Origin of the sequence: Scytonema hankhaensis NUACC26 (assembly GCF_045865695.1) — a bacterium.
Classification (GTDB): domain Bacteria; phylum Cyanobacteriota; class Cyanobacteriia; order Cyanobacteriales; family Nostocaceae; genus Scytonema.
This window is the reverse complement of record NZ_BAACAP010000253.1, coordinates 1-56,340: the sequence shown is the minus strand read 5'-3', so window position 1 is coordinate 56,340 and position 56,340 is coordinate 1. Positions and strand designations below refer to the sequence as shown.

58 protein-coding genes and 5 pseudogenes (1 of these 63 only partly in view) are annotated in these 56,340 nt (G+C 41.0%); 27 read left to right on the top strand and 36 right to left on the bottom strand.

Features of this window, described 5'->3' with window-relative positions; all coding sequences use genetic code 11:
• The 6 genes from ACKTT2_RS49630 to ACKTT2_RS49605 form a co-directional block, all read right to left on the bottom strand.
• Positions 1–184 carry the 5' portion of a hypothetical protein gene (locus tag ACKTT2_RS49630; RefSeq protein WP_407900513.1) on the bottom strand. 56 nt of this gene lie to the left of the window's left edge, so only the first 184 of its 240 coding nucleotides appear in the window; it begins with the start codon at positions 182–184; the stop codon falls past the left edge of the window.
• A 9-nt stretch (positions 185–193) separates the two neighbouring features.
• A complete protein-coding gene (gene pstB / locus ACKTT2_RS49625) occupies positions 194–973 on the bottom strand; it encodes a phosphate ABC transporter ATP-binding protein PstB (RefSeq protein ID WP_407900512.1) in 780 nt (259 codons plus the stop codon).
• Positions 974–1,019: 46 nt separating this feature from the next.
• Positions 1,020–1,898, bottom strand: coding sequence for a phosphate ABC transporter permease PstA (gene pstA / locus ACKTT2_RS49620; RefSeq protein ID WP_407900511.1), 879 nt, complete (start codon positions 1,896–1,898; stop codon positions 1,020–1,022).
• A gap of 192 nt (positions 1,899–2,090) precedes the next feature.
• Entirely contained in the window at positions 2,091–3,083 is a 993-nt protein-coding gene (gene pstC / locus ACKTT2_RS49615; RefSeq protein ID WP_407900510.1) for a phosphate ABC transporter permease subunit PstC, read from the bottom strand.
• 122 nt (positions 3,084–3,205) lie between these two features.
• On the bottom strand, positions 3,206–4,246 hold the full coding sequence (pstS, locus tag ACKTT2_RS49610; protein ID WP_407900509.1) for a phosphate ABC transporter substrate-binding protein PstS: 1,041 nt from the start codon (positions 4,244–4,246) through the stop codon (positions 3,206–3,208).
• Between the two features lie 159 nt (positions 4,247–4,405).
• Entirely contained in the window at positions 4,406–5,092 is a 687-nt protein-coding gene (locus ACKTT2_RS49605; protein ID WP_407900508.1) for a MotA/TolQ/ExbB proton channel family protein, read from the bottom strand.
• 209 nt (positions 5,093–5,301) lie between these two features.
• Between ACKTT2_RS49605 and ACKTT2_RS49600 the strand changes: the two genes are divergently transcribed.
• The 3 genes from ACKTT2_RS49600 to ACKTT2_RS49590 all read left to right on the top strand — a co-directional run bounded on the left by ACKTT2_RS49600 (position 5,302) and on the right by ACKTT2_RS49590 (position 8,184).
• A complete protein-coding gene (locus ACKTT2_RS49600; protein ID WP_407900507.1) occupies positions 5,302–6,567 on the top strand; it encodes a UbiD family decarboxylase in 1,266 nt (421 codons plus the stop codon).
• Between the two features lie 563 nt (positions 6,568–7,130).
• Entirely contained in the window at positions 7,131–7,559 is a 429-nt protein-coding gene (locus ACKTT2_RS49595) for a hypothetical protein (protein ID WP_407900506.1), read from the top strand.
• A gap of 4 nt (positions 7,560–7,563) precedes the next feature.
• Positions 7,564–8,184, top strand: coding sequence for a hypothetical protein (locus ACKTT2_RS49590; RefSeq protein WP_407900505.1), 621 nt, complete (start codon positions 7,564–7,566; stop codon positions 8,182–8,184).
• Between the two features lie 251 nt (positions 8,185–8,435).
• Here the strand turns inward: ACKTT2_RS49590 and ACKTT2_RS49585 are convergent, their stop codons facing one another.
• Positions 8,436–8,633, bottom strand: coding sequence for a hypothetical protein (locus ACKTT2_RS49585; RefSeq protein WP_407900504.1), 198 nt, complete (start codon positions 8,631–8,633; stop codon positions 8,436–8,438).
• Positions 8,634–8,778: 145 nt separating this feature from the next.
• Between ACKTT2_RS49585 and ACKTT2_RS49580 the strand changes: the two genes are divergently transcribed.
• The 4 genes from ACKTT2_RS49580 to ACKTT2_RS49565 all read left to right on the top strand — a co-directional run bounded on the left by ACKTT2_RS49580 (position 8,779) and on the right by ACKTT2_RS49565 (position 11,325).
• Positions 8,779–9,315 carry a hypothetical protein gene (locus tag ACKTT2_RS49580; protein WP_407900503.1) on the top strand — a complete coding sequence of 179 codons (537 nt, stop codon included), beginning with the start codon at positions 8,779–8,781 and terminating at the stop codon, positions 9,313–9,315.
• A gap of 112 nt (positions 9,316–9,427) precedes the next feature.
• On the top strand, positions 9,428–9,742 hold the full coding sequence (locus ACKTT2_RS49575; protein WP_407900502.1) for a hypothetical protein: 315 nt from the start codon (positions 9,428–9,430) through the stop codon (positions 9,740–9,742).
• Between the two features lie 116 nt (positions 9,743–9,858).
• Positions 9,859–10,206 (top strand): protein-S-isoprenylcysteine O-methyltransferase, encoded by a 348-nt coding sequence (locus ACKTT2_RS49570; RefSeq protein WP_407900501.1) that lies wholly within the window; start codon positions 9,859–9,861, stop codon positions 10,204–10,206.
• A 210-nt stretch (positions 10,207–10,416) separates the two neighbouring features.
• Complete coding sequence (locus ACKTT2_RS49565) at positions 10,417–11,325, top strand: isopenicillin N synthase family dioxygenase (RefSeq protein WP_407900500.1); 909 nt, start codon at positions 10,417–10,419, stop codon at positions 11,323–11,325.
• A 58-nt stretch (positions 11,326–11,383) separates the two neighbouring features.
• Here ACKTT2_RS49565 and ACKTT2_RS49560 read toward each other — a convergent pair whose 3' ends face one another.
• Positions 11,384–11,875, bottom strand: coding sequence for a sterol desaturase family protein (locus ACKTT2_RS49560; RefSeq protein WP_407900499.1), 492 nt, complete (start codon positions 11,873–11,875; stop codon positions 11,384–11,386).
• 689 nt (positions 11,876–12,564) lie between these two features.
• Positions 12,565–12,726, bottom strand: a pseudogene (locus ACKTT2_RS49555) (IS4 family transposase); the annotation flags it as partial.
• Positions 12,727–12,900: 174 nt separating this feature from the next.
• Between ACKTT2_RS49555 and ACKTT2_RS49550 the strand changes: the two are divergent.
• Positions 12,901–13,353 carry a hypothetical protein gene (locus ACKTT2_RS49550; RefSeq protein WP_407900498.1) on the top strand — a complete coding sequence of 151 codons (453 nt, stop codon included), beginning with the start codon at positions 12,901–12,903 and terminating at the stop codon, positions 13,351–13,353.
• A gap of 326 nt (positions 13,354–13,679) precedes the next feature.
• Here ACKTT2_RS49550 and ACKTT2_RS49545 read toward each other — a convergent pair whose 3' ends face one another.
• Both ACKTT2_RS49545 and ACKTT2_RS49540 read right to left on the bottom strand, forming a co-directional pair.
• Positions 13,680–14,012 (bottom strand): hypothetical protein, encoded by a 333-nt coding sequence (locus ACKTT2_RS49545; protein ID WP_407900497.1) that lies wholly within the window; start codon positions 14,010–14,012, stop codon positions 13,680–13,682.
• Between the two features lie 16 nt (positions 14,013–14,028).
• Positions 14,029–14,388 (bottom strand): PadR family transcriptional regulator, encoded by a 360-nt coding sequence (locus ACKTT2_RS49540; protein WP_407900496.1) that lies wholly within the window; start codon positions 14,386–14,388, stop codon positions 14,029–14,031.
• Positions 14,389–14,473: 85 nt separating this feature from the next.
• On the opposite strand from ACKTT2_RS49540, the gene ACKTT2_RS49535 reads away from it, so the two are divergent.
• The 4 genes and pseudogenes from ACKTT2_RS49535 (at position 14,474) to ACKTT2_RS49520 (ending at position 17,421) form a co-directional block, all read left to right on the top strand.
• Entirely contained in the window at positions 14,474–14,698 is a 225-nt protein-coding gene (locus ACKTT2_RS49535) for a hypothetical protein (protein ID WP_407900495.1), read from the top strand.
• Positions 14,699–14,874: 176 nt separating this feature from the next.
• Complete coding sequence (locus ACKTT2_RS49530; RefSeq protein WP_407900494.1) at positions 14,875–15,225, top strand: alpha/beta fold hydrolase; 351 nt, start codon at positions 14,875–14,877, stop codon at positions 15,223–15,225.
• Positions 15,226–15,310: 85 nt separating this feature from the next.
• Complete coding sequence (locus ACKTT2_RS49525; RefSeq protein WP_407900493.1) at positions 15,311–15,658, top strand: alpha/beta fold hydrolase; 348 nt, start codon at positions 15,311–15,313, stop codon at positions 15,656–15,658.
• Positions 15,659–16,101: 443 nt separating this feature from the next.
• Positions 16,102–17,421, top strand: a pseudogene (locus tag ACKTT2_RS49520) (IS4 family transposase).
• A gap of 269 nt (positions 17,422–17,690) precedes the next feature.
• Here ACKTT2_RS49520 and ACKTT2_RS49515 read toward each other — a convergent pair.
• From ACKTT2_RS49515 to ACKTT2_RS49505, 3 genes are all read right to left on the bottom strand, one after another.
• Complete coding sequence (locus tag ACKTT2_RS49515) at positions 17,691–18,485, bottom strand: superoxide dismutase (RefSeq protein ID WP_407900492.1); 795 nt, start codon at positions 18,483–18,485, stop codon at positions 17,691–17,693.
• Between the two features lie 278 nt (positions 18,486–18,763).
• Entirely contained in the window at positions 18,764–20,173 is a 1,410-nt protein-coding gene (locus tag ACKTT2_RS49510) for a hypothetical protein (protein WP_407900491.1), read from the bottom strand.
• A 132-nt stretch (positions 20,174–20,305) separates the two neighbouring features.
• Positions 20,306–21,217 (bottom strand): FHA domain-containing protein, encoded by a 912-nt coding sequence (locus tag ACKTT2_RS49505; RefSeq protein ID WP_407900490.1) that lies wholly within the window; start codon positions 21,215–21,217, stop codon positions 20,306–20,308.
• A gap of 459 nt (positions 21,218–21,676) precedes the next feature.
• On the opposite strand from ACKTT2_RS49505, the gene ACKTT2_RS49500 reads away from it, so the two are divergent.
• The 7 genes from ACKTT2_RS49500 to ACKTT2_RS49470 all read left to right on the top strand — a co-directional run bounded on the left by ACKTT2_RS49500 (position 21,677) and on the right by ACKTT2_RS49470 (position 27,115).
• On the top strand, positions 21,677–22,858 hold the full coding sequence (locus ACKTT2_RS49500) for a pyridoxal phosphate-dependent aminotransferase (RefSeq protein ID WP_407900489.1): 1,182 nt from the start codon (positions 21,677–21,679) through the stop codon (positions 22,856–22,858).
• A gap of 402 nt (positions 22,859–23,260) precedes the next feature.
• Positions 23,261–23,791, top strand: coding sequence for a Uma2 family endonuclease (locus ACKTT2_RS49495; protein ID WP_407900488.1), 531 nt, complete (start codon positions 23,261–23,263; stop codon positions 23,789–23,791).
• Positions 23,792–23,894: 103 nt separating this feature from the next.
• Positions 23,895–24,107 (top strand): WD40 repeat domain-containing protein, encoded by a 213-nt coding sequence (locus ACKTT2_RS49490; RefSeq protein ID WP_407900487.1) that lies wholly within the window; start codon positions 23,895–23,897, stop codon positions 24,105–24,107.
• A 569-nt stretch (positions 24,108–24,676) separates the two neighbouring features.
• On the top strand, positions 24,677–24,925 hold the full coding sequence (locus ACKTT2_RS49485) for a hypothetical protein (protein ID WP_407900486.1): 249 nt from the start codon (positions 24,677–24,679) through the stop codon (positions 24,923–24,925).
• A 182-nt stretch (positions 24,926–25,107) separates the two neighbouring features.
• Positions 25,108–25,290: a hypothetical protein gene (locus ACKTT2_RS49480; protein WP_407900485.1), complete on the top strand. Its 183-nt coding sequence runs from the start codon at positions 25,108–25,110 to the stop codon at positions 25,288–25,290.
• A 465-nt stretch (positions 25,291–25,755) separates the two neighbouring features.
• Entirely contained in the window at positions 25,756–26,118 is a 363-nt protein-coding gene (locus tag ACKTT2_RS49475) for a four-helix bundle copper-binding protein (protein ID WP_407900484.1), read from the top strand.
• 202 nt (positions 26,119–26,320) lie between these two features.
• Complete coding sequence (locus ACKTT2_RS49470) at positions 26,321–27,115, top strand: hypothetical protein (RefSeq protein WP_407900483.1); 795 nt, start codon at positions 26,321–26,323, stop codon at positions 27,113–27,115.
• A 40-nt stretch (positions 27,116–27,155) separates the two neighbouring features.
• Here ACKTT2_RS49470 and ACKTT2_RS49465 read toward each other — a convergent pair whose 3' ends face one another.
• Positions 27,156–27,689 (bottom strand): acireductone dioxygenase, encoded by a 534-nt coding sequence (locus ACKTT2_RS49465; RefSeq protein WP_407900482.1) that lies wholly within the window; start codon positions 27,687–27,689, stop codon positions 27,156–27,158.
• A 160-nt stretch (positions 27,690–27,849) separates the two neighbouring features.
• Here ACKTT2_RS49465 and ACKTT2_RS49460 point away from each other — a divergent pair, with 160 nt between their 5' ends.
• Entirely contained in the window at positions 27,850–29,310 is a 1,461-nt protein-coding gene (locus tag ACKTT2_RS49460; protein WP_407900481.1) for a cryptochrome/photolyase family protein, read from the top strand.
• Positions 29,311–29,486: 176 nt separating this feature from the next.
• Here the strand turns inward: ACKTT2_RS49460 and ACKTT2_RS49455 are convergent, their stop codons facing one another.
• From ACKTT2_RS49455 to ACKTT2_RS49440, 4 genes are all read right to left on the bottom strand, one after another.
• Entirely contained in the window at positions 29,487–30,902 is a 1,416-nt protein-coding gene (locus tag ACKTT2_RS49455; RefSeq protein WP_407900480.1) for a molybdopterin oxidoreductase family protein, read from the bottom strand.
• Positions 30,847–31,260 (bottom strand): hypothetical protein, encoded by a 414-nt coding sequence (locus ACKTT2_RS49450; protein ID WP_407900479.1) that lies wholly within the window; start codon positions 31,258–31,260, stop codon positions 30,847–30,849. Before ACKTT2_RS49450 ends, ACKTT2_RS49455 begins: the two co-directional genes overlap by 56 nt.
• 265 nt (positions 31,261–31,525) lie before the next feature.
• Positions 31,526–31,912: a nuclear transport factor 2 family protein gene (locus ACKTT2_RS49445; RefSeq protein WP_407900478.1), complete on the bottom strand. Its 387-nt coding sequence runs from the start codon at positions 31,910–31,912 to the stop codon at positions 31,526–31,528.
• A gap of 412 nt (positions 31,913–32,324) precedes the next feature.
• Complete coding sequence (locus ACKTT2_RS49440) at positions 32,325–33,323, bottom strand: DUF4437 domain-containing protein (RefSeq protein ID WP_407900477.1); 999 nt, start codon at positions 33,321–33,323, stop codon at positions 32,325–32,327.
• A 181-nt stretch (positions 33,324–33,504) separates the two neighbouring features.
• Here ACKTT2_RS49440 and ACKTT2_RS49435 point away from each other — a divergent pair, with 181 nt between their 5' ends.
• Positions 33,505–34,248, top strand: a complete 744-nt coding sequence (locus ACKTT2_RS49435; protein ID WP_407900476.1) for a maleate cis-trans isomerase family protein — start codon at positions 33,505–33,507, stop codon at positions 34,246–34,248.
• 33 nt (positions 34,249–34,281) lie between these two features.
• Here the strand turns inward: ACKTT2_RS49435 and ACKTT2_RS49430 are convergent, their stop codons facing one another.
• The 9 genes from ACKTT2_RS49430 to ACKTT2_RS49390 form a co-directional block, all read right to left on the bottom strand.
• Positions 34,282–35,109: an alpha/beta fold hydrolase gene (locus ACKTT2_RS49430; protein ID WP_407900475.1), complete on the bottom strand. Its 828-nt coding sequence runs from the start codon at positions 35,107–35,109 to the stop codon at positions 34,282–34,284.
• Positions 35,110–35,308: 199 nt separating this feature from the next.
• Positions 35,309–36,700, bottom strand: coding sequence for a histidine--tRNA ligase (gene hisS / locus ACKTT2_RS49425; RefSeq protein WP_407900474.1), 1,392 nt, complete (start codon positions 36,698–36,700; stop codon positions 35,309–35,311).
• 161 nt (positions 36,701–36,861) lie between these two features.
• On the bottom strand, positions 36,862–37,227 hold the full coding sequence (locus ACKTT2_RS49420) for an aspartyl protease (protein ID WP_407900473.1): 366 nt from the start codon (positions 37,225–37,227) through the stop codon (positions 36,862–36,864).
• Positions 37,224–37,541 (bottom strand): hypothetical protein, encoded by a 318-nt coding sequence (locus tag ACKTT2_RS49415; RefSeq protein ID WP_407900621.1) that lies wholly within the window; start codon positions 37,539–37,541, stop codon positions 37,224–37,226. The genes ACKTT2_RS49420 and ACKTT2_RS49415 overlap by 4 nt, the downstream gene beginning before the upstream one ends.
• 96 nt (positions 37,542–37,637) lie before the next feature.
• Complete coding sequence (locus ACKTT2_RS49410; protein WP_407900472.1) at positions 37,638–38,084, bottom strand: DUF3598 family protein; 447 nt, start codon at positions 38,082–38,084, stop codon at positions 37,638–37,640.
• Positions 38,085–38,204: 120 nt separating this feature from the next.
• On the bottom strand, positions 38,205–39,617 hold the full coding sequence (locus ACKTT2_RS49405; protein ID WP_407900471.1) for an aldehyde dehydrogenase family protein: 1,413 nt from the start codon (positions 39,615–39,617) through the stop codon (positions 38,205–38,207).
• Between the two features lie 74 nt (positions 39,618–39,691).
• Complete coding sequence (locus ACKTT2_RS49400) at positions 39,692–40,735, bottom strand: nitrilase-related carbon-nitrogen hydrolase (RefSeq protein WP_407900470.1); 1,044 nt, start codon at positions 40,733–40,735, stop codon at positions 39,692–39,694.
• 111 nt (positions 40,736–40,846) lie between these two features.
• Positions 40,847–41,116: a FitA-like ribbon-helix-helix domain-containing protein gene (locus ACKTT2_RS49395; protein WP_407900469.1), complete on the bottom strand. Its 270-nt coding sequence runs from the start codon at positions 41,114–41,116 to the stop codon at positions 40,847–40,849.
• 7 nt (positions 41,117–41,123) lie between these two features.
• Positions 41,124–41,783: a PAP/fibrillin family protein gene (locus tag ACKTT2_RS49390; RefSeq protein WP_407900468.1), complete on the bottom strand. Its 660-nt coding sequence runs from the start codon at positions 41,781–41,783 to the stop codon at positions 41,124–41,126.
• 327 nt (positions 41,784–42,110) lie between these two features.
• On the opposite strand from ACKTT2_RS49390, the gene ACKTT2_RS49385 reads away from it, so the two are divergent.
• Together ACKTT2_RS49385 and ACKTT2_RS49380 are read left to right on the top strand one after the other, a co-directional pair.
• Complete coding sequence (locus tag ACKTT2_RS49385; protein ID WP_407900467.1) at positions 42,111–42,755, top strand: HMA2 domain-containing protein; 645 nt, start codon at positions 42,111–42,113, stop codon at positions 42,753–42,755.
• Between the two features lie 18 nt (positions 42,756–42,773).
• Positions 42,774–43,790: a phosphatase PAP2 family protein gene (locus tag ACKTT2_RS49380; RefSeq protein ID WP_407900466.1), complete on the top strand. Its 1,017-nt coding sequence runs from the start codon at positions 42,774–42,776 to the stop codon at positions 43,788–43,790.
• 181 nt (positions 43,791–43,971) lie between these two features.
• Here ACKTT2_RS49380 and ACKTT2_RS49375 read toward each other — a convergent pair whose 3' ends face one another.
• Both ACKTT2_RS49375 and ACKTT2_RS49370 read right to left on the bottom strand, forming a co-directional pair.
• Positions 43,972–44,643, bottom strand: coding sequence for an AAA family ATPase (locus tag ACKTT2_RS49375; protein ID WP_407900465.1), 672 nt, complete (start codon positions 44,641–44,643; stop codon positions 43,972–43,974).
• A gap of 243 nt (positions 44,644–44,886) precedes the next feature.
• Positions 44,887–45,678, bottom strand: a complete 792-nt coding sequence (locus ACKTT2_RS49370) for an aspartyl/asparaginyl beta-hydroxylase domain-containing protein (protein WP_407900464.1) — start codon at positions 45,676–45,678, stop codon at positions 44,887–44,889.
• A gap of 262 nt (positions 45,679–45,940) precedes the next feature.
• On the opposite strand from ACKTT2_RS49370, the gene ACKTT2_RS49365 reads away from it, so the two are divergent.
• The gene (locus ACKTT2_RS49365) at positions 45,941–47,431 is read left to right on the top strand and encodes an amidohydrolase family protein (protein WP_407900463.1); all 1,491 of its coding nucleotides are present in this window, start codon (positions 45,941–45,943) and stop codon (positions 47,429–47,431) included.
• 81 nt (positions 47,432–47,512) lie between these two features.
• Here ACKTT2_RS49365 and ACKTT2_RS49360 read toward each other — a convergent pair whose 3' ends face one another.
• From ACKTT2_RS49360 to ACKTT2_RS49345, 4 genes and pseudogenes are all read right to left on the bottom strand, one after another.
• Positions 47,513–49,420, bottom strand: a complete 1,908-nt coding sequence (locus ACKTT2_RS49360) for an NACHT domain-containing protein (protein ID WP_407900462.1) — start codon at positions 49,418–49,420, stop codon at positions 47,513–47,515.
• The gene (locus ACKTT2_RS49355) at positions 49,404–50,039 is read right to left on the bottom strand and encodes a chitin deacetylase family protein (protein ID WP_407900461.1); all 636 of its coding nucleotides are present in this window, start codon (positions 50,037–50,039) and stop codon (positions 49,404–49,406) included. The genes ACKTT2_RS49360 and ACKTT2_RS49355 overlap by 17 nt, the downstream gene beginning before the upstream one ends.
• A gap of 173 nt (positions 50,040–50,212) precedes the next feature.
• Complete coding sequence (locus ACKTT2_RS49350; protein ID WP_407900460.1) at positions 50,213–50,644, bottom strand: hypothetical protein; 432 nt, start codon at positions 50,642–50,644, stop codon at positions 50,213–50,215.
• Between the two features lie 283 nt (positions 50,645–50,927).
• Positions 50,928–51,236 (bottom strand): annotated as a pseudogene (locus ACKTT2_RS49345) (Uma2 family endonuclease); the annotation flags it as partial.
• 337 nt (positions 51,237–51,573) lie between these two features.
• On the opposite strand from ACKTT2_RS49345, the gene ACKTT2_RS49340 reads away from it, so the two are divergent.
• The 3 genes from ACKTT2_RS49340 to ACKTT2_RS49330 all read left to right on the top strand — a co-directional run bounded on the left by ACKTT2_RS49340 (position 51,574) and on the right by ACKTT2_RS49330 (position 54,702).
• Positions 51,574–53,079, top strand: coding sequence for a flavin monoamine oxidase family protein (locus ACKTT2_RS49340; protein WP_407900459.1), 1,506 nt, complete (start codon positions 51,574–51,576; stop codon positions 53,077–53,079).
• Between the two features lie 450 nt (positions 53,080–53,529).
• Positions 53,530–54,477, top strand: a complete 948-nt coding sequence (locus ACKTT2_RS49335) for a cyclase family protein (RefSeq protein ID WP_407900458.1) — start codon at positions 53,530–53,532, stop codon at positions 54,475–54,477.
• The gene (locus ACKTT2_RS49330) at positions 54,478–54,702 is read left to right on the top strand and encodes a hypothetical protein (protein ID WP_407900457.1); all 225 of its coding nucleotides are present in this window, start codon (positions 54,478–54,480) and stop codon (positions 54,700–54,702) included.
• 81 nt (positions 54,703–54,783) lie between these two features.
• Here ACKTT2_RS49330 and ACKTT2_RS49325 read toward each other — a convergent pair.
• Together ACKTT2_RS49325 and ACKTT2_RS49320 are read right to left on the bottom strand one after the other, a co-directional pair.
• A pseudogene (locus tag ACKTT2_RS49325) lies at positions 54,784–55,847 on the bottom strand (glutamine synthetase family protein).
• A 296-nt stretch (positions 55,848–56,143) separates the two neighbouring features.
• Positions 56,144–56,340: pseudogene (locus tag ACKTT2_RS49320) on the bottom strand (photosystem II q(b) protein); the annotation flags it as partial.

Below are 56,340 nucleotides of genomic sequence, written 5' to 3'. Positions count from 1 at the left end.
ACTTTGAATTTTGAATTTTAAATTGATAAGTATTTTTTGGTTTTTGAGTAGAAGCTACATTTATCTCTGGGTTGGAAAGTGACACCCACCCAACCTGCACATCCTCAGACGCCAAAGTCTGATAAGGGCTGGGTGCAATTCCTCCACGTCCGGTTATGATAAATTCACTCTGCTGACCATCCATGTCCACTCTTTAACCAAAACGCCCGGAAGTATAATCGCGAGTGCGAGCATCAAGGGCATTACTAAATATTTGAGTCGTTTCTCCAAATTCCACCATCTGACCAATTCGACTTTCATCAGTACTGAAGAAAGCGGTAAAGTCAGAAACACGTGCTGCTTGTTGCATATTGTGAGTCACGATCGCAATTGTGAGTTCGTCACGCAAGCTGTGAATGAGTTCCTCAATCTTCATTGTGGCGATGGGATCGAGTGCCGAACAAGGCTCGTCCATCAACAAAACTTTCGGCTTTACAGCTAAAGCACGAGCAATACACAATCGTTGCTGCTGACCTCCTGAAAGTCCCAAAGCCGATTTGTGGAGTTTATCTTTTACCTCGTCCCAAATAGCTGCTCCTCTGAGGGCAGATTCTACAATTTCATCCAATTCTGCTCGCGGACGCCAGCCTGAAATTCTGATCCCGTATACCACATTATCGTAAATACTCATGGGAAAAAGGTTTGGTTTCTGAAACACCATACCTATTTGGCGGCGCAAACGGTTTAAATTGACACGAGAACCGTAAATATTTTGACTATAAAATTCTACGGAACCATCGACTTTTACGGGTCCTTCTAACTCGCTAATGCGGTTAAGACATTTAATAAACGTTGATTTACCACAACCACTCGGACCAATGATTGCGGTGACTTGATTCTCATAAATATCCATTGAGACACCTTCCAATGCCTTGGAAGTGCCGTAGTAGAAGCTGAGATTCCTGACTTTGATGGCTGGGCTTAACTTACTCATAGGATTTAGATACTACACAAAAAATCACACCACTTTTATAGTTTGCTTAAGCGTTTCTCTTTCTCGTAAAGACCCGCGAAAGAACGCTAATTATCAGAATCATCCCAATTAAGACCAGAGAAGTTGTCCAGACTAAGGCTGTTTTTTCTGGTGTAGGATCGTTATACAAATTAAAAATTAACACTGATAGCGACGCTGTTGGACTATTTAACTCGGTTGACCAATCTAAACTAAACAAGGATGTAAAAATTAAAGGAGCTGTTTCGCCCGCAGCACGGGCAACAGCTAGTAAGACGCCTGTCGCGATCGCAGGTAGTGCAGCAGTTATAACGACGCGAAATATAGTTTGGAAGCGTGTTCCCCCTAGGGCAGCCGATCCCAAACGCATGGGGGTAGGAACAAGTTTTAAAGCTTCTTCTGTGGTCAGTACAATAACTGGCAACATCAGTACTGCCAAAGCAAAACCGCCCGCGATCGCACTAAATTGCTTGGTCATTAACACAATCACACCAAAGGCAAATATCCCTACGACAATAGAAGGTACTCCTGTGAGAACAGAAGCCACGAAACGAACAATACGCCCTATTCGAGTTCCTTTTCCTATTTCTGACAGATAGATACCCGTCATGATCCCTGTAGGAACACTAAAAAGTGCAGCAATTGACACCATAATTAGAGTTCCAACAATTGCATTTCCAAAACCATCGTAAATGATTGGTGTTACAAACATCGATGGCTTGAGACTTTTTAACCCCCGCCCAACTATTTCCCATAACAGTGACAGTAAAGGAATCAATGCCAAAGCTGAGAGCAAGAATGCTACTACAGTCATTCCATAGTTAAATACTAGCCTTATTGGTGGTAGAGGACTATATATTTCTGCTGCCACTGATTTATTTATTTCAGACTCTTGATGACCGGTCATAACTCATTACGCCTTTTTATCTTGAAACTCCTCGGTAATTTTTGTGTTTTCCTTTAGACATATACCCTGAAGAAACTACTGTCAAGAGTTTAGCAATAAGTAGTTTATGTAATATCTGTCGCAAGTTTCTCATACCAATTTGAAAAAAGGAATTTTCAATCCAAAATCCACGCATTCAAATCCAAAATGGTATTACTTATTTTTGCTACCAACAAACTGTACAACTGCTAAAGCACAAATATTGACAGCTAAAGTTACAGCAAATAGAATCAACCCCAAATACGTTAAAGCACCAAGGTGTAGTGGATCTTGCGCTTCAGCAAACTCGTTGGCTAATACAGAGGGAATTGTGTAGCCCGGATCGAGGAGTGATGCACTAATTTGAGCCGAGTTCCCAATCACCATAGTTATAGCCATTGTTTCACCCAATGCTCTCCCCAAAGCAAGCATCGCTGCACCCACAATTCCAGAAAATCCAGCTGGTAGTACCACTCGAAAAATGGTTTCCCAACGAGTAGAACCCAAAGCCATCGACCCACTGCGTAATTCTTTTGGAACTACAAGCAAGACATCACGACTAATGGCTGCCATTGTGGGCAAAATCATAATTGCCAAGATAATCCCTGCTGTGAATAGGTTAAATCCTGCTGGACCTGGTGTGTTAAACAGTGGTAGCCATGCAAAAGTTGTAGATAACCAAGTTTGTAAGGGTATGAGCACAGGAATAAATACATACACACCCCACAAACCAATGATGACGCTGGGAATAGCAGCAATTAGCTCCACAATAAAAGCTATGGTTATTCTTGCTGAAGGAGGGATAAAGTTTTCACTTGTGACTAAAGCTACCGCTAATCCCACTGGTACAGATAGTAACATTGCGATCGCACTGCTGACCAGAGTTCCGTAAATGTAAGGTAATGCACCAAACAACAAGTTACCTGTATCCCATTCTTGACTCCACAAGAACCCCAATCCAAACTTTTGAATTGCAGGTAAAGCTTGCTGAAAAATTATCCAACTCATCCAAAACAATACAGCAACTGTCACGGCAGCAAATACATAAACTAGCCAGGTAAATACCTTGTCAATTAAGAAATTTTGACCGCTAGTCGCTGTAATGTCTATACTTTCATGAATTAAGTTTCGTTGATTGTTATTAGTTGGTTGTGAAGAATTAGCCATTACTAATGAGAAGATTTAATTTTTGTCATGACATATGGGTGAGCTATCAGTCCACCCATATCAAAAAACTGTTAGTGGTTAGTGGTTAAGAGCTACCAACAACTAACCACTAATTACTAATACTATTTAATAGCACTGTTTACAGTCTGTATTACCTTTTGTGCTGTAGACGGTGGAATCCGAGTGTAGTTGAGGTCATCATTAATTTGTTGACCGTCAGTTAATGCCCAGTTCACAAAGTTTTTCACAGCAGATCCTTTAGCGGCGTCAGGATAATTCTTATAAATTAACAGCCAGGTTAGACCGACAATGGGATAACCTTGTGTAGGATCGCCAACAAAAACTCGGAAGTTATCAGGGAAACTGACATTTGACAAAGCCTGGTTTGCAGACTGTAAAGAAGGAGCAAGAAATTGTCCTCCCTTGTTCTGAACCTGTGCTGTGTTGAGTTTGTTTGCCAATGCATAAGTATACTCAACATAACCAACAGACCCCCCAGTACGAGAAACAAGGTTAGCAACACCTGGATTTCCTTTACCTTTAAGAACATTAGTGATTGTCCACTTTGGAGCAGTTCCAGCACTAACTCTGCCCTTAAAATAGGGACTGATCGTACTCAAGTGATTGGTGAAAATAAAGGTAGTACCGCTACTGTCAGCACGAACAACAGGTCTGATGGGTTGATTTGGTAGATTTGCACCAGGATTGTCTGCTTTAATTTGAGGGTCGTTCCAGTTAGTGATTTGCCCGGAGAAAATAGCTGGCAAAGTCTTGCGGGACAATTTCAGATTGTTCACACCAGGAACATTGTAAACAACAGCAACAGCACCGCCTGCGGTCGGTACTAGGATCGCTCCTCTGCTAACTTTAGCTATCTCTGCATCTGTCATAGCAGCATCACTAGCACCAAAGTCAACAGTTCCGGCAATGAATTGGCGAATACCGGCACCACTACCAACACCTTGATAGTTAACACCTAGCTTTGGATACTTTTTCTTGATTTCACGAGCATAACGTTCGTACAAAGGAGCAGGGAAAGTTGCACCTGCACCACTAATAGTTTGCGCTTGAGCAGTTGCTGTGAAAGAAGATCCGACAGCAACAATAGCCGTGACAGCTGTAGCAGCAACTACACGATTCAAAACGGTAGCTGATAGTTTCATATCGCTAGGTTATTAATGATTATTTGTTTTTGGACAACACAGCCAATAAGCTACAATGATAATGGTTAAGAAATATATAAGAATAGTTAAACTTGAGTTTAAATCTTTTTAAATTTCTGTTTAAAAATCAGTGACCAGTGACCAGTGACCAGTGACCATTCAGCGATCGTCTACAGGCTGATTGCTATTTGCTGTTAACTGTTCGCTGTGAATTGTTGACTGGACGTTGTTCCATCGTTGTAAATAAATTAACTCTAATTCATTGCCCACTTTGGAAAAAAAGTCTATTTGCTGCAATTGTAAAACTACAAAAATTCGGAAAATTACAAAGGCAATAATTGCGAGGGCAATTCCAGTTGTGGATGTTATGAGTGCCTCTGCTATACCAACAGTTACAGCAGAGAAATCTGTTTTATTTATGCCTGTTTTGACGTGGCTAAAAGCAGCAATCAGACCATTTGCTGTACCTAAAATACCTAATAAAGGCGCGATCGCGATCGCACTTTCTAGCAACCGATTCCCTTTACGCATTTCCAAACATTCTTTATCGCAAGCAGCTTTTATCGCTAGGTGAAATGTTTCGGGTGTCGGATTCCTCAGTTTCAATGGCTCGACCAGAAAACGACCGATTGACAAATCTTTTGCACATAAAGCGATCGCTTCTGCTTCCTCTAAGCTTACCTCGGCTGCTGCCAGCACTTTCCGCACCAAGCGACGCTCTCGAATCGTCAACGTACACCAGAACCATGTCCTTTCCAGCGCACATACCAAAGTTACGACAGATAAAAACAACAGAGGCCACATCACGAGACCTCCTGCCAGGAAAGTATCGTATATTCCGGTCATACTCGATTCTATATAGCGCTTTACTGGTAAAAAATATGCATATTCTTACCAAAGATACATGAAATACTTTATATATAAAGTAAAGAAATGTCAAAGAAAAAATGAATTTTTATTTAAAATATCAGAGCTTTTGCTTGAAGCGTTGCGACAGACGGCAAACAAGAGGTAGAGAGCTGATAATATAAGAAACGCTTCACACTTCTTAAACAATGGCACGAGACTTACGGGGATTCATCAAACTCTTGGAAGAAAAAGGGCAATTAAAGCGAATTTCAGCCCCAGTCGATCCAGACTTGGAAATTGCCGAAATTGCTAACCGAATGCTGCAAAAAGGGGGACCGGGGCTTCTATTTGAAAATGTTAAAGGAGCTTCCTTCCCTGTGGCAGTCAACTTGCTTGGAACGGTGGAACGGATTTGCTGGGCAATGAATATGCAGCATCCTCTGGAGTTAGAGGAACTGGGGAAGAAATTGGCAATGTTGCAACAGCCAAAACCACCGAAAAAGATTGCTCAAGCAGTGGAGTTTGGGAAAGTTCTGTTTGATGTCTTGAAAGCAAAACCAGGACGCGACTTTTTCCCAGCCTGTCAGCAGGTAGTTATTCAAGGGGATGAGTTAGATTTAAATAAGTTACCTTTGATACGTCCTTACTCCGGAGATGCGGGCAAAATTATTACTCTGGGGCTTGTAATCACAAAAAACTGTGAAACAGGAACACCCAACGTAGGGGTGTATCGCTTGCAGCTACAATCTAAAAACACCATGACCGTTCACTGGTTGTCAGTGCGAGGCGGAGCAAGGCACTTACGCAAGGCAGCAGAACGTGGGAAAAAATTAGAAATTGCGATCGCATTAGGTGTAGACCCCCTCATTATCATGGCAGCAGCAACACCAATCCCTGTAGATTTATCAGAATGGTTATTTGCAGGGCTTTATGGTGGTTCTGGCGTGCAGTTGGCAAAGTGTAAGACAGTAGATTTGGAAGTCCCCGCCGAAATTGTGGATTTCTTCCTACCCATGGAAGCTTTGAGTTATAAAGCAGCTATTATATCCATTGATAAAGCATATCCGGGACAAGCAAGACGAGCAGCTTTAGCATTTTGGAGTGCCTTACCACAGTTTACATATACAAAGTTTGTAATTGTGGTAGATAAGACAATCAACATTAGAGATCCGCGTCAAGTGGTATGGGCGATTAGTTCCAAAGTCGATCCCTCACGAGATGTGTTTATTTTGCCCAACACACCTTTTGATACTTTGGATTTTGCCAGTGAGAAAATTGGTTTGGGTGGAAGGATGGGAATTGATGCAACAACAAAAATTCCTCCAGAAACAGAACACGAGTGGGGTGATTCCTTGGAATCAGATCCAGAAACAGCAGCAATGGTCGATAGGCGATGGGCTGAGTATGGTTTGGCAGAGCTACAGCTAGGCGAAGTCGATCCTAATTTATTCGGCTACGATTTTAAACAGTGACCAGTGACCAGTGACTAGTGACCAGTGACCAGTGACTCTCTCGTTCCCAGGCTGAGCCTGGGAATGCAGTTTACGAGGCTCTCTCTGCCTCGTTGTAGTGAATTGCTAGGGGCGCTGCAGCCTTATACCATTTCACCAAATGATTGCTACACACGATCCCCCTCTTAGCCCCCCTTTTTAGGGGGGCTAGGGGTCTCCTCTGGGGTTGGGGGGAGATGGGGGGATCGCATTTGTCTCAAAAATTTAGTGAAATGGTATTACGCCCTTCAAAAAAGACCACGATTACGAGGTCACCTCCTACTGATGGTGTCAGAAATCGAGCGCTGGGCTTACCGTTAGTATGTGGAACAGCATTTTAGCGTCCAGTCGATGGTGAATGGCGGAGGTAAGCATTGATTTCTTACATCAAGAAAATAGTAAGACAAAAACCTGAATCCATCACCCCTAAGTTAGATGAGAAAGCCATAAAAATGTATATATTTAAGGATTATTTAGAGATAAATTTTGTGCTAAAGAGAAGTAGAATTTCTAAATAGATAAATTTGAAAACTGAAGGTCTTACAATGTCCGACAATGAAACGAGATTCAGTGAGATTCTTCGCCAAAAGCTTATTAAAGACTGCACCTCTCAGGAATTGGTAGCTGCTTTGATGCTTCAGGCAAAATGCGATACCTTTAATGCAGAGCAGGTATTAGCGGATTTATATACATATCCTCAGTTATGGCAAAGTTTTTGGATGGGATCGATGCTACCACTTAACTCCCATCCTCCACTGCCCATGTCACTGATTATGCTGAGGGATCTTCAAGAATTTTGGCATGCTGATACACTTTACGTATTAGCGCAAAACCAAATGAGCATTACTCCACTTCAAGAGCTTGGTGAACAGTGGAACTGCGATACGTTGCAGGTGATTGATGGAGATAAAGCTCAAGCCTTGTTAGGGCTGTATCACGATACACCCCCTATTGCTGTATTTTGGTGGGATTGAAGTTATGGGATATAGTATTCACTACCAATTTAATGCTGGTAATCGCCCTATTAATGAAATCCGTTCTATTTTGCATTCATTACATCACCATGCACAACTACTTCCCTTTACATGGGTAGATGCTAATGTCACTGAGCTGGAAGGAAAAGACTGTGTTTTCAATTCTGAAAATGGAACATCTTTGCTCCTTACTCTTCAAGCCATTCAACATAATTTTGCTACAGGTGAATCTATATACCCTACTCATTTAATTGGATTTGAGACGCTTCCTAGATCTGGATGTGAAGGTTTAGTTATTTTTCTAGGACACTATTCTCATGATGAAAACTGGATGGCAACAGGACATTGCAAAACACAATTTGCATCTCAACCAGAATCTGGGGGGATCGCTAATTTTGTTCTGGCTCATACTCTAGTTGTTGAAATGTTAGATCGATCTCAATGTCTAGAAATTTTAGATAATGTTTTTGATGAAATTGGATATTGGCAACAACGAGACTTACACTGTTTAGTTGAGAGGGATTCAGTGCAATTCGTTCGTCAGGCGATTATACAATTACTGCCAAACTCATCATCTGACTTTATGCAAAAGCTACAGCGACAGCTCGATGAACTAGATGTGTAACTAGACCTAAAAGCTGTCAAGGTCTAGTTACCGCATTGGTAGAAGCAAACAGCAAGTCTCAAGTGACTTGCTCTATGCGCCGATTATTTTAGTTCGGTAAACAAGACTTAAAAACCTTCAATTTTACTTATGTGTTTGTCCAGGTATCAAGAATTGATTGCGATCGCTTTAGTACAAGCCGATCGTAGTGCTTATCGCACCTTGTCTCTCATCAGTCAGCGTATTTAGTACGATCTCTCACCTCAAGCATTCTACAAACATTCGTTTGGAGGTGGAGGGGGACGTTTGTCCAATTCAACAAGTGTGAAAATTTCATCATCTGGTAACTCTATCACCTCAACGCCTTTTGCGACTAACTGCTGTAAGGGCAAATTGAGGTAACTTTTAGCAAAATTTGGTGTCACTCTTAATTCAACACACCTTTGTGGTTGGTTGGGTTGACGACTCACAATCAGACTTTTAACTATACGTGTTGCTTACATTTACCCTAATATCAGCTAAACTTTATCTAATAGCTTACAAAAGGAGGCTGTATTCTTCTATCTAAATAACTTTAATATTCATCTCCTGATAGAGGAACTCTCTACAGTAGGTGTGATTTCTGTACCTATGCTGGACGAAGCAACCCGATTGGCTCTTTTCAAAGAAGCTCAAAGCTACATTTACACACCAAAAACTGAGGTTGTGGGAACGGGATCTCGCATTGTTAGACAACAATGTAGTTCATTTGATGCGTTTCCATCTTTATCATTGTATTTTAGATTAAAAGAATCATTTCAAGCTCTCATGGCAGAACAGTTAGCTACTGTTGTTCCCTATCCTTTCACGACCCCTTTAGAATTTAATAAAATGGTGCTACAAAAGTACGAGCCAGGGGAGTTGGGCATCACACCGCATCGGGATGGCTTAAGCGCAATTAACCTAGTAGCCATTTTTAATATTGCAGGAGCCGGACAATTTAGCTTGTGTGCAGATCGCTCTGGTAAAAGTTCAAGAAAAATTGACAGCACGCCCGGTCGTGTTATTTTCCTAAGAGCACCAGGGTTTATCAACTCCCTTGAGCGACCTTTTCACTCCATAACGAACATCAAGACAACCCGGTATAGCTTTGGTTTGAGACAAAAGGCATAATTGACATTGTGCAAACAAGATCGGACGAAAAGTTATACCCGACTCTTAGCCTGAATCCGCGCTCATTCTATTTAGCGGTGTTGGCTCAATCCCCACCCTACTTCATGGCGGAATGGAGCTACAACTTACGCAAAAAGCGTTTTTCATAGCTTCCCGAGTAGACTCCTTTCCTTTTCTGGAGAATTGGATTGCTGCTAACACCAGCGTTGAATTGTTAGAAGCAGAACAAGAGAAATTTGTCTTGGGAGTCAGTGAACCTTACCGTTATAATGATGTAGCTAATGAAACTCAGCATCAAAAACAGGCACAAATGGCGATCGAAAACTTTATTACGCAGGTGAATAATATTCATCTCAAGCAAGTACAAGAATCGAGTGTGAAGAAGTCACCCGAGCAAAAAACAGAGACATCTGAAGAGAAAACTTGAGATTGAGTTTTGTATATCTTTCAATATGAGGCAGAAGTCATAACATATTTTTGCTTGACTTGCAGCATGAGGGCTAATAATGGTATAGAGCAGTTATATTGATAGACAGGGGCTTAATGTGCCGATCCTTTCAAGCGATCGCGCTCTGGTTGTTCTGGCGTGCTCATCACGATTTGGGACAGAACTGGTCGCCAACGCTGCAAATTCGAGCAGGGCATACCTTAATCAGCAATGGAGTTTACCAGTACATTCGTCATCCCATGTACACGTCTGTCCTGCTGTGGTGTGTTGCTCAAGCATTATTGCTACCAAACTGGATTGCAGGATTTTCTGGACTGATGAGTTTCAGTATTGCGTGTACAACTCGAATCGATCGAGAAGAACGAATGCTGCTCGATCGATTCGGCGAAGAGTATGAAGCTTACAAGCAGTCCACAAAACGATTAGTGCCTTATCTGTTCTAGCTACTTCAAGATGGTAAAACTAGACAGTCTTCCTACTTATAATTTTTTCTACCGATTGATGCTTTCATTCAATATTCCAAGCAAACATTATTCACGGAATTTCAGATAATAATCCTACCTTTAATGAATTTTGGATGACAAAAACTTTACTCATTGTATGTAATGGAGAAATTTTTTAAAAAACTTAAAAAATCAAAAATCACTCGTCATATGGATAATATTCCAGTCATTGATTTTTCTCTTTTTACCAGTCATAATGCAATAGCTAGGCAAACTGTAGTTGAGCAAATCTATATAGCTTGCCATGAAATTGGGTTCATGTATTTACAAAATTTCGGCATATCTCAAGACAAAGTTGAGCAAGTATTCAGACAGAGCCAATACTTCTTCAATTTACCTTTGTCAATCAAGCAGCAGCTAGCTTGGAGTGATGAATTTAGTAATAGAGGTTACGTTGGTGTAGAGAGAGAACGCCTCGACCCTAACAATCCGGGCGATTTGAAAGAAGCTTTTAATGTAGACAAAGAATTTATTGCTATCAAAAAATTTCCACGGAACTTGGAATTTTGCACTTGCATTCTCACCTTTCACCAAGCTTGCACAAAACTTGCGAATCAAGTACTAGAAGCTTTTGCTTTGGCTTTGCAATTACCATTCGATTTTTTGGCCACAAACCACAACCAGCACAATCATACCCTACGCCTGCTGCACTATCCCCCATTGTCAAAACCACCATTACCAGGACAAGTTCGTGCGGGCGAACATTCCGACTATGGCAGTATTACCTTGTTGTTTCAGGATGAAGTTGGAGGTTTAGAAGTTCAGACAGCAACTGGTGAATGGATTGCAGCGCAGACGATTCCCGGTACTGTTATAGTCAATACTGGGGATTTAATGGCACGGTGGACAAATCACGTGTTTTGTTCTACTAAACATCGGGTGATGGTTCCTAATGATGGTAGGGTAAAGCAGTCAAGGTACTCAGTAGCGTTTTTCTGTCATCCAAATGACGATACGGAAATTGCTTGTTTAGAAAGCTGTCGAAAGGAATCGTTGCCGATTTATCCACCAATTAAGGCAGGGGAATACCTTTTGAGCCGTTTGCAAGCAACATATTAAACCCTTCTCTTGAGGAGAAAGCGAGCTTGCGAGCGATTATGGCGCTTACCGGAAAATTTTAGATGTGGAACTCATCTTCATAATTAGGGTCTTGAGTACCGAGCAGTTTGTCCCAGAGTGTGAAATACAATCCGTAGTGGACGGTGTACTTGCGATGATGTATCGAGTGATGCGTTGCACTGATGAACCACCTTCCGAACCAATGGCTCTTAAATGACGGGGGAAATAGCTCGAATCCAAGATGATTCAACATTGCCCATATCGTCATCGTCATGAGCAAGGCAACTAAGGTGATGAAATGGAGTGGGACTAGGAAGACTACACCTATAAAGAAGAGCGCCTGTACAATTGCCTCTGGCAGATCGAACGCGAAGGAACTCCACGGTGTTGGCTCTCCTGAACGGTGGTGTCCAAAATGCATCCATCTGAAAAGCAAGCGGTGGTGAAACATCCGATGCATAAAGTAAAAGTACGTATCCTGAAGGATGAGCACTGCCACAAAGCTGACTCCTAAATACCACAGTCCATACTCATATAGGTCAGTGTACAAGAGCGTTACTCCCAAATCGTATTCTGAGATGATGAACGCTGAACAAAAAGCAAAAATCACCGCTGAGAGAATCGATAGTTCAATATCCTTCCAAATCGACTGACTCAACGGTGGCTTTAAACGTAAACTCTGTTTGGCGAGAGATTTCCCTAGAATCGAATAGAAGAGCAAGTACGCTCCCCCTGCGATCAGAAAGTATCGGGCAAAAATAATCCCGAAAAAGAAAAACGAATAGAAGCAAAATGAGTGGTTCATCAATTTAACGTTTTCTCCTTGGAATAGAACATTTGGTATGATTTAAATTGAGCATAATTTTTCATCATAAGAAAAGCTAGAAACTCTATAGTGACCTCCTCTGTTGTCGAACACCCCGCTACCCAAATCCGAATCGGCAATGCCGACTTGTTTTGCACGAGCGTGGGAAAGACTCGCTCTTTCAACAGTTGAAATGCTAAAGTTTATTATGTTAATAAGTCCTCACTAATTGACGAAATGAAAATACAACAGATTTCATGTACGTGAGGTACACCCATTTGTAAGGGCTTTCCGGACGGAAAGCCCCTACCAAGGTTCCTCACTGACTTGCAAACTGCTATAAAACTTGAAAACATTCCTTCTTTATAGTTGTAAGCATACATAAACTTATGCACTTCAATAACGCATCGGCGATCGTCCTGTAGAGAGAGTTAATCGGCGATCGCATCTTCGAGATCCACTAAAACAGCATAAAAAAGCCAAGTAGCCCACACTTGTAATTTGATACCATTAATAGAACTAGTCTACAAATAAGACAATCCCAACAAACGTTTTACAGTGTGAAAAGCCTCTTTAATTCTCCATCTTCGTCGATATTCGGGCGGCGCTCAAGACATTGCAAAGTAAGGAACTTTCAGGTTGGTAGCCAGAGACTTTTCAATCTGCTGAGGCAAAGCTTTGAGATCTGCCTGCTTAGGCAATTATTCCAGCAGACGCGATCGCGCGTGCCATTTTGTTTGCGATCGAGCAGCCAGCTGAGGTGGATGTCAATGAAATCATTGTTCGACCGATCGGACAGAGCGGTTAAGCGCCGTCTGATGCAAAACGCTAATGGGGAGGCACTTGAGGATGGGTTTAGTTGTACGGAGGCAACCATCAAAGGCGTATATGGAGTAGAAGCCACCGGCTATCGATTGACAGGAGTTGGTAGCTATGTCCCTTTTGGTGTAGCAAACTGGCGTAACTTCGATGGCAACGGCAATTTTACTGGAGTAGGCATAAACAATGTTAACGGCACTTTCGCCAATGTGAATTATCATGGTACTTATACAGTCAACCGGGATTGCACTGTTGAAATCGACGAAGTGGTTATTTCAACTGAAGGAGTAGTTCGCAACTTATCTGAATCTGGCATTATTGTTGACAAAGGTAGAGAAATTCTCGCATTACAAACATCTCCTGACGACAATATTGTCTCTAGTGTTTTGAAGAAAGTTCGGTAAAGTTATTAGCTGGACAGTGCAAAGTTCTCTTTAAAGGTAAGGCACTTACGAGTCATAAAATATACCGCCCTCGCCCAGCCTGAAAGGCTGGGCACCAACACTAATAACCGTCTTGCACACCCGATAACGAGTACGGCAGGACATTTTATTTTTTGGATCTCCCTTAGGGAAATGGTTTATTGATATTTACTATGGAGCAATATAGTTTTAAAAAAGAGCATCCGCGTCATCCACTTTATGTCAAAAACAGTGTATGTCCCATGCAATTGCCGTCATGACTAAAATGTCTGGGACGGAGCGAAGTCTTGCTCCCCCATCTCGTGTAACTATTGAGTATGCAACAAGTAAAGAAAACTTAAGACCAAAATAATCAAGCTAACAATAGCTTGCAAGAGCCTGGTCTTAATTCTTTTAACTTGATAATAACTCAGAGCAAGTAAGTGTTGTTCTCGAGCTGTTGCCCTTAGTTCTGGTAGTACCACGGACCATACAGAGAACAGCCCCAACCATCCCCGTTGCCGAATTGCATCTTTACTCATATCGCTAAATAACATTACAATTTCATGACCGTACTCGGCTCGAAAGTTCTTTGGATACACGAATAGCGACAATCTGTAGAAGCGAACTGAAACCAAAAGAGCTAACTTTAACAGTGACATTGCCTAACTCCTTTCGTCAACGGGTAGGATTGAGTAACTGTTTTGCATGAGCCATGTCTACCAAATTGGCTAAACGCTTAGCTTCTAGCGTAATGACTTTTCGACCCAACTCAGTTAAACAGTAATAGCGTCGTCGCTCGTCATCAAGTTGTGGATCGGGACGTTCCTCTGATTCAGCAATCAGTCCGTCTGCTAAAAGACGTTTAATTGCCCCGTAGAGAGTGCCTGGACCAATTTTGACTCTGCCATCCGTGCGAAAAAGTACCTCCTGCATGATGCCGTATCCGTGACGTTCGGCATCTGCTAGGGATAGAAGGATATGGAAAACTGCTGGCTTCAGAGGTAAAAAATTATTCGGATCGCTGTTGGCGTTCATCTTTTATTTCTACACTTCTACTCTATCAAACTTAGATATATCATACTATAATATATCGAAGTACGATATACTTTAAGGTGAAGACATGATTTTTATCTATTTCTTGCTCGCGGGCAGTGCTTGCAGTTTCTGCTGGGCTGTTTTCGATATTTACCGCGTTCTCAAACATCATCGGGCAACTCAAAATGGATTTGATTGGCCACCAACTGCCAGTGCAGGAGTTAGGCTACCAAGTAGACCTCCATCAGGTACTGGTACGGCTTTTGCTCTTCCGGAAATAGAAGGGAACTCTTGCTCTCGCGTTCCCTAAACAGAATGTATAAGTAGAAAAACGTCATTGCCACTTAAACCGCATTGCAGCCCAAAAAATCTTTGAAAAGATACTTATATAATTCTTGAGAAAGGTTCGTCAACCCTGTGGGTTTGCTACTGTTATATAGCACGCTTAAGTGATTTATCAAGTCAAGTGTGAATGAGGTTGTGGTTTTGAAATCCCAATTAACTAATCATCGGGTTGATTTACAAGATGGCACTATTTTTTATCAGCAAAGTAGGTTGGAGTCGAGTTCAATCCCCATCTTATTTCTACATGGATGGGGAATCTCTACTGAGCCTTATACTGAAGTGCTGAAACTCCTAACACAGCAGCATACCATAATTGCTCCTGACTTGCCCAGTTTTGCAAGATCGACTTACTCCGAGCTAATTCCCGATTACGTTAGCTATAGCAAATTTCTCCTTTCATTTCTGGAAGTTTTGGATTTACAACAATTTCATATAGTAGGACACTCATTAGGTGGGGGTATTGCCATTACTTTATCTACACTTGTTCGGTGAAAAAGTCAGAAGTGTAATTCTGGTAGATAGTACCGAGATTCCCACACCATCTATACCGGAGATGATACCGCGAAGGGCAATCGAAATGACGGTTCAAATGTTTCTTCCAAGACCTAGATTGAAATTAGTTGATATTCCTTTGGTTTTCTCCTATAACTTGTTATTCAATACAGGAAATGTCATTCAGGGATTGCTAATTTCTCTATACGAAGATATCAGCTATCTGCTACCGAAAATCCCAGCACCCTGTTTGTTATTATGGTCAGAAAAAGACCTAGCTACGCCATTAAATAACGCTCAAGAAATGGCAGCAATTATTCCCAACTCTAAATTAATTACTGTAGAAGAAGGTTGGCACGAATGGGGACTCTGGTATCCTGAGAAATTTACATCACTCATACTGGATTTTATTTGTCAACTCGAGCAATATTGATACAGTGACCTCTGTGACTGTACCTCAAGAAAATGTTACTTTCTTCTATCACCATGTCTAACTCTCCTAATGTCGCACAAGTTTTTAACATCTTTGCCGACTTAACAAAGTCCCTTAAGGCATTTATAAAAACAGACGACTTGAGAATTGTGTTTGATAGCATTCGGAACAAGTTAAAAATCAGTAAATTTTGTCAATATATCTTTGGATAGAAAAAACTGTTTGTAGCAATGATAATCGTGCCGGAGGAGAGGAGGCGAGTGTCGCTCGCCTCCTCCCTTACCCCTTTATTTGATTATCATTATCAACAAGTTTTTGGAGAACATTTATATTCAAACAAAATCATGTTTAACTCAGGAAGGACAAGTAGTTGAGCGATCGTAGTCACCGTGAGCAGTAGCCGAAAAACTAACCGAGATCATGCCAAAAAGACGCAACGACCGATGGTGGAAGATGAAGTTATTGCTTCTCAATTAGAAGCATTAGTTACACCAGCCATCACCGCACAAGAAAACTACTACCGTCAACTGGGACTAAGAGACAGAATTCTCAACTTACCGTTTATGGTAGCTGCGGTGCTAACTTTACTGTGGCGAGACGTCGCGGGAGTCACAGAACTGACAAGAATGTTATCGAGAGAAGGTTTTTTATGGTGTCAATCTAAGACTGTAAGTCAACAAGCAATCTCTCAACGATTTTTGAGTTTTCCAGCCGAATTATTTGAGAAAGTCTTTAAAAATTTATTGCCGAGTTTAAGAACTGCTTGGCATAGCAGAAATAAACGACCTCTACCAGAAAGTATTCAGTTCATCATTACCGCATTTCCAAAACTTTGGATAGTAGACTGTTCAACCTTAGAAGCATTATTTTGTAAACTTAAAAGCCTAGAAGAAGTTCCCCAAGGGCAATTAGCGGGTAAAATGGGAACAGTGATAGATTTAATAACTAGACTACCAGTAGAGATTTGGTTTCAGGAAAATCCGAGAGCTTCTGATACTAAGCTTGAAGAAAATATCTTACACTTGGTCACAGCGAAGACGTTACTTTTACTGGATAGAGGATTTTATCATTTTAGCTTTTGGCTCTCCTTAATTGAACAAGAAGTTCACTTTATTACTCGTTTGAAAAAGGGGGCATCCATTAAAGTTGAGCAAGTATTTACAGATAGTTATGCTCTCAAAGACCGTTTGATACGTTTAGGGTCTGGCACTAAGAAAACTCCATTTATTACCTTACGTTTGATTGAAATACGTTCGGGCAAGACCTGGCATTCCTATTTAACAAGCGTACTTGAACCGACTGTTTTACCTCCTTAGGTGGTGGTAGATTTATATCGGAGACGTTGGCGAATTGAAGATGCTTTTAATACTGTTAAACGGCTTTTGGGTTTAAGTTATTTATGGACAGGCTCTCTTAATGGTATTCAGCTACAGATTTGGGGCACCTGGTTATTTTATGCCGTATTAGTAGATTTAGGTGATGCCGTAGCTGATGAACTATCTTTACCTTTTGACCACATTTCTTTGGAAATGATTTATCGTGGTCTTTATCATTTTTCTGTTGCACATCAAAAAGGTCTTGCTTCTGACCCAGTTAAATATTTTGCTGCTCCTGAAAATCAAGATTTAGGTATTGTTAAACGACAGCGAAAACCCAACGTTAAGTTAATTGTTGCACCATTCCCTGACAAACAGCGAGGCTCTGACCAATTTTTCTTTCAACCATCTTCTAAAACTCCCTTGACAACTGCGGTACAGGCTTAACTTGTGACCAATGGCCAGGATTGTACCCGGTTGCATATAGCGAGCGCTCGCCATGTCGAGTCAGCATTTTTAGCAGTTGGTCGATTGTGTTTGGATGTAGACATGGACAGTTAAAAAGAAGCAGGAGCAATGTGAACCACTCTCTTAAGATGCCCATGTCTCTCATCGTTCTAACTAACCAGTGACATATATGGTACTTGCATCGGTCACTGGTCACTGGTCACTGGTCACTGGTCACTGGTCACTGGTCACTGGTCACTGGTCACTGATTACTTGATTTGTCCTCGCTTGTTAACTTCCGACCAATTCACCACATTCCACCAATTCTCTAAATACTCAGCACGACGATTGCGATATTTGAGGTAATATGCATGCTCCCACACGTCATTACCTATAATTGGATAAGAGCCTTCGGCAATCGGGTTGTCTTGATTAGGTGTCGATACAATTTGCAGTTGCCCTTGGGCATTACGCACTAACCAAACCCAACCACTACCGAATTGCTTTGTTCCTGCTTCGTTAAATTGTTTTTTAAAAGCATCGAAACTACCAAAAGTTTGATTAATTTCTGTTGCTATTGCGCCTGTTGGTTCCCCACCACCTTGAGGACTCATAAGTTGCCAAAAAATAGTATGGTTGAGATGTCCGCCACCATTATTGCGTACTGTGTTACGAATATCTTCAGGAACATTGTTCAGATCGCGCAATAGAGATTCTACACTCCTGTTTTGCAATTCTGGATGTTTTTCCAATGCATCGTTCAGGTTTTTGACGTATGCTGCATGGTGCTTGTCGTGATGCAGTTTCATAGTTTCTGCATCAATAACTTTCTCTAAAGCATCTTCAGGATAGGGTAATGGTGGTAACTTTGCGGGAGTTTCTAGTTCGCGATCGCTATAGGCTACAGGAAGATTTTGTGTGGTTTGAGCTGGTGTTGCTGTTGATGTCTCTGTAGAAGACGGTGATTCAGCTGTTGGTGCTGTTGGTTGACAAGAAGCGAGTAGTGCAAACAGCGAGATTCCTATCAAAAGATAACTGATTTGTTTCCACAAAAACCTCACCATATTTAAACTCCAAATCTTTATATTAATACATTTTTTGTTGTAATTAGGATATCGCTCAGTATATAGCAGTCCTAAATCATTTATAAACAATTTTAGGTACTGTAGGTAGGGCTATGCCGCACATTCGCTCTTGGTGGCCTGTCTTCCCTACCTACTTGTATTTTATAAATCAAAGCGCATCTTTGTGCGTGCCCAAAGGAGTGGCGTTGGGCATTACCTACCAAATGAGTTCCTGTGTAGCAACTACACATACTTTCAGCATTTGTAAAATACAGTTACTACCTCTTCTTTTTCTTCTGCTTGCCCTTTGAAGAATTATTTTTATCAAACAAATCTGCTGCTTGCATAAGCGGAGACTTACGCTTCTTAGGTAACTTTTCTAGTTGTATCTCAGGTGGATCGGAAGGTCTTGGATTTGGCAAAAATGGTGGTTCTTCCTCATCTTTAAATTGATTGTAAAAAGACTCAAGATTCCCTTTACCCGGTTCAGTTGCAAGAGGTGTCACTTTTTCAATACTGCTTGCAAACAAAGCAGCTTCAGCAGTAAAATCAGTCTCAGACACACTATCGGGTGGTAACCAGCGATGCACAAAATCTAACTGCCACAAGTACTTATCAAAAAACTCAATCATTTTTTGTTTAAGTACATTTGTCACAGCAATTGCTTGCTGATGTACTGCTTGTTCAATGACTTGCTTATTTAATAAAAAGTCGTAAACATAGGGAATTCCCCAAAGAACTGCTGCTGCTTCAACCTGACTATCAGATAATAAACTCTCAATTAACTGGGCTATGTGTTTGTCCAGTATTTCTTCAGAAAAATTAAAGAATCGAGCGGGATATCCCAACTCAGTAGATGGTAACTCTCGTGAATTCAGAAATTCAAAAACAGATCCCCAAATTCTTTGGCTTGTAATAAAACTGACTTGTTTTTGAACAGACATATAAATAGAAAATGCCAATGACAAAGCACGTAGGTTCTCATCTCGTTTTTGCTCTTTTTTAAAATCTGTAAAAAATTGTTGATTAACTTCTATTTCTTTAGTTAAGTTACGACGAACTTCTGCAATCCAGAGTTGAGGCGCTTCTGTAATATACTCCTTTACCGCATCCCCAAATGCATCCCAATCAACAGTTTTACCTTGTTGCAACTGTCGATAAGCTTTTTCCATAAGATCGATGAGGATGACACTGGCTAGTTCATCTTCTGTCCCAGGAATTATTTCTCGTGAATTTTTGATTGGCTGATAAGTACTCTTGCATAGATCGACAATTTCCCGTGTTGCACCATAAAATCGTAAATATTCAATAACGGAAGACATCATTGTATCGATGCTTCTGGCAGGATCGTTCTTAAACCGTTCGAGACAGCAGCTTAAGAGTTCTGGTTGATTGGAAAAAAGGTAGTACTTTATTTGTAGGCTATCCAGGTATTGGAATTCTCGAGCATAAAGTTCTGGCTGTTGCTGCTGCACTTTTTCCATAAGCGCTAGAGCATCTGAAATGAGATTATTACTACCCATCTCATCCACAAGTTCTATGAGCAATATTCCCAAATCGCATTCCTCGATCGCTTTTGATGGAATTGGGTGTTCTAGCGCCTCTACCATCAATAAATGTTTGTCTTTAGCAGAAGCAGCTTCGTAGTTCTCGTACCACTGTTGAGTATTGGTCAAAATTAAAGACATAATGTAAAAGGATAAAGGATAAAGGATAACAAGATTTACCTTTCTTTGTTTCAAAGAAAATGAATATCAATCTCCAAATTTGTTGATGTACTTACTTTACACTTCATCCTTCACACTTTATCCTTTGGTAGATTATTTTTTTCGCACCTTTCCAGGGAAACTGAAATTCAAGAATTTCTCACTCGTATACACACGATATCCAGCTATTATTAAAATGGCACCTGCAAGGATAGCTAACAAAGGTATTGGTGCAAAGGCTTTTTCCGTGAACAACATAATTGAGATTCCCAAGCCCATCAAAAGCCACCCTACATTTTGATTGATACGAGGCAAAGATAAAGCTCCCACAGCCACAGCGCATAGTATAACACCAGGAAGGCGCATTTTAATACCAATGGGCATATTCGCTGCTAAAATCAATACGCCTAAAAGCATCACCATTATGCCTACAAATTTATTAGAACGCTCCATAACAGATGGCTTGGAATTGACCAACAATTCTACCTGAATCACTGTAGGTAAGTGGTTCAATGCAGTTTTATCGGATTGGGCAACCGCACTCTGTTTATTCAAAAACAAAAATGTTACGTTACCTCCAGACCCCAGATCGATTTTATCGCCAAAGTTGAGCTTGTGGCGCTTTCCTGACTTTAACCTAATGTTATTGACAAATGTACCATTAGCACTTCCCAAATCGACAAGATAATATGTACCTTTTTCTACATTAAGTTCCGCATGAAGACGAGAAACAAAGTCAGCATTTGGCAAGTTAACAATGTTGACATCTGGTACTATCTGGTCTTTTGGCTTACCAATACGAAGTACAGTAAAATTGAGTGGTAAGTCAAACGAAGTGTTCGTTTGAACATGAAAAAGCTCTAAACTTAGTCCTGTAGGCTGTGCTCTAGTTGTGTTGTGCATAACTTGTTCTACGGCTTCATGCATTAATTCATTTAAAAAATGGTAATTCTTGTGTCTCAATTGTAATACTTGTACTGCTTGTGAATTATTATGTTTAGGTAATTTATTGTAGAAAATACGCAAAGTTCAATACCTTGTTAAAAAGCTTGCGCCAAGAGATTCTGAGGAGAAATGCGTAGACTATTACAGCCTAAGTTTTATGAAAACTTGATGTAGACAAAGTTTGTATAAATCAAAACTCATGACTTTATAGAGGGCGCAAGTACATATTCGTTAGCAAGCGATCGGTTTGCTCATCTCCCTCTGAGACCCCACCTCGATCCGGTGGTTCTACCTGGGAATGCGCGATTGGGAGACTCCGCCTTCCGTACTCAACCTGTTACGCGAGGCAGAGAGAGCCTCTAGAAATGCATTCCTAGGCAGAGCCTAGGAAGGAGAGAATGAGGGGTATACCCAGTTGACCAGCTGTATCTTTAAAGAAGTCGGGGGTCTGGTAGATGCAAGCCGTTACTATAAAAACACATTATATCAATCAGTTAAACGTATATTAGATTTAGGATTTACCATTAATGAAGCGATGGGGTGACTCAAGTGCAAAAGCAGAAAATTTCCGTCAAAGCAAGTCAATTTACAGAATCAGTCATTCGTGAAATGACCAGAATAGCGTTGCAACACGATGCTGTAAACTTGGCACAGGGCTTTCCTGATTTTCCCTGTCCAGAAGAGTTAAAGCAAGCAGCTTGTGAAGCAATTACAGCAGATATTAACCAGTATGGCATTACCTGGGGCGATCGCCCTTTCCGTCATGCCTTGGCAGAAAAAGTTCGTTGGTATCTGGGTTTAGATATTGACCCCGAAAGACAAATTACAGTAACCTGTGGTTCTACAGAAGCAATGGCAGCCACAATGCTTGCTACAGTAAATCCAGGTGACGAAGTTATTATCTTTGAACCTTATTACGAAAATTACGGACCCGATGCAATCATAGCAAGTGCCACCCCCCGTTACGTGTCCCTCCATCCACCTAACTGGACATTTGATGAAGTTGAACTGCGTCAAGCATTTAGCGATCGCACAAAAGCTATCATTATTAACACACCCCACAATCCAACCGGAAAAGTATTTAGCCGTGAAGAGCTAACTTTAATTGCCGAACTTTGCCAAAAGTGGGACGTACTAGCATTTACTGACGAAATTTACGAGCACATTCTCTACGATGGCAACCAGCACGTTGCAATGGCAACCTTACCGGGAATGGAAGATCGCACAGTCACCATTAATAGTTTATCCAAAACCTACAGTGTAACGGGTTGGCGCGTTGGATATATCATAGCAAATCCAGAATTAACTGGAGCCATTCGTAGAGTTCATGACTTTCTGACTGTAGGTTCCCCCGCCCCCCTACAACGGGCTGGGGTAGCAGCAATGAAACTTCCCATTAATTACTATCAAGAACTAGCAACCCGTTACCAGGAAAAGAGAAACAGCATAATTCAGATTTTAGACAAAGTGGGAATGCCTTACTTTATTCCTAAAGGAGCATACTACATTTTTTCAGATATAACTTCCTTTACTAACAAAACCGCTATGGAATTTGCTACGTTTTTAATTAAAGAAATTGGAGTGACAGTGGTTCCAGGTTATAGCTTTTTTTCCACACCAGAGGCTGGACAAAAATACATTCGATTTTGTTTTAGTAAAAAACTAGAAACTTTAGCCGAGGCAGAAAATCGCTTACTGAAATTACGAAGCAGTATTACGTAAACTCCATTCTCTCTAAGGGTTCGGGGTTGGGGATGAGGGCAGTTCAAAAATTAAAAGAAGAGTGGGACATTAAAAAACTTCAAAATTGTGAATGACAGCTATTCACAATGTTTGGGGACTGCTTTCCACATTAGCGAGCTTGGCTGGACACATCAACCGATCTCATTGGGACAAGGTTCGCTAGAAAATGAAGGAAGCTATGCTTTTACCACTTACCGAAATCGAAAAGTGCAAACGCGAAAGATAAATGGGTATGATTTCAACTCAAACTGCGCTATTTCCTTGAACCGCTTCAATATTTGTAGTAGCAGGTACTGAATCAGAGTTCTGACTAACTTTCATCCTCACCCAGAACGCTACAATCAAACCAGAGCCACGAAAAAGTCAAGGTGTTCAAAGATTATGGTAGCCATCACCCAACAACCCCAAAAACTGACCGTTGAGGAATATCTCGAATGGGAACAGAGTCAAGACGTTCGCTACGAATATGCCAACGGCGAAGTTTTTGCCATGACTCTTGGTACAATTCCTCATAATGACATTGCTCTAAACCTTTACAGAGCCTTGTACCCTCATCTGCGTTCGAGAGGTTGCCGGGTGAATGTGTCAGATGTGAAAGTACAAGTCAGTCAAGAGAGCCAGTACTACTATCCTGATGCGATCGTCAGTTGCGACCCTCGAGACCTCAACGCCCGCAAATTTATTCAATTTCCCAAGCTGATTGTCGAAGTCCTCTCCCCAGATACCACTTTGCAAGAGTATATCTTGATTGACTCTGAAAAAATCTCCGTCGAGCGTTACTCTCGGGGAGAGGGTAGAATGTGGCTTTACTATCCCTACACTGCTGGAGATATTATCACTTTATCAAGTATTGAATTTGAATGCCCTATTGAATTGCTGTATGAAGGTGTTGTATTTGGAACCGAGGAATAAAGAAACATACACTCACTCATTCTTAGGAAAACAGCACCTGAACTTTATCGTTATAATCTATACATTAAGCTAAAACATAAATTCTCCGGAAATCAGCACTAACATGAGTCGAGAAGCCTTTAGCCCAGATGGGCTTCTTCTCGCCAGTGGAGGTGAAGACAAAACAATCCGGATTTGGAATGCTCGCACGGGAGATTTGCTTTATACTTTTCAACACAAAGGCGCGATTAACTGTCTTGCTTTTAGCCCTGATGGCAAAACTTTGGTCAGTGGAGGTGATGACAAAATAATTAAAGTTTGGGGTATGTCTTGCTGATTTGATTATCTATTCAAACATTTGCTCAAAATGTCATTGGTTATTGGGGGAATTGCACTGATGACTTGAGAAAGGGCGAAAATTATTTCTGCAATCGACAAAGTTTTAATGTCAATTACAGCAAATCTAACGCTCTCGCTCTTTCAGACGTTGAGCAAGTTGACAGTCCTCAAAGCTAAACGCTTCTTCATCTAGAAAACTGGAGATTGCCATTTCAATTGTAGCTTCGAGGGAACATTCAAGTGAGAGCGGACTTTTTCAAGAGTGCAGCTTTGATATAATCAGGTAGGTCGTTGACAAGCCTTGCGATCGCTTCTGGAGAAAGGTGTTGAGTCGTGAAGGTTTGATTCATAATTCTTTAGGGAATGTCAATATGGTAAGTGTGTTCGCATATAAATGTTATAGCAGTCCTAAATCATTTGTAAAATCCTCTCTTTCTTAACCTCTGAGTCCTCTGCGCCTCTGTGGTTCCTTAAAAAAGTAATTTTCACGATTTCAATAGGATTGCTATAGAATAAGTTTAATAGGAGTTAGAAAATGTCAAAAATCACAAAATCAATTGTATAACAATGCCAGCCATCGTTAAATTACAACTCTCCATGGAAGCTTTAGCGTCAGTCATATCTTCCCTTAACTTAGAAGAAAAACGTCAACTTCAAGAGATAATTGAGCAACAAATTTTTGAAGCCGAAGAAGCCCTGTATGAAGATGATGCAGAAACACAGGCAGAAATTCAAGCAGTTCGCGCTGAGTATGCAGTTGGTGAGTACATGACTATAGATGAATATCTTGCTAACCGCTCAAATCAAGCATTATGAAGTGTACTCTCCTTTGCAAATACCAATCTCACACTGGGAAATTGCCCAACAATCCCAACCAAACCTCTACCAATAATGGTCAGAAAAAACATTCACGCATCCGAACGAGGAGCGTTTTGACTTGACTCTCAGTTAGCTCCAAGCAATGAACTAGCTCAATTTTCACTATCCGGGCGTGCCATATGGAATTTCAATCGGTGGGACGCGATATCACAGCCCTCAAGCAAACCGAAGAAACACTTTTTCAAGAAAAAGAATTAGCCCAAGTGACGTTGCAATCGATCAAAGATGCGGTTATGACCACAGATGCGGTTCACACAATTGAATACCTCAATCCGGTTGCAGAATTTCTGACCCAATTTTAGAGCGAATTACGGCACTAGGGATTGATTACGCACAGGGCAGGGCTATGGCATTGCAGCACTTCGCCCGTTGGTAGCCAATGATTGACCCGAATACAAGCAATTTGACAATTCCTTAGTTTAAATTTATTTAAGATTTGTGCGCTCGAGCAGCCCTGATTGTTTACAAACATAGCTTGATTGTCACGAAAACATTACCAAAAATTCAACTTAAGCTTACCGTACATTCTAATATAATGACTTGTTCTACTAATCTCCTTACTTTAAGGGGAGATTTTTACCTTGAATTAGCAAGCATTTGTCATATTGTAATAGAAAAAGCACACTTAATTGTGTGAAATTATCTATGAAATCCCCATAAATTTATCGAGAAAGTCATGTTTAAAATTCTGTCATAATTCCCTGATTGACTTTTCAAAAAAACACCATTAATGTACGAAATAAGTCCACTAAAGGAGGAACTTACGTATGATGATGATAATGAATGAAAACATGACTGCTGAAATGCAAACTTGCATGCAGGCTTGCATGGACTGCCACAAAATGTGTATGGAAACCATGACTTACTGCATGACAAAAAGTGACAAGCAAATGGACATGGGCATGATGAGCATGATGCGTGATTGTTCTGAAATGTGCATGATGGCAATGAACATGATGATGAGTGGTTCTGAGTTTATGCATCGTACCTGTATGCTTTGTGCTGAAATGTGCGAGAAGTGTGCTATGATGTGCGAACAAATGAGCGACGATTCCAAGATGATGGAATGTGCAGCTGCTTGCCACAAGTGCGCTGAAAGCTGCAAGATGATGGGAATGATGCACGTTTAATTCTTTCGACCTAGCAGAAGGTTATCTGCAACCTAATATTCAAGCGCCCAGGCTGTTTTGGTCTGGGCGCTTGACGTTTTGTGAGCGATCGCAATTTTATCTTAAAATTGTTATTTGTTAGTAGATAGTAGTTAGTGGTTAAAACTCCAGACTGTGCGTCATCAAACAACTAACTACCAACCACTAACCACTGACCCTAAAAATGAAACATTTAAAATCTCGTTCTCAAGATTTGAGAAACCTGTTTGAAAATAACATTACCATTGAATACGTTGCTGAACCCCTCAAAGCAGTTCCAGCAGATGCAGATGTAGCAGAAGTATGGCATTGGATGGTCGTGCAAGATTTTGATGTTATTGGAGTAGAGTCAGAAGGTGCTGTTAGTGGTTACATAGAACGAAACAGTCTGAAAGCTAAACAAGGTAAGTGCAGCGATTACCAACAAGTTTTTCATCCAAAAGAATTGATTGCTATTTCTACCCCTCTCATGAAGTTATTACCTATCCTGCGACAAACTTCCAGACTTTTTGTGTTAGATTGCAACAGAGTCAGTGGAATTGTTACCTATGGAGACTTGCAAAAAGCACCAGTCAGAATGCTCCTGTTTGGTTTGTTAACCCTACTAGAGATGAATCTACTTCGTTTGGTAAGACGTTACTATTCCCAAGATTCCTGGAAACAAGTGCTAAAATCAGAGAGGTTGGAAATTGCTAGAAGACTGTGGCAAGAGAGTCAGGCAAGAAACGAAGCGACAGACTTGCTTGATTACATTCAATTTTGTGACAAGCGAGAATTAGTTTTACAGCAACCAGAACTTCTCAAACAGCTTGGGCTGAAGTCCAAACGTTCTGGAGAGCGTTTTTTAAAATCCGCCGAACACTTGCGAAACCGATTAGCTCATGCTCAAGATTTAGTTAGTGGTTCTTCTTGGACAGAGTTGATATCTTTAGCAGAAGCCATGGAACAGTTGTTAGTTCGATGCGAAGATGTTGAATAATTTTGTCATTTGTCATTTGTCTTTGGTTACTGGTCACTGGTCACTGGTCACTGGTCACTGTATACTGTGGTATCCAACCGTCTACAGTTGTGAAATAGCGTACTGCTTTGCAATGTAACGATGCTGCGGGACTTGACCAATGTTCGACTCTGGCTGGAATGTGGATGTAATCTTGCGATTGAACTAAAAGCTGTACCTGACTGCCATCAGGACGTACAAATCCAAAAATCATTTCCCCTGCCAATATGTATAGGGCTTCAGGGGCAGTGTGTACGTGGTAACGATTATACGTGTTGATTAACATCTGAAGTTGGGATAGCCCAGGATGCATGGTTAGTAGGTCACTCCAAAGATAGTTTCCTTCTTTTTTAAGAAATTCAAAAAGACTGTCATGAATTTCTAAAATATAATCTTTCTCTCGAGCGGTGAGGATTTCTTGTGAAATCAAATCTGGCAAAAATATAGAAGTACCTGGATCGTAATGTCTGAGGTAGATTCCAAGTGGAGAGAGTTGGCGAGAGATTTCAACTAAATTGCTTTCGAGTGTACCGTCTTCTAAGAGTAAGATTGCCATTATATATTTGTTAAATTACTATAAAAATTATATTTAATTACAAGCAAAAAATCCACTCATACCCGATAGACTAAGTGCAGTTTTAATCAGTGACCAGTGACCAATGACCAATAACCAATAACTGTTAAGCTAGTACGGTCGAACTAGCTAGTAGGATGGAATGACTGATTTAATTCTGTTTTGGCACCGCCGTGATTTACGGATTTCTGATAACACGGGACTTGCTGCAGCAAGACAAAAAAGCCCAAGGGTTGTCGGTGTTTTCTGTCTCGATCCAAATATTCTCGAAAGGGATGATGTTGCTGCAGTCAGAGTGACTTACATGATTGGCTGTTTGCGATCGCTACAAGAACGATATACTCAAATGGGTAGCCAATTGCTGATTCTTCATGGCGAACCTACCCAAGCCATTCCAAAATTGGCAGCAGCTTTGGGTGCAAAGGCTGTATTCTGGAATTGGGATGTAGAACCCTATTCTCAGGAACGCGATCGCGTCATAATAGACTCTTTAAAGGAAAACGGTATTGAGTTTCTGGAAAAAAACTGGGATCAGCTATTACATCCTCCAGACAGTATACGCACTGGTTCAAACCAACCCTACACCGTCTACACACCCTTTTGGAAAAATTGGAGTAGCAAACCAAAATCATCCCCTGTAGAGACAGGCGATAGCGCGTCCGAACACAGTCTGATAGGATTAACACAAGCCGAACAGGAAACAGCAAAACAAGCTGGGGCAATAGAACTACCCACAGCAAAAGATTTAGGCAAACACTGGGACGGAGAATTAATCATTAAACCCGGAGAAGCAGCAGCGCAAGAACGGTTAGAAGAATTTTGTACCCGTGCTATTGAAGAATATAAAGAACAGCGTAATTTTCCAGCCATTGATGGTACATCCCGACTGAGTGCAGCTTTGAAATTTGGTGTCATTAGCATTCGCACTGTTTGGCAAGCAACTGTGGATGCGTTCGAAAATAGTCGCAGCGAAGAAACAGAAACTAGCATTCGTGCATGGCAACAGGAGTTAGCGTGGCGGGAATTTTATCAACACGCAATGTATAACTTCCCAGAACTAGCAGATGGGGCTTTCCGCCAACCTTTTAAAAACTTTCCTTACGAGAATAATGAAGAATACTTACTCGCTTGGTGCGAGGGAAGAACTGGTTACCCAATTGTTGATGCAGCAATGCGCCAAATGAACGAACTCGGTTGGATGCACAACCGCTGTCGGATGATTGTCGCCAATTTCCTGACTAAAGATTTGCTCATCGATCCCAGACGGGGAGAAAAATACTTTATGCAGAGATTAATCGACGGCGATTTATCCGCAAATAATGGTGGTTGGCAGTGGAGTGCTTCTAGCGGTATGGACCCAAAACCCATACGAATATTCAACCCAGCTAGCCAAGCACAAAAGTTTGATGCCGAGGGAGAATATATCAGGACATGGGTTCCCGAATTGCGGTCTATAGACACAGAATATCTAGTAACGGGTAAAATCACTCCTATAGAACGTCGCGCTGTGGGATATCCCGATCCCATTGTGGATCACAACAAACAGCAACGACTATTTAAAGAAAGATATCAAAGGCAAAAAGAGGGAGTGGTTAGTTGTTAGTGGTTAGTTGTTAGTGGTTAGTTGTTAGTAGATGGTTGTTAGTGGTTAGTTGTTAGTAGATGGTTTTGTGGTACGGGCGTCCCCGCCCGTACACTTATTTATAAGGCGGGCGAGCACGCCCACCCCACCCCATGTGGTCTATTCATCCAAAAATTGCTGTAAATCGGAAGCAGAAATTAAACCTTGAGATTCCGAATGCGAACAGCAGCATACTTGAAATGAGGTTGCTTGCTGATTGGATCGATACTAGTTAAAGTCAATTCATTTGCAGCACGGGGACGATCTGAACCATCCCAGTAACCGTAGTGAAAAGGAATAAACACCAATCCAGGTTCAATCTCACCAATAGAGGCTGGAGCAATCAGCTTACCCCGACGCGATGCAACTTCCACCAGATCTCCTTGAGAAATACCATAGCGTTTGGCATCTTCTTGCGAAATTTGCACAAAAGCATTGGGTGCTGCAGAGTTGAGTTCTGGCGATCGCCCTGTTTTGGTACGGGTATGCCAGTGGTAAACAACTCGACCTGTCGTCAGCCAAAGAGGATATTGAGCATCTGGGACTTCGCTGGGCGGCTCATAATTAGCTGCTTTCAGTAACGCCTTCCCCTTGGGGTCATTACTGCGGTACTCAACAGCCGAAATCATTCGTCCTGTTTGGATGTTGTGACCGTAATTCTGACAGTAGTCAGCGCTGGTGTTGAAAACGCCTTGAGTGTAAAGACGCGCTGTGCCTTCTGGATTCTGAGCGTTGCAGGGAATTTGAATGCCGGATTTACCTGTGAGTTTAGCATAGCTGAGTCCACTGTAATCGCAGGGACGCCCCCGAGAACACTCCTTCCACGCCTCAAATGCCTCCTCTGGTGTCCGCCACTTAATAAGAGGTGCGCCATCTTTGTCTCGAAAATCCATGCGTCGCCCATAGTCAAGAAATATGTCTAAGTCGGAACGGGCTGCGCCTGGGGGTTCAACTGCCTTATAAGAAATATGGACTGTGCGATCGGTGTTAGTAAATGTTCCAGTTTTCTCACCCCAAATTGCTGCGGGTAAAACCACATCTGCTCGTTGAGTGGTTTCCGTCATGAAGGCATCTTGCACCACAACAAACAAATCTTCCTTCTCTAGGGTGCGTCGAATACGCTCTAGGTTTGGCAGGGAAACGGCAGGATTAGTGCAGCTAATCCAAAGCATCTGGATCGAACCTTGTTCTGCTTTCTCAAAAATTTCTAGGGCATGTGGTGGTGGTGACTGCTTGGGAACGATCGCCGGAGCGACATTCCAAATCCTTGCCAATTCGGCAATGTGCTGTGGATTCTCTCGGTTACGGAAACCAGGTAAATTAACCTCAGCACCGCACTCCCGCGTATTTTGGGAAGTAGGTTGACCATTCATTTGGAAAACGGTACAGCCTTCTCGACCAATTAAACCGCGAATTAAGTGTAAGTTATTGAGTTGGACTGCGGCTGCAGTCGCTTGATTGGATTGATACACACCTTGTAAAGCAGTTGACACCAGCGTTTTGGTTTCGCCAAGAATTTTAGCAGCTTCTTGCAAACGAGCCTTCCCGACCGCGCACACCAACGATTTTGCCATCCCGCACACCAATGTCTAAAGCACAACCGTAGGAGCATAGTACACAGGCTGACTGCACCCAGCGTTCTGGTTCTACTACGGTTCTGCGATCGACACGCACTGACCATTGATTAACATGGGGAGTTCGTTTGCCCCATATATCAGCGATAATATCTCTTGTTTGTTTAAGTGTTGTTTTTTGCGTAGCTGTTGGCGATCGCATAGCGTGAGCTTGGCGATTTTGCCGACGCAGTATTCCATCTGCAATGGTTGTTATGATTCCTACTGCAATCAAAGTTGCCTTTTTTAGAAGTTGTCGCCGCCCTAAATTGAAGGGGAAAAAATTCTTTTTAGCGTTTTTATTGTTCTTTTCTAACATTAATTTTTCTACTTATCAGTCTACCATGACAGCATGAATCTCATTGGTTGCTTTAGTTCTAACAGTCACAACCAACGGCTTTTCAATGCCTCCAAAGGTAATTGTTATTATAATTACAGACTGACTTATCAAAAAAATTACTCTTGCAGTGGTTTACTTATTCCCATAAATTTTTGAATGATTCCACCGTCAGTTTATTGGCTAGCTGAATGTGCTTTGCGATCGGCTGAGTACAGCTTGCGCTTCGCGAGCGCAAAGCGACTTATCAATACGATTTGCCATCGCTACCAAAGTACTCCCGATAGCTACAAATTTTATCCCCTCTCACATCAAAAGAAACAGCTACCCGGTTTTTATAAGGTTCTCCAAATAATAGCCCTTCATCCCGAAACTCAAAAACCACTGTTGTTTCATTGCTGGTCACGCGATCTAAGGTTACAGTCAGCCCACCTTTGAAAGCTTCAGAAACATATTGAAAAAATTCTCTTGCTTTTTCTCTACCTTCATGCAGTCCGTGATATTTCTCTATTGGGAACCAGAAACTGAAGTCATCGGTAACCATATCTAAAAACTGGTTCCAGTCACCTGTTGCCAAACCGTGCTTGAAATGCTCAAATGCTTGATGAGCAACTTTTAGAGTATTGTCTGTCATGATGATATTTATAGTATGTGGAATTAATTGATACAAGAATCGTTTAGTTAATACTATTGAGTTTTCTTCATCTCAAGCAATCTTTGTACAAAACTTTTATTTATATCGAATCTGAAAGCTAAGTTTCTAATTGAAGTATTTCCTTGCTCATAAGCTTTGATTAGGTTTTCTCTAAAGTCAATGGAATAAGCTATTATATAATATTTAATACATTTTACTGGCAGTATATTCTGTTTACTTACAGATTAATGTATTATAAAGCACATTCTTCTCAAACCAACGTAAATCATTAGTAGTGCCAGTAGACCTATGCCACTTGATTATAAGTGTGGACTTTTCATGCGTACATTAGGGGAAGAAAGCGGCTGCCACTTTCTTCCCTTCATAATAATTATTATTCAATGCCTAGAAATTAATTCTTTGGAAGTCCGTTATCAAGTGCAGCCCGGAGACGTGACTGATCTTGCTGAGTAATATCTGGGTTATGCAGTATCCAATAACAGTCTAGGCGGTCATTAGTACGAAATAAAAGTAGTGCTCCACTTTCTGTCCAGAACGGACCGTGTGGAATGTGTGCAGGTCGCCAGTAATAGCCATCTTTGCACATTGCTGTGTAGCGTCTATTAAAAGGATCGTCGTTCATAGACCAATGTCCAAGCACATCTCCACAAATCACATATGCCTCCTCAGTAGTAGGATGACCAGCATAAAAGTTGCCTTCAGTCCACATAGGTACTAGACCGAGAATCCAGGTAGCGCGTCCAGTTTTTTTATTAGTATACAGGCTTTTACGCGCTGAACCAGGAGGTAAAAAGGTTGTGCTTTCCCATTTCATTGCGTGGAGTTCTTGCAATGGAACATACTCAGTCATCCGTTCATGGGTCTGCATATTCGCATGATATACGGCATTTTCCGGGGTTTGCTGAAGATTTGCGTAATCTTCTGTTATATAAGTGGGCGCAGCATCTGGCATCCACAAAAGAATGGTGTCTTCTTCTGTTTTCCAGGGACCAGTAGGTATGCCAGCCGGGATAAAAGAGTAACTGAGATTGCGTAGTAAAAACCCACCCTGGCGAAGTACACCCGTTAACACAAAAATTTCCACATCGGTAGTAAAGTGACCAACAGGTGCGTTCCAACCCTTTTTCAGGACTACTCGCTGTGTAGATTCACCTGTACCTTCGTTGACGGATAAAACTTGAGCAGTAGCGTGTTTACCAGTAACAAAGTTTTTGACCTCAAAAGGCACTTGTGGAAAATTGAGAACTGAGTTAAGAGACTCTTCACTTTCTACATGTTTGCGCCCTACAGAGATATTCTTGTTCATTTGAATACCTGTGTCTGTGTGTAAAAGATTCACATTATTATGGAGTGAATCTAAGCTTTTATTGTCTTCATGTGCTTTAACCATTTCTGTTTTTAATTTAGTAATTACAGTATGAGAGCAGAAAGCCCATCTCCTTCTAGGATACTATTGGCGAATTGGTTTTAAAACAACGATCTAAAACCTCATAGATTAGCTGAAAATTTCAAAAATGTGAAATCATGGAAATTATTTGTTACTGAGCCAGCACAATACATTGACTTTTACAATGACAGACACCTTAGGATGGCGAAAGAAATTCGGGGTGATTGCCCCAAGCACGAACACAATCGTCGAACCCGATTTTCACACGATGGCAGTACGGGGCGTTACGTCTCATATGTCCCGGATTCATATTCGGGATCGGGACTTGAGTAGTAACGAAAAGATGATGCATCTTCTCACGCAGATTGGCGATGAAATTCTCTTCGCGATCGATCGGGTGATGACGGCGGGTATCGACTACTTGATCGTGGCAACGAGTGCTGAGACTTTTTGGGAAGGGATCGAGGGGAATAGAGCGTTCGTCAGAAGACTCGAAGACTATACTGACCTCAAAGTGGCTTCGGGTGCCTCGGCATGTCAAGCAGCTCTCGAAGCGTTCAAAGTAAACAAGATTGGGGTCATCACCCCTTATCAGCCGGTGGTTAACGAGATGATACGCCGCTTCTTCAGTGATATCGGGATCGAGGTTGTCCGTCTGAAGGAGCTCCGTTGCCCCACTGCAATCTCGATCGCCGAGGTTTCCGAGGACGATCTTCGCGACCATCTTCAGGAACTCGATGGTGATGACGTAGACTGTATCGTGCAGGTATGTACTAATTTGAGTATGCTCCGGCTCGCCGACGAAGCGGAGCGATGGCTCGGAAAACCAGTGATTGCGATCAATGCAGCAACCTGGTGGTATGCGTTACGACATAACGATATTCAGGATCGAGTGTACGGGTGTGGAAGACTCTTGAGAGAATTTTGAAAACGGCGAACGATCGTAGTTGGGATTAGGTTGTTAGATGCCTGTTCGATCCAAAAATGCAATGACTTGCTTTGAGATTTCTTCAGGTATCTGATTCATCATGCATATAGTTCCGTCTTCAATTTCAACCATTTTTCCATGAGGAATAACTTCTAAAATAAAACGCCGATTTTCTGGTTTTGAAAAACCCAGTTTTTCCAATTGTTTTACGTCCTCAAGTCCCGACAAAATCAAGGTTGGGCATTTGATTAAACGAAATCTTTCCTTCATAAATAAACTGTAGTTTATGACAGCCAAAGGTGCATACCAAGGGTAACCAAAGCATTTCATTTCGTCTAAAACCCAACGGTGTTTTAACTCGGCTGAACCTATGTAGCTTGCTCGATCTAACCATCTTTCTATCAGATGCCCACCATCTTCTTTGATTGTCAATGATCCTTGAGTAAATTCGTTAGTGATAGCTGCTTTTTCTTCTTCGTTAAAATCATCTACGTTACATATTATAAGTTTTTCGACGCGCTCTGGATATGCAGCTGCTACTTCTCCTGCTATGTAAGCACCCGTGTGGTGTCCCAAAATACTGGCAGTTTTTATACCTAATTCATCTAAAAGCCAGATGACAGTTTGAGCATATTCTGGAATTGAATACATTCTTGGCGGTTTGTCGGAATCTCCGAGCCCTAGTAAGTCCATAGCAATGACACGTCTTTTCTGAGCAAAAATTGGTATTAACTCACGAAATTCGTCAATACTTCTGAAATTTTGATGCAGTAAAACCAAAGCAGCTCCTTCTCCACTGATACAATAGAGAATCTGACCATCTTCTGTATCTAAAAAAGCTCGCTTTGTTGATATGTTCATAAATAATGCCCCCGATCGGCTTAGGACTGATAACCTTTAAGCATATAGTAGGTTTTCAGTTTTACAAAGTATAACTTTTGTCGTGCGGGTATTTTGCCCGCTCTTAGTATGGGGTAAAATACTTACACTACTAATAGTCGCTCATTGTATTGCACAAAAAGCCCGAAACGCTATATTTGCCGAAGAACTGAATACTTACTTAAGGATCGAGTCTCTGTTTAATTGCTTCAGCCAAATTTTCCAATGGTACTTCTATTTGCTCTCGTGTTTTCAAATCCTTAAGAGCCGCCTTTTGTGCTGTTGCTTCCTCAGAGCCAATAATGACACAAAATTGAATTCCCTGTTTTTCAGCTTGTTGAAATTGTTTGCCCAAAGGTCGTTGCTCAAAATTTGTGACAACATTAATTCCTGCTTTCCGCAACTTTTGAGATACATTGAGATAAACAGGCGTCAAATCCTCTTGTACATTCACGACTATCACCTGAGTTGGAGTTGCTGTCAGTGGGTTTAGAATACCAGCTTTTAACAAACGACTCATTAAGCGAGTTAAACCAATAGAAATGCCTACCCCAGGCATTTTTTCACCTAAAAATACACCCACTAATTCTTCATATCTACCACCGGAACAAATGCTTCCTAACGCTTCGTGTCCGATTAAACTCGTTTCGTAAACAGTTCCCGTATAATAATCAAGACCGCGAGCAATGGATAAATCGATGCAGAAACGAGCTTCCGCAACTCCCAGATTGCGAACACCGGAAATTACCGTTTCTAACTCCGTAACTCCTAAATTAAATATCTCAGCATCGGATGCCGATTGAGCTAAGTATTTAAGTTTATCTAAGATTTCGTCAACAGTTCCTTTAATGTTAATAAAATCAATAATTTTTTGAGTTTGCTCTACTAAAATTCCTTCTTTTTCCAACTCCTGTTTAACTTTTGCCTCACCAATTTTTTCTAAATTATCAATAATACCGATGCAAGCTTTGATTTTTTCTGCTTCTACACCCACCGACCTAAAGAACCCCGTAAGAACTTTACGATTATTAATACGAATAAGGAAGTCACCAATATTAATCGCTTCAAATATTTCAGCAATAATAGCAGGCATTTGAGCATCATAAAACAAGCTAAGTTCGCGCCGCCCTACAACGTCAATATCACATTGTCGAAACTGACGGAAACGTCCATCTTTTGCCCTCTCTCCTCGAAACACAATATCCATTTGATAGCGAGCAAAAGGAAAAGTTAAATCGTTCAGGTGACGGGCAATATATGCTGCTAAAGGAACCGTTTGGTCAAATTTTAAAGCTCGTGCTTCCGAACCTGTTTCTCCTGCTTTATCCTTTTCTGCTTGACGGTTTGGCGGTAATATAGGATTAATACCGTAAATTATATTATCACCTTGATTTCCTTTTGCTTGTAAAACTTCCAAACGTTCTACAGCTGGAGTTTCTATAGGTGTAAATCCATAACTTTCATAAACTTTCCGGATTGTATCGAGTAAGTATACTTCCAAACGTTTCTCTCCGGGAAGAAATTCTGGAAAACCACTAGGAGTTGAAAAGTTGATTCTTTCAGATTTTGCCATACATACTGATTTTAGATTTTGGATTTTGGATTGAGTAAACTGTGCTTGGACTTAATCTCAATTAACTGTCTATTGTATTCTTTTTTCAATTTATCATGATTATTTTATAAGTCATTTAATTGATACAATTAGGTAATGAACAAAAATTGCATAATCTATTGTCATTGTCCTAGCGTTAAAATCCCTGACTGTATATCTACGACCAAACGTCTATCTTTTAACCACTGACGACCAAGTAAAACTTCTGGTAATTCTGTACCAACATGAACTGGAATATCAAATTCTTGCTCCTCTATTTTCACTTTTCCAGCATAAATATCAAATTTAGTTTCTCCCCTTGCTAAGAGCATATCTCGCTCACCTACTAAAATCCAATCAAAACCGTCTAAATCTTGTTTATCAATTGCCAACCAACCAGAAAAACCAGTATCAAACATTGCATCAACAGGCAATTCTAATTGCTCGTTGGCAACTAACTGAATTTCAAAGAATAATTCATCCGCATCGCCAAATCTGCCCTCAATCATATTGTTCCCGATATTCCTGTTTCATTGATCCTAAACAGGAAAAAAAGATGATTTGGATGCTTTTGACGAGACATATTCATCGCAACTATTTCGTCTTTATCAATAAAATAATCTCCACTTTCGGGTTCAACTGCCATGTACCAGTTGTAATGAGTTTTAATTAACTCTGGTTGAACTCTATCAAAAATTACTTTACAGCGCTGATAAAACGCTTCCTGCCTAGCTCTCCATTGCGCTTTTTGTTCTTCTGTCCACTGAATTTCAGGGAATATTCTTCCCCGACGTGCTGTCCGCAAAGGTTTAGTGTCAGTCATCATTGCTCCTCAACTTCTAACTTAAAGGAACTCTTGTATAATTCTTGCATATCAGATCGCGCTTTGCCCACTTTATAAGAGCAAGTTTTGCTAATTTCAACGCAACCGTTCTTCTTGAATCAAAGTACGTTGAAAGAGTTGATGATTTTTAAACCAGTGCCAAGTACGAAAACGGTAATTATTGCAGGGGCTGAGATTAATCATTTCATACAAATACATATCCGGTGCTGTTTTATAAGAAAACCACAAAATAAGTGTTGCGTTGTCAATTTCCCAAGCTTTTCCATTAATGCGTTCTGTATCAAACCATATGGCTTTGTCTCGATAAGTTGCGGGAAACTGATGCTCTTCTTGTTTACCATTAGACCACTTATAACGATTAATTTGATAGTAGGAGTTAGCATCATTTTCGGGAAACTGGCACGTTAGATGAGACTCATGCTTATCAATAATTTTTCCTTCTACATCAACCACTGTATACGTACCTACCCAATCTCCTTCATGACGTACTAGAACAGGCATTTCTTCTCGAATCAATGACATGATAAAACTCCTTCGATCTTGGATTTTAGATTTTGGATTTTGGATTTTAGATTTTGGATTGTTCTACAAACCACTAACCACTGTAAGGGCGCAATGCCTTGCGCCCCTACCTCCTAACCCCTATTTAAACCACCAAGGGTCACTTGCAGAGTTAGTTTTTACCAAAAAAGCTTTTTTTCGCATAAACCGTGTCAGTGCTGTTGTTCCCATACGCGAACCGCCCAAGCCAGAAAACTTGAAAGAATTTTTCTCTCCCTCATACACCAAAGCAGTGAGAGCAGCATCATTAATACTAATACCACCTGCATCTATTTGACGGGCGACTTCTAGTGCTTCTGTATCCGATCCTGCAAAAACTGCAGCACTCAATCCATATATAGAATCATTTGCCAAAGTTATTGCTTCTTCAACTGTGGAAAAAGACATTACAGGCATAATGGGACCAAATGTTTCTTCAGTCATAACTTTCATAGCATGGTTAACTTGAGTGAGAACTGTAGGACGACACCACCAACCTCCTCCATGGGTCTCAATTTCCCCACCACAATGCACAACAGCACCTAGTTCTACTGCATCTAACAAATGGTCGCTGACGATCGCTGCTTGTCTTTCTGCAATTATAGGACCGATTTCTCCGCTATCTGGTGTGGGATAAGCTAACTTAAGGCGTTGTGCTTTGTCTACAAGTTGTTTAACAAATGGTTCCATTATAGATTCTGCAACGTAAATTCGCTCAATGGATTGACACGACTGTCCCGTATTCACAACCGAACCCCATAAAATAGCTGATGTTGCTAAATCCAAATTGGCTGATTCTAAAACGAGCGCTGGATCTTTTCCTCCCAATTCCAGAAAAGCAGGTATAAAGTATTTAGCTGCAGTTTCGCCAACTTTTCGTCCCGTTTCTACACCTCCCGTAAAACAAACCAAATCCACATTCTCTATCACAGCCGCTCCGGTTTCTGCTGCTCCCTCTACAAAAGTTAATACATCTCGTAACTTTGGAACATTATTCAGTGCAGCTAATAGAGGTGCAACAAATCGAGGTGCTATCTCACTAGGTTTAACGATCGCAGCACAACCAGCTAACAAAGCGGGGATAGTATCAATGGTGGAAAGCAACAGGGGCAAATTCCACGGACTAATGACACCTACTAAAGGATAGGGAACTGCTGTTTGTTGCAGTTCAATAAAAGGAATAGCTGTATTTTTTTGCGATTCTTGGAGCAGTTCTGGAGCTACTTTACACCAGCGATCGATACTAGAAAAGAATGAATCAATTTCCAGAACTGTGATTGATAGCCTTCCCGTATCATTCACTAAAGCCTCAGTCAGTTTCTCCCGTCCAGATAACAGGACTTGCTTCCACTGTTGCAGGGCTTCGACTCTACCTTCTATACTAAGCTGTTGCCAACTTTTTTGCGATCGCCGCAAGCGACTGCACTGCTGTGCGAGAAGCTTTGCTGGTGGCGGAATAATCACATAATCAAATTTTCCAGTCCGAGGATTGCGGACATCTATTGCTTTTGACATAACAATTTTGTTAATTGTTAGTTGTTAGTTGTTAGTTGCTAATTGCTTTCTTACCATTAGCCATTAGCATACCCTTATATAACTCCCAATTGAGCTAAACGTTCTATAGTTTCCTGCTGAGTCTGGATAAAATGTTTGCGGTCTACTTCTTTGTCCAGCATGGTATTTGCTGGGTAGAAGTGGGATTGAGAGTAACTTTGTGCGTAGAGTTCCAAACGCTGTCGGGAAAGTAAATTATTTAACCCCGGTCGGCGGCGATAGCGGCGTAAAGCAGCTAAATCAATTTCTGCAAATGCTGCCATACTTTCTCCTGATGCGGTTTCAGCTAATATTAATCCTCTATAATCAATAATTTTTGAGCCACCGTCAGTAGAAGCACTAGGAATAGCTGTGTTAGCTATTCCTGCGCTATTTGCGGAAACCACATATGCCATATTTTCTACTGCACGGCAGATTTTTGCTGCTTCTTTGGGTGCTCGTTCTTTGCTATAAACTTCTGAAGTTGAATGCAGAAAAATTTCTGCCCCTCTCATTGTCAAACATCGCGCCACTTCTGGATATAAAATTTCTTCTGAAGCCAGCGCCGCCAAATTACCAATTTCTGTTTTGGCGACTGGAAAAACACCACTCAGTCCGTAGCAGTCAAGATACTTATCCCAAACATCATGGGGAGTTGGCGCAAACATAGAATTTAGCCGCCGATAGCGCAAGACTACTGTTCCAGAGGGGTCAATGACAAAGCAAGTTTGAAAGTAGAGATCTGGAAAGTTCGGGTCAATTTCGTAAGCGTTACCTGCAAGAAAAATCTTATACTGCTGTGCAATCTTACCAAGCGCTTCGTACTCTGCACCCGCCATTTCAAGACACGCTTTTTCCGCCCACACAGCTAGTGATTCTCCCATGGGAAAACCTGTGAGGAAGTATTCTGGTAGAACAATCAAACGACAGTCACCACCAATAAACGCAATACTCGCAGCAATTTGTTTTGCCAGACGGTTGATAGTATCTTGCATCAACAAGCGCACTTCTTGACGGTCAGTTAGCTGGTTAATAGCATGACAAGTCACTTGCAGTGCTAAGGCTCGAAAGGCTTCCGTATTTTCGCGATCGTCTACCATACTCTGCTTTGTCTGTACTTTTACTCATTTTACTTTGTAATCGGTGATGGGCGATCGCTTTCGTCTAGTATATAAACTTCACTCACTTAAAAACTTCTACATAAAAAACACCTACCCTTGAAAGCCCCAACGTTCTCTATCCTCGCGAATCAGTTCTGCACTATCTCTAAATGTTCGCCCTGCAAACATCTCCTGAATTTGTGTCACCATTTCTCTAGCAGTTGCAATATCGACAGATTGGTTTTGATTGGTGACAGGTTGCGTAGCTTGCTCTAGAATATATTGCAATTCTTCTTGCAAGGAGCGCTCGTGCTGTCGAGCAAGAGTTTCGAGTTTGTAAATAAGAATTGGATCTATATTGTTTATTACTAATTGAGCCATAGGAATCTTAATCAGAAACTAGTTCAGATTGTAGCGTTTCTCCGGAAACAGAGCGCCGACGAAATACAAATAGGTTACCTGTAGCCCCTCTCCCTACCCTCATTTCCTCATCTAGAAAGGAAGTTATCCATAGGGCTTCATTTTGCAAGAATTCCAATACCGGAATTTTTAATTCGGGAAAACTCCAAGCTGATATACCAAAGGGTTTGGTTGCTTGCATAGCAAATGTACTAAACTTTACCTTAGCAACTTTCTCGCGATCGCCACTCCACTGCCACAATCCATTAGCCTGTATCTGCCATTCCCCAAGGAAGGATAAGTCAAAAAGAGCACCATTGGAGGCAGAAATGCTTTCGTTACCGCCTGTCTCCAGTTGTTGCCAAACCTGTTTGATTTTGATGAGTCCCCAAAAATCTGGAATTGATGCGACGGTGCGTGTCACGACTGTTCCGCGAGAGGCATAGACTAATTGCCAATATCCGAGTAAGGTTGAGAGATGGTTTCTACTTAACGGGTATGGGATTGGATTCATGCTCTCAAGCTGTTCCACAATTTTATTGATGGTTTCTTCAGAGGACGGAAATAAAGAACGATGAAAGCCCAATGCTTCTACTCGTTCCCAAAGCTCTGTTTTCAAAGCCAATCTTGTTGCGTCATTCCCTATCATATTTTTATGTTCCAAAAGTTAGATATAGCAATGCTATCAAAGTTGTAAGATGAGAAACTACGATGGTTATTTGTTCTTTTTGCTTAACTTTTCTTATAAAAAATTCTCAACATTAGAGGTTGTTTGAAAAGTAGTTAGTTATGATTTTCATCACATTGTTACCCCCCTTAGTCCCCCCGATGTATTGGGGGGAAACAAGAAAAATCCGGTTCCCTCCCCAATCCATCGGGGAGGGTTAGGGTGGGGTAAAAAATATTTGATACGTCAATCATGACTTTTCAAACATCCTTTTAGTTATTGTATGCTTGAAAAGCAAAATAAGAGATTATGACTTCTAGAAAAAGAGATGATTCTAACAAAAATATTATCCCGGAGCGGTCTCGACCAGCTAACAAGACAGCCTCAAGTATAGCTAATAAAACTGTGCTATCTGAAAGGATATCCTATAGCGTTGCTCATGCAATTCCCGGACGGATTCGTTTTCGCATTCCTCGGCTAAGCAAGGATTCTACTTATGCTGAGAAACTAAAACAGGTGATGGAATTTGACTCTAGGGTTACAAAAGTACGTGTTAACCCCGCCGCAGCTTCCATTGTTATCGATTATTCAATAGAAATAATAAAAGATGAGCAAATGCGATCGCATCTCATTCATCTAATACAAACCGCACCAGATATAGTTATACCAACGGGAGTTACAGCTAAATCAATTGTAGGAACTATTTTTGATGCTGTAATTCATCTCATCGACACAACACGTAACATCAACCAAGCGCATAATGCTATTAAGTACCAACGATTTAGAAACGATACTTGGGAGCGCGTACTGTCTACCACAAGAAATATAATGAAAAGGCTAAAATCTGCTACCATGTTTATCCTCCCCAACAAACGATGGCAAAAGCGTCACAAGCTGGATGAAGTGGGTTTGCAGCCTTTAAAACTGCAAGCTGTTGGGGAGGGTGATTTATAGCCTTTGTGAAGTAGAAAAATGGGAATTCCTCATGTCAATAAACTCCCCAAGCAAAATCCTTTAGTTCAAGCACTACATACTGCTGTTAAAGGAAGAGCGAGATATAAAGTGAATGGGCTTTACCGTTCGGAAGCTTTTAAAAGATATCTAGAACTTAGATTGTCAAATGAGAAAGGCATTCGGCAAGTGAGTGCTAATTCTTATACAGGAAATGTTCTCGTTCTTTTTCCTTACGATCGCAACCCCAATGCCATTGCATTACTTATCCAAAATATAGTCTTTGATTACAGAAAACAGATAGAAAAATCTTCAATCGAGACGGAAACAGAAAAAAAACAAGATGTTGTGAGCAAAGCCATATTAGCAGAAACACCTTTGCAGCAACCAATAGACAAAGCGGGAAGGCAACTTATTTTACTTTCGGGAACGGCTGTTGGGACTTTAATTGCAAGCACTGTATTGCTGCACAAATTGGGTCTTGACGAAAGTATTTTGCTAGCAATTCAAAGATTACATACGCCACTTCTCGATCGCATTGCAATTGGCATAACTTCTCTCGGCGGCTCGATGGGTTTGCCGTTGATTTGTTTGGCATTTGCAACTAGTCCAGTATACTACAATCGTCGTTCAGAAGTCACGACTTTTGGTGTAGCCACACTGGGTGCGATCGCGTTAAATTCTTTGTTGAAAGAACGGTTTGGAAGAGCACGTCCAGCCCTGTGGGATTGGATTGTGAATGTAGGTCATTATAGCTTTCCTAGCGGACATGCAATGATGTCAATGGTGGTTTACGGCTTTATTGGCTACACCTTGGCAAAAGAATTTCCTCACCAAAGGAAGCAAATTTTTGCCTTGACCATTCTCTTAATTGGTGCGATCGGTTTTAGTAGACTATATTTAGGCGTACACTGGCCTACTGATGTTGCAGCTGGTTATGCAGTTGGGTTGCTATGGTTGATTGCTTGTATTCTTGGCTTTAATTTGTGGCAAAAATATCGCTTGTCAAAACAGCTAATCACTGTAAAATCCCACTAACCTTGCCATGAAAACCTCTCTTCCCCTACTCCCTTTTTTGTATAAGACTTACGCAAAGCCCCCCTTAAAAAGGGGGGCTAGGGGTTCCCTCTGGGGTTGGGGGGAGATGGGGGGATCTGTAGAGCGTAAAATCCCTAAAGTACCGTTGAGGTTGCGTAAGCCCTGTTTTTGTATACTCACTTTAAATCTCTTTTAAAAGCTCGTAAATTTCTTGACTCAAACTCTCAAATTCTTTAACCGCACTTTGAGTAGAATCTAGGAAAGTTTTATTTTTTTTGAAATCCCAGATAACAGCTTCTTCTGTGAAACAGTCTCCTACAACTTTCCGATCGTGAATTATGGTTTTGAGCAATTTAATTTCAGGAATTTTATCTAATTGGGGCAAGGCTTTCTGTTTAGAGCTACTTCTTACTGAAGCACGAGATAGATAGGCAGCTGCCACTGAAGGTAGACCGCGAGAAACTTTTCTGGCTAACTTAATTAAGCGTAGTGTTTTGTTACAAAAAGCTTCAATATCCAAACCAACTGGCTGGATTGGAGATACGGAGCTATCAGAAAAGCATAAGAGGTTTTTATTGATTTCCATTACCTCAGGTACGCCATCCACAACCACAAAGTCATACTCTTCATTCAGTTCCGGTAGCAGTTCTATTATTTTGTCTGGGTCTGTAATGTGGCTGGAAGTCATTGCGGTATCCAGATATCGCAACCAGTAATTGGAACTACCTTGCTGGTTAGCATCGACTAAATGAACTCTTTTTTTCTGATAGCGTTCCAGCCAAGAAGCAAAACTGATTGCTCCTGTGGTTTTGCCACAACCCCCTTTAATATTGCAAAATGTGATGATTGTCATTATTACGCAACTAAGTAACTAAATTACTTAAGCTAAAGAACAAGAAATTTTAGCAAGGTTTTGAATGTTTAACACAAATAAGTCTTAAATCTTTATTAGAGGTTGTTTGAAAAGTGGTTGACTGTAATTTGAGGCACTTGTCGATCCCCCCTAGCCCCCCTTAAAAAGGGGGGAGAAATACTCTTCCTTAAAAAGGGGGGAGAAATACTCTTCCTTAAAAAGGGGGGGAAATACTCTTAAAACTTATAAAGCTTTATCCCACTCTAGCTGATGAGCTAAACCATACTTCATAAAATCTTCTTCTTTAGCTTTATCGCTTTTACCAAACACACCTAAGCTATATGGATTGTCTTGCATGCGTTGCGCGACGAGTTCTTTTTCAAATCGTATTGCTTCTTCTCTGGGTTGCTCCGGTTTAAAAAAGTCTATAACCAAGACTGTTCTGTCATAATTGGTGTAATTGTGCGGACAGTGTGGATAGCTATGGTCTAAAACCATAACTTTTCCTTCATACCAGTAAAGTTGCTCGTGACATATTTTCATCGCTACATCCCCTTCTGGTACGATCAATCCTAAATAACCGCGATTCATATGAGGGTGATCGTTTACGTGCAATTTGATATCTAAACCGGGATGGAATGTACCAAAATATGCATTTCTAATGATATCATCTGTGAAGTTCGCTTTTTCTATGACGTTCGCTAAATTCGGGAAGTATTTCTCTCTTAACGCAAGTGCTTTTTCTGATGCCTCTTGGGTATTATAATCAGGGTATTGTATTTGATGTAATTGAATATATTTGTCGATAAAAAGACCTTGAAATAATATACCAAATGCACTATATTTTGAATTCCTTTTGGTTTTAATTGTTTGACTTTTCGGTCCCAGAACATCGTAAGTGAATTTTAACTCCTCATCAGATACATCCTTATTAAAGCGTGTAAATTCATCTCGGATTGCTTGCCAATTTTCTTGAAAGATGTTGAGAAAAGGAAATTGCTTGGGGTCTAGATGATACTCATTAAAGTGTTCCATTGTCTTTTCTCCTGGAAATAATCGTATTAAAAGTTACATGATGGTGAAATTCGGTCTGTGTCCCGGAACGATGCTAAAATTCCTAAATAAACTAGGGTATTAATTTCATGAGGACTGTTATTGGTTAGTAGTTAGTAGTTAGTAGCTACATCGCGTAGTTACTCAGTATTTCACCACTAACCAGTAACCACTAACTACTAACAGCCTTCACGCTAACTATGTCAATTCAATGCCTAATAACTATTTTAACGTGAGGTCTACTGTGTCTGAGGTTCCCCTATTAGATCTAATTATCAAAAATGTGCGGGTAGTGCGTCCCCACAAGGATAGTGTTGAACTGCTCGATCTGGGAATTAAGGATGGGAAATTTGCCGAGATTGCTCCTCATATTAGCCCAGACACAGGCAAAGAGGTATTTGATGCTCAAAATCTGCTGGGCTTTCCCGGTGTTGTGGATGCTCACATGCACGTGGGGATCTATCAACCTCTTGACCGAGATGCTGTGACTGAAACTAAAGCAGCTGCAATGGGGGGAGTGACTACTAGTTTGAATTACATTCGTACAGGGCAGTATTATCTTAATAAGGGCGGCTCCTATAAAGATTTTTTTCCAGAAGTTTTGGCACTTTCTCAGGGTAATTTTTTTGTTGATTACGGCTATCATATCGCCCCAATTAGCGCTCAACACATTGATGAGATGCAGATGCTGTTTGAGGAGTATGGGATTGGCTCGTTCAAAATATTTATGTTCTATGGGGGCTATGGTTTGCACGGTCTTTCCGACCATCAAAATCTTTTCTTGATGATTAATAAAGAGGAAAGGTACGATTTGGCGCACTTTGAATTTATCATGCGCGGTTTGAGCAAGCTTAGGGAAACTTATCCAGAAGCAAGCGATCGCATTAGCCTGAGTCTTCATTGCGAAGTTGCTGATATCCTCAACGCCTACACTAAAATTGTCCAACAGGATACTATGCTTACGGGTTTGAAAGCATACAGTGCTGCTCGTCCGCCCCATTCTGAAGGGTTAGCCATCTGCATTGCTTCCTACTTGGCACATGAAACCAATTGTCTCAATATAAATCTATTACATCTTAGTTCTCGTAAAGCAGTGGAAGCTGCTTTGATGATGCAAACCGTTTTTCCTCACATAAACTTCCGACGGGAAGTCACTGTTGGACACCTTTTGTTAGATGTGGATACACCTACAGGTAAATGGGCTAAGGTCAATCCTCCGATCCGTTCTCGTGCAGATGTAGAATACTTGTGGCAGGCTGTACGCGATCGCCAAGTTGATTGGATTGTCAGCGACCATGCTTGTTGTTCAGCCGAACAAAAAGTCAATCTGAAAGATCCAGAGAACATTTGGCTTGCGAAATCTGGGTTTGGGGGTACGGAATACCTCCTTTCTGGTGTTTTTAGTGAAGGTAGCAAGCGGGGTATGTCTTACAATCACATGGCTGAGTTATTAAGCTCTAATCCAGCCCAAAGGTTTGGATTGCATTCAAAAGGTGATATTGCAGTAGGTTATGATGCGGATTTAGCACTGCTAGACCCGAATGAGACTTTTGTTGTACGTGCTTCTGAGTCGGAGTCACAGCAAGGTTATACTCCGTTTGAAGGATTGGAGTTGACAGGACGGGTGAAAACTACTTTTTTACGCGGAAATAAAATTTGCGATCGCGGACAGGTGATTGGTTCGCCCAAAGGGCGTTTTTGTCGTGGTTCTCATACGAATTCTCTAAATCCTTAAAGATGTTATCAAGAGATCGTTAGTAATTTAAAAACTACCATCTAGGCTTAATTTGTCACTCATGCTTACCCATTGAGTCAACTAGCAATTTATCTTAGCAAAATGTTCCAGCAACAATTGATGAACAAACCTATATCGTTTCCCAACTTTTTGTAAGAGGAGGCGCTCCGTGCAATAGTTAAGGAAGCAAATATATTTATTTCTACTAATCAGTTTTGCTACTAAAACAAAACTTAGCCAGCCAATACATATACTAGTTAAACCAAATCCTAACCAATCCTCAAATTTGCCAAACATATTTTTATTCAGATGAATGAGTACTCCAATAATTAGTCCAGTCAGCAATATAGAAGTTCCACTAACTTTTCCTCCACCCGCTCTAGAGATAAGTTTAGCAATTCCTACATCAGCTAATATGCTAACAAGAGGTAATACACTCAGTAAAATACACACTAAGTAAATTGGCATATCGGTAAGTAACCAAATACTAAAATCCAGAATACTGGAATCATCAATTAGTAATCTGTTCGATTTTGTGACAAAGCGAAAAAGTAACGAGGAAGTAGTTTCAGCAGTTTCTAGAGTGAATGATGAATTGTTACTAGACATAATATTTAACTTATTAAACAACCATTTTCTCGAAAAAGTAAGACAAAAAATCAAAATCTCTTTGTTACTTAATTCTGATTGGTTAAGCATTAGTATTCTTAAACTAAGAAAGCCCGTCAAAATTAAGCAAAATAATTCTGCTAGCAGTGCAACTGTAATTCCCAATATTATGAAGTAACCCAAACTAATGTTAAGATTAATCAACCCACCTATTATCAGTCCAATGCTCAATCTAACTAATTTCTCATAAAATAATTTTTGCTGAGCTAAAAATTGAAGCGCTTGTACTTGCTCTAGTGTAAATTCTTTTTGCTGTTGCATCTGCTGAGCGATACAGGATAGCCAGTATTTTACTTGCTCAATGTCGTAAGTCTTAAATTTTTTATATGAATTCTCCTGTACTTCTCGATACAGCATTTCCTCTACATAAATATTAAGCAGGTATTCTAACCGTTGCGATCTTGAAGTTAATTGTTGAAACTGTTCTAGAGATAGTTTCGTGTGAGATAGAATTACGACATTTAGCCAAAATAATGCTCGTGTTATCTCCAGCAGGTTTGTATCCTGCTGAAGCAACTGCCATAATTCTGGACGTTTCAAGCAAGTTATATGAAGAAGGATCTGTTCATCAGTTAGTGGTTTTAGTAAGAGAGTTCCCTTAAGGGATAAGCGTACTAATTCTCCTGGTTGCCAGACACCTTGAACAACTTTTTCAAATTCCTCCCACTGACTACATATTGCCAGACGAGGAGGGCAGGTTGCTGATTGTAACCATTCATTAATAGCTGATACATGAGAGCCAGAAGTTCCTAGTTCTACTTCATCCAAACCGTCTAACAACGGTATGAGTCGAAACCGATTAAGCCATTTTTTTCCAAGAGTCTTCCGAACTCCATATCTCAACTTCAAATTATCAACTAACCAATCTGATATTGGTTGGTTTGCATCTTCCCGAGAAGACAAGTCGAAAATGATTGGAATTGGACAACTTGAATCGACTTCTGCTTGTTGAATTAGCTCTTGTGCTAGTTCAAGCATCATAATCGTCTTGCCAAAACCTGCCTTACCCACAATCAACAGCCTACCTGCCACATCCACACGCTCAAAAATTTCTAGAATGCTAGTTGGTAGTGATAACAATTCAATTCCCAACTCGGTTTTGAGTTCTAAAACCGATAGACGATTCAATCGTTCTAGGCGCTTCTGCTTAATAAAATTACCTGCGATAGGATAGTAGAGGAGACTTTGAAGGCGCGATTCGACTTCATTTTTTACAACTTGTAATAGTGATTGTTCGCTGGGAGATAGATTTGAATATTTTTTGGAATTGACACTGAAGAACGAAAAAAAATTTATGCGGTTATTATCTCGCCGATGCATGATTCACGAAATCCTTTACCTCTCTAAACAGTTCTGAAAGTGTAACAACTCTGTAACCTCTCCTATTAAGTTCTGGTAGAATTGTTTCTAAAGTTAATGCTGTTCTTCTACCTCTAGAACCACCATCGTGTAAAACAATAATGGAGCCAGGACGAACATTAAACAAAATGTGTTTTGATGCAAACCAAGACGAATGGATATGAGTATCGAAAGGAAATAGCGATCCAAGTACAATGTGGTATCCATACTTTTGAGCAGTTTCTACCATTGTGGTGTTGTACAAACCAGATGCAGGACGTAACCAATATGGTTTTGCAAATCTAGAGAGTGATATGTTAGCTTCAAGTAAATCTGATTCAAACTCTTGAGGCGAGAGTTTAATACTTGGTTTATCTTCTGTGAGATGGTTACCTAATTCATTCTTATTAGCAACTATTTCTGCAACAACAGATTCATTATCTTTCACTCTATTACTTATTAAAAAAAAGGTTGCCCGTGCTTCATAGGACTGGAGAACCTCCAAGATTTTTGGTGTTGTAATAGCGTCTGGTCCGTCATCAATTGTTAGTGCAACTATTAGTTTGCTTGTTTCAGCAAAATATATTGCTCCAGGAATCATTTTATTAACAATAGAAAATACCCATCTTGGCTGAAAAACTAGAATTAGAATAGTGCTTAGTCCAAGCAATAATAAAGATACTAAAATATAAGTAAACATACAGCAGATTGAAGGAGCGGAATCGATAGAATTTCATAAAAAGAAGTAATTAAATGTCTGAATTTAGCAAGTTTCTATGATTTATCTTGTTCCGTCTCACATTCAATCTTTCCAACTTTATGAATAATTGCATAAAATTCTTCGTACAATTTTGTGAGAGCCTCCCCATTTTGTGCATTCTTGATTTTCTGCTCAATAACAAGCAATTCAGCTTCAACTTGAGCATATTCTCCTGCTTTCCCCTTAACACGAAACTCCTTATTTGCCGACTGAGAAAGAACGCCGACTGAGCCAGAGATTGCTATTCCAAATTTAATCAAGTCTTTATAATCCTGACTATCAATAACTCCTAAAACTGTGGTAACTGCGGTCAAGGTTATACCGGCTACGGTTAAAGTAATGTTCCACCAGTGATTAATAATTCGTAGTTTACTAACTCTTTCCCTTCGAAATTTCTGAACTTCCTCTAGAAAAGCGCTCTCTTTTTCAATTGGAGTACTAGCCATTACTACCTCTTTCAGAATAACTTTGTGGTGAATAAATACTCAACATCTACAGATAACTTTCAGATTCCTGTCTTAACTAAGATTTGCAGCACAAGTACAAGTAGCACTAAACCAACCTAAAATTGCTGAGTTAAGACAGATATGGGGATGCAGAGAACTTTAAAATTTGCAAACTTGACTTGATGAAGTACTACATAAAAATTTTCTCCTTTTGAAGATAAATTTGATAGTATTTAGACTTTAAACTACCTGTTAGTACGCAGTGTATCTTAAATTTCACATTAATAAGTTCTTTTTGCCAAAGCGGTTCTTGGCTGAGTTGTGCTTTATCTAAAACAATAACATCTGGACGTAATGCCGTTGCTTCTGCGGCGGGTGGTTTAATCAAACAAGTTTTGGGAATCAACCAGTTGAAATTAGTACGAAGAATTTCAGCATAAATTCTACCAGCAATATTTCCTGCGACCTCTTCATGGGAACCAGTTGGTTCCATGTCACGTAATTCTCCGTCTATAAGTTCGTAACGGGGATTATCCCTATACTCAATAATAAATTGCTCGAAAGTGAGAAGCTTGGGTGAGGTGTAGACCATAGTTCATATTGTGATAGCGGGTGATTTTATTTTAGTAACTCCATTAGGACGAGGGTTATCAGCTACTCCCTTTGGGCTCTAAAATTACCGATCTTTGTAGGGTGGGCACTACCCACCAAAGCGCGAATAATGGGCAGTGTCCACCCTACGTGTTTGGGTAATCATAAGAGCACGCCCAGGGAGTAACCACTCCTTCTGACCCGTCAGAAAAAGTTAGAATCCGTCAGTATCCGTAATAAATAGTATCCAATTTATACAAATAGTTTCAAAAATTACGTAATCGTCCAGTGGAAGTTGAATCCTAAATCATCAAACAAAAAACAAAAGGGATAAAACAATGGACGCTAACATGATTCTCGAACAATGCCAACTGATTAACAATCAATCCTCAAAGAAGCACATTACAATTTTAGGCGCAGGAATTGCAGGTTTGGTAGCCGCTTACGAACTCGAACGCTTGGGACATACTGTTGAGATATTAGAAGGTAGCCCGCGCATCGGCGGACGGGTATGGACACACCGCTTTGGTAATGAACCCGATGCTCCTTATGCCGAACTTGGAGCTATGCGTATTCCTAGCGACCACCAACTGACACTGCACTATGTCCAAGAAATGGGATTAGGTGACAAGCTGTGCAAGTTTATGACCGTGTTTGAGGAAAGCAACGCCAAAATGAACATTAACGGTCAAGTGCTGAAGATGAAAGACGCACCAAGAGTGCTGCAACTTTCAGAAGGTGGTTTATTAACTGATACGCGCTACAGCGAACAAACTCGCAATTTTGCGGCTTGGCTTAAAACTATTATTAATACCATCGCACCTGGTAATCTCCGTTCCGATTTTGAGCGCGACTTACAATCTCACCTGATGGATGAGTTGGAGCGCTTGGATTTAAACCCTTACTTTAGCGAAGACGGCGAAACCATCGATTTGCACTCCTTCTTAACTCAAAACCCTAGCTTCCGCGCTAAGTGTTCTCAAGGGTTAGACATTTTCCTTGGCGACATCATGACCGAAACCAGCCATGACTTGTTACAACTCAAAGGTGGAATGGATCAATTAATCCAACGCTTAGCAACTTCAATCAAAGCGGATATCAAGTGCAATGCTGAAGTAGTCGCCTTGCGGGTGGAAAAAGACCATACCCAGATCGCTTGGAAGCAAAACGGTCAAATCCACATTAAAAAATGCGATTACGTATTATGCACCATTCCATTCTCCATACTCCGCAAAATGGAATTGAGTGGTTTTGATGAGCAGAAGTTAGACTCCATCCACAACACCGTTTACTGTCCTGGTACAAAAGTAGCTTTTCATACCAAGGAAGCCTTCTGGGCAAAAGAGGGTATCAAAGGTGGAGCTTCCTTCAGTGGTGAAGGTGTACGTCAAACATATTACCCAAGTGTGAAGTTCAATCCAGAGCGTGGTAGCGTGATGTTAGCAAGTTACACCATCGGTGATGATGCCTATCGCATGGGTAAGATGTCTGAGCTTGAACGTTTTAACTACGTGCAAAATACAGTCAGCAAACTTCACCCAGAACTGAATGCATCCGGTGCGATTGTGGACAAAGCAACCATTGCTTGGGGCGAGTATAAGTGGAGTGCAGGTGGATGCACGATTCATTGGGATGACAGCGAATCCAATTACTTGGCAGCACAAAGACCGCAAAACACCCTGTTCTTTGCAGGCGAACACTGCTCTAGATTTCCTGCATGGCTGCAAGGTTCTATTGAGTCCTCTCTCGAAGCAGTGTGTGACATTTTGAAGCACAAGCAAGTGACAAAATCCACTGCTGTCAACACCATTTCTCGCAACAATCGTCAGTTGGTAACAGTTTAGCAGTGACCCTTACGGGTTCGCCAGTCGCCTACGGCGGGAGACCCGCCTGCAGCGCTGGACTCACCAGTGACCAGTAACCAATCCCCAATCCCTCTTTCCAAAATGGAGGTAAAGATTAAGAAAATTTAACAGTTTGTCTATGTTTTATACCCTTTAGTTCATACCCGCCACGTGCGGGTTTTTTGATGAGTAGACGTCAGTATTTAGAAATAAAAATTAAATAAGGTACAAATTTATCCGCGTCCATCTGCTACAGGCTGCGGTTATAACATCAATGCATTTATTATTGAGATGAGAGAGAAAAGAAAAGGATTGGGAGAGGTAATCGCAACATTAGTGCAAGTACCTGAATGATAAATGTGGATGCTCCCAACGAGACAAGCAAGAAAATTGGTATTGTTGATTGATACTTAACTATGAAATATCAGTTGGTCAAATAATTTCAAGACGATGAAAAAAACATTTTTAACTATTGTCGCCGTTGTTACCGTATTTATTCTTTTAATATCTCTTCGGACTCAAGCTACAAGTCAAACACCAACTCTTTGGGGTCTCTATGAGAATAATTTGAAAACTGCAAAATACGTCGATCTCACTCATGCGTTTAATCCAACTATCCCTGTATGGTCTGGCTTTAAGAAAGCTAAGTTTAGACCAACTGTAGCCGGAACAGACATACCAAACTACATCCAAACGGGACAGGAGTATACTTACAAAGCTCATGGGTTTATTGCGACGGGCTATGAACTTCCTACCGACCAGTATGGAACACAACTCGATCCCCCTGCTCACTGGAACGATTACGGCGCAACTATTAGCGATCTTCCTGCAACTTATGCTGTTAGACCGTTAGTTGTCATTGATATTCATGAAAAAGTGGCAGTAGACTCTGGGTATCATGCAACTGTTGGGGATATTTTGGCTTGGGAGAAAAAATACGGTAGAATTCCGAAGGGTGCAGTGGTGATGATTCGTTCCGACTGGTATAAGAAGTGGTCTAATGTTGAACGATTTAATCAAAAGCCGTTTCCTGGAATCACTCTAGATGCTCTCAAGTTTCTGCATCAACAACGCAATATATTATTTCACGGTCATGAACCTCTAGACACGGACACAACGCCAACTTTAGAAGGCGAAGCATGGCTCCTACGCAATCACTATACCCAAGCCGAAGGTGTTGCTAATCTAGATCGAGTGCCAGAAACTGGTGCTCTGGTTACCATTGGTTTTGCCAAGCCAGAAGGAGGTACGGGGGGATTTGCGCGTTATATTGCTATTTGTCCATCTAACTGGTCGCATGGTGTATCTGTTATTGAAGCTCCTGGTGCTCCTTTGCCAAAACAACGCTATCAACTTCAGCGCGATACTAATGGAGTCCTTAAACCAACTCAATCATAGTTGAGTGTGGAACGCGATCGCTGCACGTGCGTGTTCCAAAATGCGATCGCTCATCCAGTTGGCGATTTGGAAGTCGCTCGATGGAGTGGTCAGTCTCTTTCAAGCGGTCAACTGGCACAAATCTATGGCTTTACAGATCTCGACGGCTCTCAGCTCGATGCTTTTCGTTACATTCAGCAGGTACAGGAAGTTGGTAAACCTCCTAATGCTACAGGATACAGGTAAAAAATTCTTTATTTGGTGGGCAATGCCCACCCTACAATACTTAGAATTTTTCACAAATCATTTATGATTCCTTTGTACTTGTCAATGTGTTGAACGGTAGAGACATAAAGCATTTTCACGTAAAATTGCGACAGCGATCGCCTCAGCTTCAGCAACAGTAATGTCACTAGGAACTCTCACCGAAGCTTCCCGATTATCTAATCCCCAACAGCGAAAAGCACCACTCCAACTATGAGGACGAATGCGGCGATAAGAATTAGTACTTGGAGTCGTTAGTGCCATCAGTGCCGGAAGATGGTGGGATACCAGCGATAAATTGTAATGCTATTGGAGATAAACCACAGATACCTTGGGGATCGCCTAAGAGGTTTTTCTCATCATGCCAAAGGCTAAAATGGATGTGACAACCACTGCCAGCTGTATCGGGAAAGATTTTGGGTAAGAAGGAAGCGGTGAGGTTGTGACGGTGGGCGATCGCTTTGATAGTTTCAAGGGAAAGCAATCTGCCAGTCAGCCGCTTGCAAAGCATCGGTGTATCGCATGGAAATTTCATGCTGACCGGGACCCGATTCTGGATAATATTGTTCTACAGGTATACCTTGGGCGATGAGTGCATCAGCAATTCCATTAATGACTTCATAGTTGAGATCCATTGCTTGAGTTGAGGCGAACACTGTGGAATCAGCAGGAATAATACCGTCCGGTGTTTGCCGCACCAAGTAAAACTCATTTTCAAAAGCTGCTCGTACTTCCAAACCTTGAGATTTAGCTGTGGCAATCATCCGCTTTAAGAAATTTCGCGGGCATAACGCCCAAGCAGAACCATTAAGTACCATGTTACCCATAGCACGAGCATGACCGGGGGCATAAGGCAAGGGCTTCAGGCTAGACCAATCTGGTACTAAGCGAATTTCACCGACTGGACCTAAATCAGTTTCTGGGACAACTGCATCATACATCACAGGAATTCCCTGTTGACCGACGGAAATACCCACCCCATGCTCAAAGTAGTGAGATAGCATATCTACGTGTACGGCTTTGCCACGGATAATGTTGGCATTATCACACCAAAGAAATCGCACGAATTTAACACCTGTTTCTTCCAGAAACTTACGTGTTTCTTGAAAATTATTTTTTTCAACCATTGCTATTTATCTTTTAGGTCTGGCAAGTTTTTTAACGCATCACCTATGACCACCTCAGCATTAATCTGGTATTTTTTCAAGAAATTGCACTCAAAGTGCGGTTTTCAATTGGGTACAATACATAAAAAAGTTATGGAACCGCAGATGAACGCAGACGAACGCGGATAAATTTGTACCTCACTCAAATGCAAACCACTATAAATTTAGTTGGTATCCTTGAACGCACAAAGCGCTCTCCTATTCGGAGAGCGCCTTTTATTTAGTTATTGATGCTATCTAGTATCGTCCGGCAATGATTAACCGTTGATAGCAGGAGCGCTGATTGCGACAGGTGCAACTTCAGCAGATGCCAAGTCGAGAGGGAAGTTGTGAGCGTTGCGCTCGTGCATCACTTCCATACCCAGGTTGGCGCGGTTGAGGATGTCTGCCCAGGTTCCGATCGCACGACCTTGTGAGTCAATCACGGACTGGTTGAAGTTGAATCCGTTGAGGT

Excerpts from the sequence above, each read along its gene's own strand:
- ACKTT2_RS49430 (WP_407900475.1), bottom strand. The coding sequence starts at position 35,109 with ATGAACATATCAACAAAGCGAGCTTTTTTAGATACAGAAGATGGTCAG.
- ACKTT2_RS49570 (WP_407900501.1), top strand. The coding sequence starts at position 9,859 with ATGTGCCGATCCTTTCAAGCGATCGCGCTCTGGTTGTTCTGGCGTGCT.
- ACKTT2_RS49575 (WP_407900502.1), top strand. The coding sequence starts at position 9,428 with ATGGAGCTACAACTTACGCAAAAAGCGTTTTTCATAGCTTCCCGAGTA.
- ACKTT2_RS49460 (WP_407900481.1), top strand. The coding sequence starts at position 27,850 with ATGACTGATTTAATTCTGTTTTGGCACCGCCGTGATTTACGGATTTCT.
- ACKTT2_RS49605 (WP_407900508.1), bottom strand. The coding sequence starts at position 5,092 with ATGACCGGAATATACGATACTTTCCTGGCAGGAGGTCTCGTGATGTGG.
- ACKTT2_RS49415 (WP_407900621.1), bottom strand. The coding sequence starts at position 37,541 with ATGACTGACACTAAACCTTTGCGGACAGCACGTCGGGGAAGAATATTC.
- ACKTT2_RS49380 (WP_407900466.1), top strand. The coding sequence starts at position 42,774 with ATGGGAATTCCTCATGTCAATAAACTCCCCAAGCAAAATCCTTTAGTT.
- ACKTT2_RS49525 (WP_407900493.1), top strand. The coding sequence starts at position 15,311 with ATGACGGTTCAAATGTTTCTTCCAAGACCTAGATTGAAATTAGTTGAT.
- ACKTT2_RS49545 (WP_407900497.1), bottom strand. The coding sequence starts at position 14,012 with ATGTCACTGTTAAAGTTAGCTCTTTTGGTTTCAGTTCGCTTCTACAGA.
- ACKTT2_RS49510 (WP_407900491.1), bottom strand. The coding sequence starts at position 20,173 with ATGTCTTTAATTTTGACCAATACTCAACAGTGGTACGAGAACTACGAA.
- ACKTT2_RS49540 (WP_407900496.1), bottom strand. The coding sequence starts at position 14,388 with ATGAACGCCAACAGCGATCCGAATAATTTTTTACCTCTGAAGCCAGCA.
- ACKTT2_RS49335 (WP_407900458.1), top strand. The coding sequence starts at position 53,530 with ATGAAAAAAACATTTTTAACTATTGTCGCCGTTGTTACCGTATTTATT.
- ACKTT2_RS49535 (WP_407900495.1), top strand. The coding sequence starts at position 14,474 with ATGATTTTTATCTATTTCTTGCTCGCGGGCAGTGCTTGCAGTTTCTGC.
- ACKTT2_RS49440 (WP_407900477.1), bottom strand. The coding sequence starts at position 33,323 with ATGGTTAAAGCACATGAAGACAATAAAAGCTTAGATTCACTCCATAAT.
- pstB (WP_407900512.1), bottom strand. The coding sequence starts at position 973 with ATGAGTAAGTTAAGCCCAGCCATCAAAGTCAGGAATCTCAGCTTCTAC.
- ACKTT2_RS49355 (WP_407900461.1), bottom strand. The coding sequence starts at position 50,039 with ATGATTCCTGGAGCAATATATTTTGCTGAAACAAGCAAACTAATAGTT.
- ACKTT2_RS49390 (WP_407900468.1), bottom strand. The coding sequence starts at position 41,783 with ATGATAGGGAATGACGCAACAAGATTGGCTTTGAAAACAGAGCTTTGG.
- ACKTT2_RS49595 (WP_407900506.1), top strand. The coding sequence starts at position 7,131 with ATGTCCGACAATGAAACGAGATTCAGTGAGATTCTTCGCCAAAAGCTT.
- ACKTT2_RS49435 (WP_407900476.1), top strand. The coding sequence starts at position 33,505 with ATGACAGACACCTTAGGATGGCGAAAGAAATTCGGGGTGATTGCCCCA.
- ACKTT2_RS49455 (WP_407900480.1), bottom strand. The coding sequence starts at position 30,902 with ATGGCAAAATCGTTGGTGTGCGCGGTCGGGAAGGCTCGTTTGCAAGAA.
- ACKTT2_RS49590 (WP_407900505.1), top strand. The coding sequence starts at position 7,564 with ATGGGATATAGTATTCACTACCAATTTAATGCTGGTAATCGCCCTATT.
- ACKTT2_RS49445 (WP_407900478.1), bottom strand. The coding sequence starts at position 31,912 with ATGACAGACAATACTCTAAAAGTTGCTCATCAAGCATTTGAGCATTTC.
- ACKTT2_RS49340 (WP_407900459.1), top strand. The coding sequence starts at position 51,574 with ATGGACGCTAACATGATTCTCGAACAATGCCAACTGATTAACAATCAA.
- ACKTT2_RS49600 (WP_407900507.1), top strand. The coding sequence starts at position 5,302 with ATGGCACGAGACTTACGGGGATTCATCAAACTCTTGGAAGAAAAAGGG.
- ACKTT2_RS49395 (WP_407900469.1), bottom strand. The coding sequence starts at position 41,116 with ATGGCTCAATTAGTAATAAACAATATAGATCCAATTCTTATTTACAAA.
- ACKTT2_RS49410 (WP_407900472.1), bottom strand. The coding sequence starts at position 38,084 with ATGTCATTGATTCGAGAAGAAATGCCTGTTCTAGTACGTCATGAAGGA.
- ACKTT2_RS49405 (WP_407900471.1), bottom strand. The coding sequence starts at position 39,617 with ATGTCAAAAGCAATAGATGTCCGCAATCCTCGGACTGGAAAATTTGAT.
- hisS (WP_407900474.1), bottom strand. The coding sequence starts at position 36,700 with ATGGCAAAATCTGAAAGAATCAACTTTTCAACTCCTAGTGGTTTTCCA.
- ACKTT2_RS49470 (WP_407900483.1), top strand. The coding sequence starts at position 26,321 with ATGAAACATTTAAAATCTCGTTCTCAAGATTTGAGAAACCTGTTTGAA.
- ACKTT2_RS49490 (WP_407900487.1), top strand. The coding sequence starts at position 23,895 with ATGAGTCGAGAAGCCTTTAGCCCAGATGGGCTTCTTCTCGCCAGTGGA.
- ACKTT2_RS49375 (WP_407900465.1), bottom strand. The coding sequence starts at position 44,643 with ATGACAATCATCACATTTTGCAATATTAAAGGGGGTTGTGGCAAAACC.
- ACKTT2_RS49550 (WP_407900498.1), top strand. The coding sequence starts at position 12,901 with ATGAAATCATTGTTCGACCGATCGGACAGAGCGGTTAAGCGCCGTCTG.
- ACKTT2_RS49495 (WP_407900488.1), top strand. The coding sequence starts at position 23,261 with ATGGTAGCCATCACCCAACAACCCCAAAAACTGACCGTTGAGGAATAT.
- ACKTT2_RS49485 (WP_407900486.1), top strand. The coding sequence starts at position 24,677 with ATGCCAGCCATCGTTAAATTACAACTCTCCATGGAAGCTTTAGCGTCA.
- ACKTT2_RS49450 (WP_407900479.1), bottom strand. The coding sequence starts at position 31,260 with ATGTTAGAAAAGAACAATAAAAACGCTAAAAAGAATTTTTTCCCCTTC.
- ACKTT2_RS49515 (WP_407900492.1), bottom strand. The coding sequence starts at position 18,485 with ATGGTGAGGTTTTTGTGGAAACAAATCAGTTATCTTTTGATAGGAATC.
- ACKTT2_RS49400 (WP_407900470.1), bottom strand. The coding sequence starts at position 40,735 with ATGGTAGACGATCGCGAAAATACGGAAGCCTTTCGAGCCTTAGCACTG.
- ACKTT2_RS49370 (WP_407900464.1), bottom strand. The coding sequence starts at position 45,678 with ATGGAACACTTTAATGAGTATCATCTAGACCCCAAGCAATTTCCTTTT.
- ACKTT2_RS49420 (WP_407900473.1), bottom strand. The coding sequence starts at position 37,227 with ATGATTGAGGGCAGATTTGGCGATGCGGATGAATTATTCTTTGAAATT.
- ACKTT2_RS49385 (WP_407900467.1), top strand. The coding sequence starts at position 42,111 with ATGACTTCTAGAAAAAGAGATGATTCTAACAAAAATATTATCCCGGAG.
- ACKTT2_RS49350 (WP_407900460.1), bottom strand. The coding sequence starts at position 50,644 with ATGGCTAGTACTCCAATTGAAAAAGAGAGCGCTTTTCTAGAGGAAGTT.
- ACKTT2_RS49475 (WP_407900484.1), top strand. The coding sequence starts at position 25,756 with ATGATGATGATAATGAATGAAAACATGACTGCTGAAATGCAAACTTGC.
- pstC (WP_407900510.1), bottom strand. The coding sequence starts at position 3,083 with ATGGCTAATTCTTCACAACCAACTAATAACAATCAACGAAACTTAATT.
- ACKTT2_RS49465 (WP_407900482.1), bottom strand. The coding sequence starts at position 27,689 with ATGGCAATCTTACTCTTAGAAGACGGTACACTCGAAAGCAATTTAGTT.
- ACKTT2_RS49480 (WP_407900485.1), top strand. The coding sequence starts at position 25,108 with ATGGAATTTCAATCGGTGGGACGCGATATCACAGCCCTCAAGCAAACC.
- ACKTT2_RS49360 (WP_407900462.1), bottom strand. The coding sequence starts at position 49,420 with ATGCATCGGCGAGATAATAACCGCATAAATTTTTTTTCGTTCTTCAGT.
- ACKTT2_RS49565 (WP_407900500.1), top strand. The coding sequence starts at position 10,417 with ATGGATAATATTCCAGTCATTGATTTTTCTCTTTTTACCAGTCATAAT.
- pstS (WP_407900509.1), bottom strand. The coding sequence starts at position 4,246 with ATGAAACTATCAGCTACCGTTTTGAATCGTGTAGTTGCTGCTACAGCT.
- pstA (WP_407900511.1), bottom strand. The coding sequence starts at position 1,898 with ATGACCGGTCATCAAGAGTCTGAAATAAATAAATCAGTGGCAGCAGAA.